Here is a 56,402-nt window from a genome sequence, read left to right as displayed (position 1 = left end):
ACTTCGCGATGCGGCCCGACGCACCCGTCGACGACGCGTGGATGACCGACAACATCAACCGCAACTCCAAGGTCCAGATGGAACTCATCCGGGACAAGATCGAACAGCGTGCCCGGGAGCGCCGTACCGCCTCGGTCTCGGCCCGCTGACCCGCTGTCCGCCCCGCGGCCCGGCACCCGGCAGATCGGCCGGGTGCCGGGCCGGAACCAGAAAGGCATCCCACGATGCACCACGCTCTGATCGTCGCCCGGATGGCGCCGGGTTCCGCGCCGGACATCGCCGATCTGTTCGCCGAGTCCGACAGCAGTGAACTGCCGCACCTCGTCGGTGTCACCAGGCGCAAGCTCTTCCAGTTCGGCGACGTCTATCTGCACCTGATCGAATCGGAGCGCCCGCCGGGCCCCGAGATCGCCAAGGTGACCGAGCATCCGGCGTTCAAGGACATCAGCGAGAAGCTCACCGCCTATGTCAGCGCGTACGACCCGCAGACCTGGCGCGGGCCCAAGGACGCCATGGCGCAGGAGTTCTACCACTGGGAACGCGGTTCCACCGCCTGAGGCGACGGAAATCGCCCCGGGTCCGGCCTCTCGGCCGGACCCGGGGCGATTTCCGTCGTTCCCGGGCAATTTCCGTTGCTCCCAGGGAGGACGACCCGGGCGGGGGAATCAGTCGGGGACCACGCATTCGAAGGCGTGGAGGTAGGGGTTGACCGGAACGACCCTGCCGATCAGCAGGCCGGCATCCGAGATCCGGCCGACCAGGCTCTCCCTGGTGTGCTTCGCTCCGCCGACATTGAGGAGGAGCAGCAGGTCCATCGCGGTGGTGAACCGCATCGAGGGGGTGTCGTCGACGAGGTTCTCGATGACGACGACCCTGGCTCCCGGACGGGCCGCGGCGACGACATTGCGCAGTGTCCTGCGGGTGCTGTCGTCGTCCCACTCCAGGATGTTCTTGATGATGTAGAGATCGGCCGCGACCGGGATGGCCTCGCGGCAGTCCCCGGCCACGATGCGAGTCCGGCCGACGAGCGGCCCCTCGTCCCGCAGCCGGGCATCGGCACGCGCCACCACACCCGGCAGGTCCATCAGGGTGCCGTGCAGCGACGGGTGCTTCTCCAGCAGGCTCGCCAGTACATGCCCCTGGCCGCCGCCGATGTCGGCGACCGTGGACACCCCGGTGAGGTCGAGGAGTTCGGCGACGTCCAGCGCGGACTGCATGCTGGAGGTGGTCATGGCCCGGTTGAAGACCTGGGCCGACTCGTGGGCGTCCTGATGGAGGTAGTCGAAGAACCCCTTGCCGTGCACGTCCGAGAAGACGCTCCTGCCGGTGCGCACCGCGTTGTCGAGATGCGGCCAGACCTCCCAGGTCCAGGGCTCGGTGCACCACAGCGAGATGTAGCGCAGGCTGTTCGGGTCGTCCTCGCGCAGCAGACGGGACATCTCGGTGTGGGCGAAGTACCCGTCCGGGGTCTCGGTGAAGATCCCGTAGCAGGACAGGGCGCGGAGCAGCCTGCGCAACGGCACCGGCTCGGTCTTCACCAGCGCCGCGAGTTCCTGTGCGGACGCGGGCGTCTCACCCAGCGCGTCGGCGACCCCCAGCCGGGCCGCGGCGCGCACGGCGGCGGCGCGCGCCGCCCCGAAGACGATCTCGCGCAGTTGCATGGCCGGCTGAGGGGGTGTGACGGGGTGCGGGACGGCGGCGTGGACGGCGGTGGCGGGGGTGGGTGCGGGGGTGGGACTCACAGTGGTCATGCTGGTTCGCTTCTCCTCGTACGGGGGTGCGCCGGTCAGCACATCCCGGCCGGCGTGGACTTCGTGCAGACGTTGGCGACGAAGGTGTTGCCCTTGCCGGTGTCCCCGTTGGCCAGGTCGGCCGGCTTGTTGCCGAGCGCGACGTTGCCGCTGACGGTGTTGCCGGTGTTCTTCGTGCCCACGAAGCTCTTGAACAGCACGACGCCGCCGGAGAGCGGCGTGGCGCCCACGTTGCCGCTGATGGTGTTCGAACGGACCTGGGTGTCCGCGGCTCCGGTGAGCACGACGCCGGAACCCTGCAGGGCGGGCAGCCGTTTGGTGGCGGCGCAGAACTTGTTGTTGCCGGTGATCTGGTTCGCCCGGATCGTCATGGCTCCGGCCTGCGGCCTGCCCTCGTCGCCCACGACGAACACACCGCTGCAGTTGCCGGAGAAGGTGTTGTCGTGGACCGACAGATTCCTGACGCGCCTGGCGGTGAAGCCGATGCGGTTGTCCGTGAGCGTGTTGTCCTGGAGCTCGGTGCCGCGCGTGTCGGTGGCACCGCCCTCCTCGTCGACGGTGTTCGCGACGAAGATGCCCGCGTCACCGTTGGCGCGGGCGGTGTTGCCCGTGAACACGCCGCGGGTGGAGCGCTCCTGGGCGATGCCCCAGACACCGTTGTGTTCGGAGGCCACCCGCCGGACGGACAGCTTGTCCGTCCAGGAGGCCCAGACACCGTTCTTCTTGAATCCGGAGACGGTGAGCGAATCGATGGTCACGCCGTCGACGGTCCGGCCCGATCGGCCCAGGACGCAGATGCCGCTGCCGGTCTTCACGCACGCGTCCGCGGACGGCGCGTTCTTCGTGGCGGGCCGGATGACGGTGCGGTCGCCGGAGCCGCGCAGGGTGAGGCCCGGCTTGTTGACCAGGACGCTCTCCCGGTACGTGCCGGGCAGGACGACGACGGTGTCACCCGGCTGCGCGGCGTCCACCGCCTTCTGGATCGACTGGCCGGGCCGCACCACGTGGGCGTTGGCGGCTGAGGCGGACGGAATTGCCGCGCCGAGTCCCGCGGCCGAGGCGACCACGACCGGGACGAGGCTCTTGATGTGTCGTTTCCTCATGAACCGAAGCTATGGGCGTTTTCCCCCTGTTGCCACATAGGGTGAGCGGTTGGAGACAGCACGTGCCCGAATGGCTTACGCCGGGCTCGGTGCCCGGCGCCCGGTGTCCCTTGGCCGGCCCGGACGTACGACGGCGCAGTCGGGTGATCGGGCCGGAGCCGGGCGGTCGGCCCGCAGGTGAACCGGGCCGACCGCCGTTCGGGTGTCTCGCCCGCCACCGAGCCGGCCGCTGCCGCTGCCGCTGCCGCTGCCGCTGACCCGGCCCCCGGTCCGGGCTCCGCCCCCGCCCGACCCCGTTCGTGGCCCCGGCCGAGGGCCTCCGACCCGGTCCTCCGTTCCCGCCTCGGTCGCCGACCGGGCCCCGGTGCCCTCGGCCCCGAGGTTGTTCCTCAGTCCTCGTCCCCGCGCCGGGGCGCCACGACCGAGTGGGCCCACCGGTAGTCGGCCTTGCCGCTCGGAGAGCGTTGGATCTGCTGGGCGATCACCAGCCTGCGAGGGATCTTGTAGCCGGCCAGACGGGTCCTGCAGTGCGCCTGGACATCGTCGAGCGAAGGCTCGTCCGCCCCCTCCTTCAGCTGCACCACCGCCGCGACGTGGTTCCCCCACCGCTCGTCGGGCACGCCGGCGACGAGCGCGTCGTACACATCCGGATGGGCTTTCAGCGCCTGCTCGACCTCCTCGGGATACACCTTCTCGCCCCCGGTGTTGATGCACTGCGAGCCCCGGCCGAGGACCGTGACGATGCCCTCCGCGTCGACGGTCGCCATGTCCCCGAGCAGGACCCAGCGCTCGTCGCCACGGCGGAAGAACGTCTCCGCGGTCTTGCGCGGGTCGTTGTAGTACCCGAGCGGCACATGGCCGCGCTGGGCGATCCTCCCCTGCTCACCCGGGGCGACCGGCTCGTACGTCGCCGGATCGACCACGGCGGTACGGGAGTTGACCTGGAGCCGGAACCCGTTCTCCGGACCCGAGTCGGCTGTCGCCGTGCCGTTGAACCCGGACTCCGACGAGCCGAAGTTGTTCAGCAGCATCACCGTCGGCACCAACGCCTGGAACTCGGCACGCACCGAGTCCGACATGATCGCACCCGAGCTGGAGATGGAGAACATCGACGAACAGTCGGTGCCTTTCAGCGGGCCCTTCAGCGCGTCGATCAGCGGCCGCAGCATCGCGTCGCCCACCAGGGACACGCTGGTGACCTTCTCCTTCTCGATCGTGCGGAGCACCTCTTCCGGCACGAACTTGCGGTGGATCACGACCCGTTGCCCGAAGTTGAATCCGATGAACGCGGTGAGCGTCGAGGTGCCGTGCATCAGCGGGGGAGTGGGGAAGAAGGTGATCCCGTCACCGCCCGCGGCCACCCGCTCGGCCAGTTCCAGCGGGGACCTCACCGGTTCACCGGTCGGCGCGCCGCCGCCGAGGCCGGAGAAGAAGAGGTCCTCCTGGCGCCACATCACCCCCTTGGGCATCCCGGTGGTGCCGCCGGTGTAGATGATGAACTGGTCGTCCGCCGAGCGCGGCGGGAAGCCGCGCTCCGGGCTCCCCGACGCCTCGGCGTCGGTGAACGCCGCCGCGTCCGGACCACGGGCGCCCGCCACCGGAGCCCCCACCCGGACCAGGTGACGGAGGGTCGGGGCCTTGGGTGCGGCGGCCGCGACCCGTTCGTCGAACTCGGCGTCGAAGACCAGCGCCGTCAGATCCGCGTCACGGTAGAGGTAGACCAACTCCTCCTCCACGTAACGGTAGTTGACGTTTACCGGAACGATTCGTGCCTTGAGGCAGGCGAGCACCGTCTGGAGGTACTCGACTCCGTTGTACAGGTGCAGCCCCAGATGCTCGCCCGGGGTGATGCCCGCCTCGATCAGATGGTGGGCGAGGCGGTTGGCGGCCGCGTCCAGCTCCGCGTACGTCAGCCTGCGCTCCGCACCCGTACCGGGATGGTCGAGGTAGACGAGCGCCTCGCGTTCCGGGACCGCGTCGACGACCGACTCGAACAGGTCGGCAAGGTTGTACTCCACCGTTCCTCCTGACCCCGGATGCTGACTGGCTCGGCGGTCATTAGAGCGCCGGGAGGCACAAGTGGGAAGGGGGTCATCGAATAAATCTGACTGGCTGTCAGCAAACTATTGAACTGGACCCCCGCCTACTGCAACCTGTTCTAGGTCTTGAGACGGGAGGCAGACAATGGGTGGTACGGAACACCTCACCGTGCGGCGCGAGGGCGCCACGCTGGTGCTCACCTTGAACAGGCCGGAGGCGAAGAACGCCCTCTCGCTGCCGATGCTGGTCGGGCTGTACGACGGCTGGCTGGCGGCCGACGAGGACGACGCCGTCCGCTCGGTCGTCCTCACCGGCGCGGGCGGCTGCTTCTGCGCGGGCATGGACCTCAAAGCCCTGGCGGGCAAGGGGATGGACGGCGAGCAGTACCGCGACCGGATGACCGCCGACCCGGATCTGCACTGGAAGGCGATGCTGCGCCACCACCGACCGCGCAAGCCGGTCATCGCCGCCGTCGAGGGCCACTGCGTGGCGGGCGGCACCGAGATCCTGCAGGGCACCGACATCCGCATCGCCGGGGCGAGCGCCACCTTCGGGCTCTTCGAGGTCAGGCGCGGCCTCTTCCCCATCGGGGGGTCGACGGTACGGCTGCCGCGTCAGATCCCCCGGACCCACGCCCTCGAAATGCTTCTCACCGGACGTCCGTACAGCGCCGAGGAGGCGGCCGGCATCGGGCTGATCGGACGGGTCGTCCCCGACGGCACCGCACTGGAGCAGGCCCTCGAAGTCGCCGAGCGGATCAATGCCTGCGGCCCGCTCGCCGTCGAAGCCGTCAAGGCATCCGTGTACGAGACCGCGGAGATGACCGAGGCCGAGGGTCTCGCCGCCGAACTGAAGCGCGGCCGGCCGCTCTTCGCCACCGCCGACGCCAAGGAAGGCGCCCGCGCCTTCGCCGAGAAGCGCCCGCCCGTCTACCGGCGCGCCTGAGCCAAGGAGGCAACCGTGCCCGAGATCCTCAGCGCACCGCTGGTGCTCGAATTCCCCTTCACCCGATCCCTCGGTCCCGTCCAGAGCGCCTTCCTCACCGGGCTGCGCGAACGCACCGTCCTCGGCGTCCGGACCAGCGGGGGAAAGGTCCTCGTCCCACCGGTCGAGTACGACCCCGTCACCGCTGAGGAGATCCGCGAGCTGACCGACGTCGCCGACACCGGCACCGTCACCACCTGGGCCTGGAACCCCGCCCCGCGCCGCGGCCAGCCCCTCGACGCCCCCTTCGCCTGGGTCCTCGTCCGGCTCGACGGAGCCGACACCGCCCTGCTGCACGCCCTGGCCGCGCCCGGCCCCGAAGCCGTCCGTACCGGCATGCGGGTGCGGATCCGCTGGGCGACCGAGCGGACCGGTGCGATCACGGATATCGCCTGCTTCGAGCCCTACGACGGGCAGGCCGGCCAACCCGTGCCGCGCGGCGGCGAGTTCAGCGACCCCGTCCACGGCATCGTGACCCCGGCCCGTCTCGACTACCGCTTCACCCCGGGCCGCGCCCAGGGCGCCTACATCAGCGCGCTCTCCGAGCGACGCGTCGTCGGCGAGCGCTGCCCGTCCTGCGCCAAGGTGTACGTGCCGCCCCGCGGCGCCTGCCCCACCTGTGGGATCGCCACCACGGAACAGGTCGAGGTCGGCCCGCGCGGCACCGTGACCACGTACTGCATCGTCAACATCAAAGCCAGGAACCTCGACATCGAAGTCCCCTACGTCTACGCGCACATCGCGCTCGACGGGGCCGACCTCGCACTGCACGCACGGATCGGCGGCATCCCGTACGACCAGGTGCGCATGGGCCTGCGGGTCGAACCCGTCTGGACCGAGGGCGGGCGTCACCCCGATCACTACCGGCCGACCGGAGAGCCGGACGCCGACTACGACGCGTACAAGGAGCTGCTGTAGATGCGAGACGTAGCGATCGTCGCCTTCGCCCAGACGGACCATCTCAGGCGCACCGACGAACTCTCCGAAGTCGAGATGCTGATGCCCGTCCTCCACCAGGTCCTGGACACGACCGGTCTCAGGGCGAACGACATCGGTTTCACCTGCTCGGGGTCGAGCGACTATCTCGCGGGGCGCGCCTTCTCCTTCACCATGGCGCTCGACGGCGTCGGCGCCTACCCGCCGATCTCCGAGTCCCATGTGGAGATGGACGGCGCGTGGGCGCTGTACGAGGCCTGGGTGAAGATCCGGACGGGCGAGGCCGACACCGCGCTCGTGTACTCCTACGGCAAGTCCTCGCCCGGTGAGGTGCGCGACGTCCTCACCCGTCAGCTCGACCCGTACTACGTCGGCCCGCTCTGGCCGGACTCCGTCGCCCTCGCCGCGCTCCAGGCGCAGGCGCTGATCGACGCGGGCGACACCGACGAGGCCGCCCTCGCGGCGATCGCCACCCGGAGCCGCGCCGCCGCCGCGGACAATCCGCATGCCCAGACGGCAGGCCCGGTCCCGGCCGGCGCGTACGTCGTGCAGCCGCTGCGGACCGGTGACTGCCCACCGGTCGGCGACGGCGCGGCAGCCGTCGTCCTCGCCGCGGGTGACACCGCACGGGCCCTGTGTCCCCGCCCCGCCTGGATCCGCGGTATCGACCACCGCATCGAGGCACACAGCCTCGGGGTCCGCGTACTGACCGAATCACCCTCCACCCGGCTCGCCGCCGAGCGGGCCGGGGTGTTCGAACGGCCCGTGGACACCGCCGAACTGCACGCGCCCTTCACCTCCCAGGAAGTGGTGCTGCGCAAGGCGCTCCGACTGGACGACAGCGTCACCGTGAACCCGTCCGGCGGCGCGCTCGCCGCCAACCCCGTCATGGCCGCCGGGCTGATCCGCCTCGGCGAGGCAGCAGCCCGTATCCACCGCGGCGAGTCCGACCGGGCGCTCGCCCACGCCACCTCCGGGCCCTGTCTGCAACAGAACCTGGTCGCCGTACTCGAAGGGGAGAGCGCTCATGCCTAAGGAGCCCGTGGCCGTCGTCGGCATCGGCCAGACGAAGCACGTCTCGGCCCGCCGGGACGTCTCCATCGCCGGACTCGTCCGCGAGGCCGCTGTCCGCGCACTGGAGGACGCCGGACTGACCTGGGCGGACATCGACGCCGTCGTCATCGGCAAGGCCCCGGACTTCTTCGAGGGCCTGATGATGCCGGAGCTGTATCTCGCCGACGCGCTCGGGGCGGTCGGCAAGCCGATGCTGCGGGTGCACACCGCGGGCTCGGTCGGCGGCTCCACCGCACTGGTCGCCGCCAACCTGGTCTCCGCACGGGTGCACCGCACGGTTCTCACACTCGCCTTCGAGAAACAGTCCGAGTCCAACGCCATGTGGGGCCTCTCGCTGCCGATCCCCTTCCAGCAGCCGCTGTTGGCGGGAGCGGGTGGCTTCTTCGCCCCGCACGTCCGTGCGTACATGCGCCGCACCGGGGCGCCCGACACGGTCGGTTCCCTCGTCGCCTACAAGGACCGCCGCAACGCGCTGAAGAATCCGTACGCGCACATCCACGACCCGGACATCACCTTGGAGAAGATCCGGTCCGCACCGATGCTCTGGGACCCGATCCGCTACTCGGAGACCTGCCCGTCCTCCGACGGGGCCTGCGCGATGATCCTCACCGACCGTGCCGGGGCGGACCGTTCGCCGCATCCGCCCGCCTGGGTGCACGGCGGCGCGATGCGCAGCGAACCGACGCTCTTCGCCGGCAAGGACTTCGTCTCGCCGCAGGCGGGCAAGGACTGCGCCGCCGACGTGTACCGGCAGGCCGGGATCAGCGACCCACGACGGGAGATCGACGCCGTCGAGATGTACGTGCCGTTCTCCTGGTACGAGCCGATGTGGCTGGAGAACCTCGGCTTCGCCGCCGAGGGGGAGGGCTGGAAGCTCACCGAGTCCGGCGTCACCGCGCTCGACGGCGACCTCCCGGTGAACCCGTCGGGCGGGGTGCTCTCCACCAATCCCATCGGCGCCTCCGGCATGATCCGCTTCGCGGAGGCCGCGTTGCAGGTACGGGGACAGGCGGGCGAGCACCAGGTGACGGGGGCACGGAAGGCACTCGGCCACGCTTACGGCGGCGGGGCGCAGTTCTTCTCCATGTGGCTGGTCGGAGCCGAGCCCCCCACCCGCTGACCACAGGCCGTCCGGGACCGGAGGAAGCCTCCCCGGCGGCCTGTCCCGGGCCGCCGACGGTGGCTGGGCTTTGGCCCGGGACGACGAGCGGGAGGAGCCGACGTGGCGGAGAGCACCACCACCCAGCAGCCCTTTGCGGGCTGGGAAAAGCCGGACCTGGATCTGAGCAACGCGGACTGGCGGTCGGGCAGTCAGGGCGCGGGCGATGTCCAGATCGCCTTCGTCGAGGGATTCATCGCGATGCGCAACGCCGGCAAACCCGGCAGCCCGTCACTGATCTTCACCCCGGTCGAATGGCGCGCCTTCGTGGTGAACGCCCGCGACGGCGAATTCGACCTCACCTGAGCGCCGGACGCCCGGCCCGCCTCAGGGCCACAGCAGCTCGCGCACCCAACCCGGGCCGTCGGCGCGGTAGTCGAGGCGTGTGTGCCTGCGCTGCTTGTCGCCCTGCCAGAACTCCACAGGACGTGGGCGTTCGGCGACGGATGGGCGGCCGACGAAGCGGCCCTGGAAGCCGTACGGGCGCTGCGCGCCGCCGTCCGGGCGCTCTTCGCGTACGCCGTCCGCCCCGGTGAGCCGAGCCCTGCCGACGCCGCGAGGATCCTTCCTCCCGACGAGGCGCTGCGTCGGCTCAATGCCGCCGCCGGCGCGGTCCCGACCGTGTCGCGTCCGGACTGGGCACCGGGCCGTGATCCCGTCGCCCGCGACCACCCGACCGGCGCAATCGCGGAACGGAACGCTCTGCCCGCCGCCGCCCTCGCCCGCGCGGTCATCGGATTCCTCACCGGACCGGACCGCGCGGCGCTGCGGGCCTGCCACGCCCCACGTTGCGTGCGCTACTTCATCAAGGAGCACCCCCTCCAGGAGTGGTGCAAGCCGTCCTGCGGCAACCGCGCCCGCGTCGCGCGCCATCATGAGCGCCACCGAGCCACGTAGCGTGGTGGGCGTGACTGGCGAGCGCGATCTTCGAACCCTGCTGAGCGGCATGCGGCCGGAGCTGAACCCCGGCCGCTATGTCTTCACCACCATGCCCCGCGACGCGGTGCCCGAGAGCGTCGACCCGGTCGTCACGGTCACCGAGCCCGAAGGGCTCACCCTGGTGCTGCCCGAGGAGCAGGCCGTCTCCGCAGGTCTGCGCCATCACTATGTGGCAGGTTGGATCACGCTCCGTGTCCGCTCGGCGCTGGACGCGGTGGGGCTCACCGCCGCCGTGTCCCTGGCACTCACCGACGCGGGGCTGAGCTGCAATGTGGTGGCCGGCTTCCACCACGATCACCTGTTCGTTCCTTACGACCGGGCCGTCGAGGCCGTCGAGGTCCTGGAGGCGCTGGCCGCGGAGTCCGGCTGACGACGGGGCCGCGGAGTCTCCGGAGCCGGTTCCGCCGGGCCGCGGTGCGCCGGGCCGCCGACCCGACTTCGCCCCGGCCTGCGCGGACCCGGCTCCGCAACGTGAGCCCGGACACGTAACATGTCTGCATGTCCTTCCTCCGCCGCCGTAGCGCCGCCACACCCGCGGGCCCCGACTTCGACGTCCTGGCCATGGACCCGGGGGACTGGCCCGGAAACCTCGGCGCCGGCCTGCTGCCCGCCCCCGACGGGAGCTGTCAGGGTGTCTTCCTGCGTTACGACCTGTTCGGCGGCCGCGGCCCCGCGATGATCATCGGCAATCTCCCGGAGGGCTCGCCCGCCCGCGAGACCGAGGAGGGTCAGGTTCCGTTCGAGGTCGCCCAGCTTCTCCTCGCACTGGAGAACGACGAACCGGTCGAGGTCACCGGTACCGAGGACATGCCCGTGATGCAGGGCGACAACCTGCTGATCGTCCGCCGCGTCAAGCTCTCGGAGAGCCGGATCTCCTGCGTCCAGTTCGACCGCAGTGACGGGGTGCTCGTCACCATCGCCAGCTGGGACCGGCCGATCACCGACGATCTGTACACCCTGCTGAAGCCCCTGCCGGCCGAGCTGTTCCAGCAGGGCTGATTCCGTCCTAAGCCTTGGCCGCCCGTACCCGACGGGCGGCTGCGGAACACCCGCCCCGTCCATCTGTCCAAGTGTTCGCGGCCTCTGTCCATGAGGCCGCTTTGTCATGTGCCTTGCCGGAGTAATCGTCGGACCTTTACCGTCGGCGGCATGACATCCGGGATGACGCGACGCACCACAGTGAAGACAGTGATAGGCGCAACTGGCGTTCTGGCGCTGGGTATCCCTGCCGCCTCCGGCACGGCGGCGGCTGCCAGTACCTCCGATGAATCGGAGAGCTCCGCTCACCCGAGGGCAGCGATGGAACCGATGCTCCGGTACCACGCCCCCGCCGCCGGCTGGGAGCGTGAGTCGCTGCCCATCGGCGGTGGCGCTCTCGGCGCGAGCGTGTACGGGACGCTCGCATCCGAGCGGCTCACCTTCAATGAGAAGACGCTGTGGACCGGCGGCCCCGGTTCCGTCGAGGGCTACGACTTCGGGAACTGGACCAGCCCCAGACCCGACGCCCTCACCGGCGTTCAGCAGCGCCTCGACAGTCAGGGCGCTCTCGACCCGGACGCCGTCGCCGCCGAGCTCGGCCAGGCACGCCGCGGCTACGGCGCCTACCAGGTCTTCGGCGACCTCTGGCTGGATATGCGCAACGCCCCGGCCGCCCCCGACACCTCCTACCGACGTACTCTCGATCTGCGAAACGCCCTTGCGGCCGTCACCTACACCCATCAAGGGGCCGCCCACTCAAGGGAGTTCTTCGTCTCCCATCCGGGCCAGGTCATCGCGGGGCGCCTTGCCGCAGACCGTCCGGGACAGGTGTCGTTCACCCTGCGATACAGCTCGCCCCGCAGTGACTGCACCGCCACCGCCGACAAGGACCGGCTCACCGTACGTGGTGCGCTGAAGGACAACGGCCTGCGCTTCGAGGCCCAGATCCGTGTCCGGACCAGCGGCGGCACCGTCATCGCCGGCGCGGACGGCACCCTTACCGTCACCGGAGCCGACAGCGCCTGGTTCGTCCTCGCCGCTGCCACCGACTACGCCGACCGCTACCCGGCCTACCGCGGCGACGACCCGCACCGGGCGGTCGCCGCCGCGGTGGACTCCGCCGTCCGGACCTCGTACGAGAAGGTTCGCGACGCCCATGTGCGTGACCATCGCGCCCTCTTCGACCGGGTCACCCTCGACATCGGCCAGGAACTGCCCGACCTGCCCACCGATCAGCTGCTCGCCCGGTACACGGACGGTACGAGCCCCGCCGACCGGGCCCTGGAGGCGCTCTTCTTCCAGTACGGACGCTATCTGCTGATCGCCTCCTCGCGGGCCGGCTCGCTGCCCGCCAACCTCCAGGGCGTCTGGAACAACTCCACCACCCCGCCGTGGTCCGCCGACTACCACAGCAACATCAACCTGCAGATGAACTACTGGCTCGCCGAGGTCACCAACCTCGCCGAGACCACCGCACCGTACGACCGCTACATCGAAGCGATGCGCGCGCCGGGCCGGAAGACGGCGAAGGAGATGTTCCGGACGGCCGGCTGGGTCGTGCACAACGAGACCAACCCGTACGGCTTCACCGGCGTCCACGACTGGTCCACCGCCTTCTGGTTCCCGGAGGCCGCCGCCTGGCTCACCCAGCAGATGTACGAGCACTACCGGTTCAGCGGCTCCACCGACTACCTGCGCGGCACCGCCTACCCCGCGCTGAAGGAGGCCGCCGAGTTCTGGCTGGCCAATCTGCGGACCGACCCGCGCGACGGACTGCTCGTCGTCACCCCCAGCTACTCTCCCGAGCACGGGGACTTCACCGCCGGTGCGGCGATGTCCCAGCAGATCGTCCACGACCTCCTCACGAACACCCTGGAGGCCGCCCGGATCCTCGGCGACGCTCCCGCCTTCCGCGGCCGCCTGGAAAGGGCCCTAGACCGGCTCGACCCCGGACTGCGGATCGGGTCCTGGGGCCAGCTCCAGGAATGGAAGACCGACCGGGACGACCCGGCCGACACCCACCGCCATGTCTCGCACCTCTTCGGTCTGCACCCCGGCCGCCAGATCGAACCCGGCACCCGGTGGGCCGAAGCGGCGAAGGTCTCCCTCCGCGCACGTGGCGACGGCGGCACCGGCTGGTCCAAGGCGTGGAAGATCAACTTCTGGGCGCGGCTGCGCGACGGCGACCACGCCCACAAGATGCTCGCGGAACAACTGAAGAACTCCACGCTGCCCAACCTCTGGGACACCCACCCGCCGTTCCAGATCGACGGCAACTTCGGCGCCACCTCCGGCATCGCCGAGATGCTGCTGCAGAGCCAGCACGACGCCATCGAGATCCTCCCCGCCCTCCCGGCGAGCTGGCCGGACGGCTCGGTGCGTGGACTGCGCGCCCGGGGCGGTTTCACCGTCGACATCGAATGGGCCGGGGGGCAGGCCCGCCGTGTGGTGATCACGGCGAGCCGCGGCCGCGAAGCGACCGTCCGCAGCTCGCTGTTCGCGAGCGGCGAGAAGGTCTTCAAGGCGCGTGCGGGCGGACGCTACACGCTGGAGGCCGAGGGCTGAGCGAACAGCGCGGTCACCCGCGCCGCCGACACGCCGAGCCCCGTGGGACCGCCGAGGTGCCACGGGGCGGCGGTGCCCCGCCGCAGATCCTGCTCGCGGTAGCGCCGGCAGCCCCGGTGCCAGATCAGGATCCCCGCCATCCAGTGCTCGAGCTCCCGCACGTACCCGGCCAGGATCTCCCTCGCCTCGGCGTCCAGCCCGAAGTCGTCGTACAGCACGGGGAGTTCGTGCTCGGCGACGTGCAGGAACTGACGCAGCCGCGACTTCATCAGGTCGTGCACGATCGCCACCCCGGTCGGATAGTCCACACCGAAGAAGTTCTGCACGACCAGGACGCCGTTGTGCACCTCACCCTCGTACTCGATCTCCTTCTGGTACGAGAACAGGTCGTTCATCAGGCACGCGTAGTCCGCCGCCGCGTTCTCCAGCGAACGCAGCGGACCGCTGCGGTGGATCTCCTCCGGCACCTTCCTGCCGTGGCCCAGTCGGCACAGACTCATCGTGAGGTCGGAGCCGAAGGTCAAGCGTCGCATCTCGACGTAGTCCACCGGGTCCGGGATGCGGTTCTGCACCTGGTTGGCCAGCTCCCACACCCAGCTCGCGGTCATGTCCTCGACCGCCTTGCGGAACGTGCGGCGACCGCTCGCGTCCATCGGCGCAGCGGTGCGCGTCCAGAGATCGGCGAGCCCCCGCTCCAGCGCGTTGACCGGCTCGGGCGTCGCGGACCCGTCCAGGGGCATGAACAGTGACAGACGCTCATTGGCGAGCCTGGCACCCGCCAGATCGCGGGTCCGCCCGTGCACCACCGGGAACCAGTCGTCCCCGTACGTCCCCCAGGTCAGCCACTGGGAGGCCAGATCCAGTTCCTCCGGCGTCGCGTCCGGGTGCAGACCCGCCGCGCACAGCGGCAAATCGATCGCGACGAGGCGCTCCTCGTCCCAGATGTGCGATCCCGGCACGCCCGGCTGTGCTTCCAGGATTCCGGTACGACGCGCCCAGTCGACGATCCGTGTCCGCGCCCCGTCCAGATGCGGGCTGAGCGTCGTGCCGAACGGCAGCTCGAAGTCGGGCAGCAGGGACGGGCCGACACGCTGAAGGGGCACATGGGTGTGGCTGCGCAGCCGGGCCCTTTCCGAGCGGAGGGTGAGCCGGATCGACGCCGCGGCCATACCGAAGCCGGGCGCGGCCTGACCGGCCCCGCCGCCGTTCATGTAGCGGCTTGAGCGCATGTGCCACTCATGGCCGCCCGACTGCCAGTCCTGCAGCCCCTTGACGTACGCCAGAACCGCCGCGGTGTCGGCCGGGTCGAGCCCCTTCCGCGCACAGAGCGGGCCGAGTTCGGTGAGCGCGGTGTTCTCGAACTGCTGGAGCCGTGACGTCAGCAGATCGTTCACCGCCTCGGCGGCCTCCTGGGTGGAGCAGCCGAGAAAGTGCTCAAGGACGAGCACGCCGTTGCTGTTCTCCCCCTCGTCCTCGACCTCCCGCTGGTACGAGAAGAGGTCGTTGCGCAGATGCACGCCGTCGGAGAAGGCGTCCCGCAGCACCCGCAGCGGGCGCTCGTCGGCCACCGACTCGGGCACCTCCGCGCCCGCCGCGTATTCCACGAGTCCCGCGGACCACGGGGCGCCGCCCACCTTGCGGCGCATCTCGATGTACTCGACGGGGTTGGCGATGCGCCCCTCGTTGATGTTGGCGAGTTCCCACAGCGACTCGTCGAGCAGGTTCTTCGTCGCCTCGGCGAACCGGACCCGCCAGGCGTCGGACATCCCCGGCACCGTCCGCGCCCACAGATCGGCCAGTCCCGCCTCGACCGGATTCGTGGGCTCCGGCATGGGAGCACCGCGGTCCATCGGCATGAACGCGGGCAATCGGTCCAGATACCGCTTGCCGCCCTCACGGTCGGGGGTGCGCTTGAACAGCTCCAGGAAATGGTCGTCGAAGAAGAAGACCCACACGTACCAGTCGGTGACCAGCGAGAGCGCCTCGGACGAGCAGTCCGGGTGGGTGTACGCGCACAGCAGCGCGTAGTCGTGGGAGTCGAGGTCCTTCTCCTCCCAGATTCCCGAACCCTCCAGCATCCCTATGCTGCGTGCCCACTCCTTGGTGTGCGCTCGCGCCTCCTCGACATGGGCGTTGAGCCGCGCCGGATACGGAACGTAGAAGTCCGGCAGGGTGAAGGGCTGAGCCATGTGCGTCCGGCCTTTCCGAGATCTCCGTACGGCGAACGCCGCACGGACCGGTGGTGTCCGCGCGAGCACTACCCTTCGTCCGTTCGAGGCACGCACATCCGGGATTAGTCGCATAAATGGTGCGCTCATTCGTGGCCGATGAGCGCGGGTTCCCGGCCGGTCGCCGGTCTCATGGACGCCGGGTGGCGCGGTCGTCAGCGCGTGCCCGTCTTCTTTCCCAGCGCAGGTCAGGCGCCCTGCCAGTGGTCTGGTCCACTGGCTCGTCCCGCCTCTCCCACTGGCCTCTTGACGTGCTGTCATCTCAGGTCGGAGAGTGTGCGCGCACAGCGCAAAGTGAGATCGGATCACGCACGGCTCCATCACGCACGGCTCCAAGAAGGGTTGTCATGACGTCCAAGCAGAGGACCGGACTTGCACTCGCGTTGACCACGGTCGGTGCCCTGAGCATGGCGCTGCTCAGTCCCGCGGCGCAGGCCGGTGCGGACGGGGTGCGGCCGGAATGCCCACGCGGCCTCGCATGCGACTGGGTACCGGCCGCCTACCAGCAGACGGGCGACCCCACCGACAAGGAGACGTACGGGAACTACGACACCTCGGACCGGCCGCACACCAACAAGATCAGATTCATCGTGCTGCACGACACCGAGGAAGACTTCGACACCACCCTGAAGATCTTCCAGAACCCGCTGAAGCAGACCTCCGCCCACTATGTGGTGCGCTCGGGCGACGGTCACGTCACCCAGATGGTCAAGGGCAAGGACGTCGCTTGGCAGGCGGGGAACTGGTACGTGAACAGCCACTCCATCGGCATCGAGCAGGAGGGAGTCGCCGTCGAGGGCGCCAAGTGGTACACCCCGGAGATGTACCGTTCGACCGCCAAGCTGGTGCGCTACCTCGCGGCCGAGTACGACATCCCGCTCGACCGCCAGCACATCATCGGCCACGACGGTGTACCGCCCACCAGCGCGTCCGGCACCAAGAACATGCACTGGGACCCGGGCACGTACTGGGACTGGAACCACTTCATGACCCTGCTCGGCAAGCCCACCGTGCCGAGTGCCCCGAAGAGCAGCGAACTCATCACCGTCAACCCGGACTTCAAGAAGAACAAGCAGGCCTTCCGAGATTGCGAGAAGGGTGTCGACCTGCCGGTCCAGGGCTCCAGCGCCGTCCCGCTGCACACCGCGCCGTCCACCGACGCGTCGCTCTTCTCCGACCCCGGCCTGCACACGGACGGCTCACCGGGCACGAACTGCGCCGCCGACTGGGGCAGCAAGATCAGCGCAACCCAGCAGGCCGTCGTCGCGGACCACGCCCCGGGCTGGACGGCGATCTGGTGGTACGGCCAGAAGGCCTGGTTCCAGACCCCGGCGCACACCCGGACCACCACGCCCACCTCCGGCTACGTGGTCAAGCCGAAGCCCGGCCGCACCGAGGTGCCGGTGTACGGGGTGGCGTACCCGGAGAAGTCCGAGTACCCCGCGGACTTCACGGACCAGCGGGTGGGCTCGCCACTGCAGTACACCATCAAGGCGGGCCAGTCCTACCCCGGCGGCGGTGAGGCACCCACGGGCTTCTTCTACGCCCCGACGATCGATGCCTCCTACCCGCTCGACCACGCATACTTCCGCGGCAAGGAGAAGTACGTGACGGTGCAGATCGGCCATCGGATCGCCTTCGTGAAGGCCTCCGACGTGGACATCGTGCGCGCACACTGAGGCCGCTCGGGCGGTCTGACAGCGTGAGCTCCTCCAAGTCGTGCCCCTTCGTGAACGGCGTCCGTTCACGAAGGGGCACGAGAGGTCAGCCCGCGACCTGGCGGTTCACCTGCGCGGGAGAGAGCGCGTGCTCGATCGCAAGGATCCCTGCCCCCACCGCCGCCGCGTTCTCACCCGTACGGCTCGGTTCTATGCGCAGCAGTTGGGTGGCCAGCGGATGTGAGCGCCGATAGACCGCCTCCCGTACACCGGCGAGCAGTTGGTCGTGCACGGCGGCCAGTGCGCCCCCCATCACCACCGTGTCCGGGTTGAAAAAGTTGACCAGTCCGGCGAGGACCTCGCCGACCGCCCTTCCCGCCTCCCGCACCATCCGTACGGCATCCCGGTTCCCGGACTGCACCAGCCGCACCACATCGCTGCCCGATGTCGCGTCGAGCCCCAGGCCGACCAGTTTCGCCGCCAGCGACGCACCGCCCGCGACGGCTTCCAGACAACCCGAATTACCGCACCGGCAAGGATCGTCGAGGTCCGCGACACGGATGTGGCCGATGTCGCCGGCACATCCCTGCGCACCCCGGTGCAGCTCGCCGTCGGCCACGATCCCACAGCCGATCCCCGTGCCGACCTTGATGTACAACAGATAGCGGCAGTCCGGGAACGCGCGGCGCTGCTCGGCCAGCGCCATCACGTTCACATCGTTGTCGACGAGCGCCCGCACCCCGAAGCGGGTGGCGAAGAACTCCGGGATCGGGTACTGGTGCCAGCCCGGCATGATCGGCGGATCGACAGGACGCCCGGTGGAGAACTCCACCGGCCCCGGCACTCCGACACCGATGGACCGCAACGTCTCAGGCTCCCGGTGTGTCTCCTTGAGCAGGGCGCGCACCGTCCGCTCCACGTGCCGCAGTACGGAGTCCGGGCCGTCACCGATAGGCAGCGGCTCCTCCTGGACCGCCAGGGTCGCACCGCCGATGTCCATCAGCGCGACCCTGCAGTGCGAGGCTCCCAGATCCACCCCGGCCACCGCGTGCTCACGGGTGCGCAGCGTCAGTCGGCGCGGCGGACGGCCACCGGTGGATCCGCCGTCGGCGTCCTCGTCCACGAGGCCGTGGGCGATCAGCGCGTCCACCCGCTGGGAGGCCGTCGAACGGGCCATCCCGGTGATCCGGGCGATGTCGGCACGGGTCGCCACCGTCCCCGAACTGATCAGCGCGAGTACCTCGCCCGGTGAGTGCGAGGCGGCAGCGGACGTGCGATCCGACGGCGAAGACATGACAGTCACCCTAAGGACGACTTTTGCTGCTCACAAGGCGTCCAACGTTCGGCCATCGGCATAAGTCCATGCCAAGTTGGTTGGAAACAAAGGCGCTTGAGCCCTTGACAGTCCTAAGGTGTGTCACGACTCTGCTCTGCAGACCGCTGAGCGAGGAGTCATTCGATGCTGACGATGCACGGTGTGTCCAAGAGCTTCCTCGGGGTGCGTGTGCTCCACGAGGTGGGGCTCGACCTCGAAGCCGGAGAAGTGCATGCGCTGGTGGGGGAGAACGGTGCGGGGAAGTCGACCCTGATGAAGATCCTCGCGGGCGAGCACTTACCCGACGAGGGGACCCTCTCCATCGACAAAACCGCGTACTCCTTCAGTCATCCGGCGCAGGCCCAGGCCGCCGGAATCGGCATCATCCACCAGGAGTTCGCGCTGCTCCCGCACCGCACCGTCGCCGAGAACGTCTTCCTCGGCCGTGAACCGACCCGGTACGGACTCGTCGACCGGCGCGCCATGGAACGGCGCACCGCCGAGCTCCTCACCGAATTGGACGAGACCGGCATCACCCCCCGGACCCCCGTCCATGAGCTGTCGGTCGCACGCATGCAGACCGTGGAGATCGTCAAGGCCCTCGCATCCGATGTCCGGATCCTGGTGATGGACGAGCCCACCGCCGCCCTCGCCGACCACGAGGTCGAACAACTCACCGCACTCGTACGTCGCCTGACGGCCCGTGGCATCGGCATCCTCTACATCTCGCACCGGCTCCGCGAGGTCTTCGAACTCTCGCGACGCATCACGGTCCTCAAGGACGGCCGCCGCGTCGCCACGCTCACCACGCGCGACACCGACGCCGGCACGGTCGTCCGCGCCATGGTCGGAAGGGAGCTCGGCGCCTACTACCCGCCGCGGGCCCGGCCGGGCGAGGCGGGTGCCGAGAGGCTCACCGTCAGCGGTGGCGGCAACGCCCGGCTCTCCGGCATCGAACTGAGCCTGCGGGCCGGCGAGGTCGTCGGCGTCGCCGGTCTCCAGGGCTCGGGCCGCACCACCCTCGTTCGTGCCCTCTTCGGCGTGGACCCCTTCATCACGGGCACCATGACCGTCGACGGGCAACCACTGCGCCCGATCCGCCCCCGGGACGCCGTCCGGGCCGGAGTCGCCCTCGTCACCGAGGACCGCAAGGCCGAGGGCCTCGCCCTGCGCCAGTCCGTGACCGACAACGCACTGCTCGTGACCCGGGCCGTGCCCGCCCGCGGCAGACCGCCCGCGGGCCGCGAGGTGACCGCGCTGCTGGAACGCGTACGTCTACGGACCCACGACGAGGGCCGACAGGTCCAGTACCTGTCCGGCGGCAACCAGCAGAAGGTCGTCATCGCCAAATGGCTCGCCGCACGCCCCCGGGTACTGCTCTTCGACGAACCGACCCGCGGCGTCGACGTCGGCGCCAAGGCAGCCATCCACACCCTCGTGCGGGAACTGGCACGCGAGGGCCTCGCCGTACTGATCATCTCCTCCGAACTGCCGGAACTGATCGGCATGAGCGACCGCATCCTCGTCATGTCGGAAGGCCGCATCGCGGGCGAACTCCCCGCCGGCGCCACCGAGGAGGCCGTCATGCGCCTCGCCACCGGCGGCGACCGTCCAGGGGAGGGAGCCGCATGACCGCGCTTCGGCCCGACGCGAAGGCCCGGCCCCGCACCCGCCCGGGGCGGACAGCCCGGCCGCGCCTGGCCGGCCCGGTGGCCGGAGTCTGGCTCGCGGCCCTCGCCGTCACCCTCCTCGGCTGGATCGCGGTCGCGGCCCGCGGTGGGGACTTCCTCACTGTCACCAACGTGGTGACGATCCTGCAGAACTGCGTCGCCCTCGGACTCGTCGCGGTCGGCCAGTCCGCCGTCATCCTCACCGGATCGCTCGACCTGTCCGTCGCCTACCTCATCAGCCTGGGCACCCTCGTCGCAGCGGAGACGATGGAGAGCGACGGCGTCCTCGTGGCGGTCCTCGCCGTCCTGGTGCTCAGCACCGCCGTCGGACTCGCCAACGGACTGATCGTCACCGGCCTCAAGGTCAACGCGTTCATCGCGACCCTGGGCACCGCCTTCATCCTGCGCGGCTGGATCGAGGACAACTACACCGGCCCCGCGGGCAAGGTCCCCGCCTCCTTCCAGCACCTCGGCTATGACCGGATCGGACCTGTTCCGGTCTCCCTCTTCCTGCTCCTCGCCGTCGCCGCCGCCCTCTGGCTGATCACCCGTCGAACCCGGCTCGGCCACCACATGTACGCGACCGGTGGTGACGAGCACGCCTCCCGGCTGTCCGGAGTCCGCACCCGGCGCACCGTCGTCATCGCCCACGTCCTGTGCTCCCTCTGTGTCGGAGCCGCCGCCCTCTTCCTCGCCGCACGGCTCGGCGCCGGGGCCCCTTGGGCCGGCACGGAGGCCCGCTACGACCTGGAGTCCATCGCCGCCGTCGTGCTCGGCGGCACCGCGCTCGCCGGAGGCCGCGGCGGGGTGGCGGGCACCCTGGGCGGGGTCCTCGTGCTCGCCGTGCTCGACAGCGTCTTCAACCAGCTCGCCGTCGACCCGTTCTTCAAGAACGTCGTCCGCGGCGTCGTCATCATCGCGGCCGTCGCCCTCTACACGCGAGGCCGCCGCACCCCGCGGGAGAGGACCGCATGACCACCGCACAGGCACCCGCCGGCCGTCGCGTCCTGCGTGCCCTCACCACCGGCACACCCGTCTACGTCCTGCTCGCCGTGCTCCTCGCGGCGCTGGCCCTCACCGACCCGGGCTTCTACGAACCCGACCGCTTCCTCGCCTTCATCAAGCGCGCCGCGCCCCTCGTCATCCTCGCCGCGGGCCAGTACCTGGTCATCGTCTGCGGCGAGTTCGACCTGTCGGTCGGAGCGATCGTCACGGCCGGGGTGGTCGTCGCCGCCGAGCTGTACGGCTCGTTCCCGGGCGCGCCCTGGCCTCTCGTCACCGCGGTGCTGCTGCTCGCCGGAGCCCTCGCCGGTCTCGTCAGCGGACTGATCACCACCCTGCTGCGCGTGCCGTCGTTCATCACCACGCTCGGCATGATGCTGATCCTCGAAGGCGCCGTTTTCTTCTGGACCGGCGGTTCTCCGCACGGCGCGCTGCCCACGGCCTTCCGCAGGCTCGGGCGCGGCACGGCCTTCGGCTGGCTGCCCTGGGCCGTCCTCGTCTGCGTCGTCGCGGGTCTTCTCGCCGTCCGGCTGATGCGTTCCGACTTCGGCCGTACGCTCCTCGCCACCGGTGACAGCGAACGCGCCGCGGCCCTGGCCGGGGTCCGGGTCGCGCTCGCCCGCACCATCGCCTTCGTCCTCTCCGGCGTCGCGGCCGCGCTCGCCGCCGTACTCGTCGGCGGCTTCTCCGGAGTCTCCGCGCAGGCTGGCCGGGGCTACGAGTTCGAGGCGATCACCGCCGTGGTCCTGGGCGGTGTGGTGCTCGGCGGCGGACGCGGGTCCGTCGTCGCGGCGATGGCCGGGGCCTTCTCGCTCCAGGCGCTGTTCACCCTGCTCAACCTCCAGGGCGTCTCGGGCGCCCTGGAATCGACCGTGCAAGGCGTCATCGTCATCGCCGCCGTCGCCCTCGGCGCGGCCGACTGGTCCCGGTCGCGCCGTCGCGGCACCGAGCCCCCAGGAGCGAAAGCCTCATGAGTACGCGAAAGATCCGACACGTCCTCGTGCCCCTCGCCGCCCTGCTCGGCGCGGCCCTGCTCGCCGGCTGCACGAGCGACGCACCGCCCGATGCCCCCGCCGGAGCGGCGAGCGGTACAGCGGGCGAACCGGGTACCGGAAAGCAGTCGAAGTTCTTCGACCGCGCCGAGTACGACCGCCAGCTGGCCCTCGCCAAGGAGATCCCACAGGGCCCGGCCGACAAGCCGTGGGAGCAGATGCTCCAGCCACGGCTGGCCGACACCACGCGATACAAGAAGAGCGGCACCGGCGGAATCCACCTCTGTCTGTCCAACGCCGGGGTCTTCAATCCGTGGCGCCAGGTCGGCCTGAAGAACATGCGGGCCGAGGCCGGACTCCACAAGGAGATCACCGACTTCACCGTGCTCGACGCGCAGGGCAAGGACGACAAGCAGATCTCCGACATCCAGGAGCTCACCGGGCGGGGCTGCGACGCGCTCATCGTCTCCCCGAACACCACGGCCACGCTCACCCCCGCCGTCGAGAAGGCCTGCGGAAAGGTGCCCGTGATCGTCTTCGACCGGGGCGTCGAGACCGATTGCGCCGTCACCTTCATCAACCCGATCGGCGGCTACGGATACGGGGCGGTCGCCGCAGACTTCCTCGTCGGGAAGGTGAAGCCCAAGGGGAAGATCCTCGCCCTGCGCATCTCTCCCGGCGTCGATGTGCTGGAGACCCGCTGGTCGGCCGCGAAGGTCGCGTTCGACAGGAGCGGACTGGACGTGGTGGATGTGAAGTTCACCGACGGCGATCCGGCCAGGACCAAGGCGATCGTGACCGATGCGATCACCCGCAATGGCGACATCGACGGCGTGTGGATGGACTCCGGCGCGACCTCCGTCGCCGCCGTCGAGGCCTTCGAGGACGCCGGCAAGGACGTACCGCCCGTCACCGGCGAGGACCAGCAGGACTTCCTCCAGGTGTGGAAGGAGAAGAAGCTCACCGCGATCGCCCCGTCGTACCCCACCTTCCAGTGGCGTACCCCAGTCATCGCGGCGTTGAGGATCCTGAGGGGGGAGCAGGTTCCGAAGGAATGGAAGCTTCCGCAGCCCACCGTCACTCAGGACACCCTCGATCGGTATTTCAAGCCCGGCATGCCGCCGCTGCACTACGCGATGTGCGGCTGCCAGAACCTGCCCGGGTTCCCGGAGAAGTGGGGAGGCAGCAAATGAGCGCTCACGCGTTCCCCCTCGGCGCCAATCCGTGGATCTGGCACTCGCCGGTGACGTACGAGGCACTCGGTGACGTCCTGCCGCGTCTGTCCGCATGGGGATTCGACTGCGTCGAGATCCCGTTGGAGCACGAACGGGACTGGGCGCCCGACTCCGTCTCCAAGCTACTCAAGGCGTCCGGGCTCACCCCCGCCGCAGTGATCGCCGTGATGCCGCCCGGCCGCGACCTCGTCCGCACCGACCCGCGGACCGTCCGGATCACCCAGGACTATCTGCACCGCTGTGTCGACGCAGCTCAGGCCCTGAACGCCCCCACCGTCGCGGGGCCCGTGTACGCGGCGGTCGGTCGCGCCTGGCGCATGGACCGTGACGAACGCGTGGCGGCGTACGAGGAGTTGCGCCAGAACCTCGCGCCGGTCGTCGATCACGCGCACGCCGTCGGGGTGCGCATTGCCGTGGAGCCCCTCAACCGGTACGAGACGGGTCTGCTCAACACCGTCGACCAGACCCTCGAAGCACTGACCGGGCTGCCCGAGGACACCATCGGCCTCGCACTCGACGTGTACCACCAGAACATCGAGGAACGCTCGCTGCCCGACGCCGTACGCCGTGCCGCCGGCCGCATCGTCCACGTCCAGGTGTGTGCCAACGACCGGGGCACCCCCGGTGCCGACTCCCTCGACTGGACCGGATTCCTCACCGCGCTCACCACGAGCGGCTACCGGGGCCCGCTCTGCATCGAGTCGTTCACCGCGTACAACGACGCCATCGCGGTCGCCGCCTCGGTCTGGCGACCGCTCGCCGCCACCCAGGACACCATCGCCACCGACGGCCTGGCGTTCCTGCGCCGCGTGCTGGGAGGGGGCTGAGGCCCTCGGCCCGGCGGAGGGCCTCAGCCCCCTCCTGGAAACCCCCCCCTTCGCCCCCACTCGGCCACGACCCGCAGAGAGGACCCGCTCGTGAACCGTCAGCGACGGTACTGTCATGCTCGTGACATACGGAGCACGTTCATCGCATGGGTGAGCGCACTGCTGCTCGCACTGACCGCGCTGCCCGCGACCGCGGCCACCACCGGTAAGGCACCCGCCTTCCGCGCCCTGCTGTTCACCCGCGCCGTCGGTTATGTGCACGCCTCCATCCCCGCAGGCATCCAGATGTTCAAGGAGGAGGCGGCCGCCAACAACTTCGCGCTCGTCGAGACCGCCGACCCCGCCGTCTTCGACGAAACCAGGCTCAAGGACTTCGACGTCATCGTCATGCTGCAGAACTCCGGCATGGTCTGGGACACCGAAGCCCAGCGCGAAGCGATGCGGACATACGTGCGCGACGGCGGTGGCGTCGTCGCCATCCACAACACCCTCGACATGGGCATCGAGGACACCTTCCCGTGGTGGGACGAGGCCATCAACGGCGGCGTCCACATGCCCGCACACTCACCGGGTGTCCTCCAGGGAACCGCCGAGGTCGCCGACCGCGTCCACCCCTCCACCACGGGACTCCCGGAGCGCTGGGAGCGCCCCGAGGAGTGGTACAACTTCGACAGGAACCCCCGCGGTGACGTCCACGTCCTGGTCACCGCCGACGAAACCACGTACGACCCCGGCGGTTCCGCCATGGGCGCGGACCACCCCATCTCCTGGTGCCGCAACGCCGAGGGCGGCAGGGTCTGGGCGACCGCCATGGGCCACGACACCGCCTCGTACAGCGAAGCAGCCTTCCGCGCCCATGTCGTCGGCGGCGTCAAGTGGGCCGCGGGCAACAAACCCGGCGACTGCGGCGGCACCGTCTGGAGCGGCTACGAGAAAGTCACCCTCGACGACAACACCGCCGACCCGATGGAGCTCGACGTCGCCGAGGACGGCCGGGTCTTCTACATCCAGCGCAGCGGCGAGGTGAACGTCTACGACCCCGCGACCCACGCCACCACCACCGCGGGCAAGCTCGACGTCTACACCGGCGGCGAGGACGGCCTCGTCGGCATGGAACTCGACCCGGACTTCAAGAAGAACCACTGGATCTACCTCTACTACGCCCCCGCGGGCGTGACCGAGGACGTCAACCGGCTCTCCCGCTTCACGGTCAAGGGGAACACCCTCGAACCGGCCAGTGAGAAGAAGCTGCTCGACGTCCCCGCCTACCGCGACCGCACCTTCCCGGAACCGGGACACACCGGCGGCGCCGTCGAGTTCGGCCCCGACCGCACCCTCTACCTCGGAGTCGGCGACGACACCCCGCCCAACCTCGACCCGAACTGGCAGGGGTACGCCCCGCTCGACTGGCGCGAGGGCAAGCAGATGCTGGACGCCGCCCGCACGGCGGGCAACACCAACGACCTGCGCGGCAAGATCCTGCGCATCAAGCCGAAGGACTCCGGCGGTTACACCATTCCCAAGGGCAATCTCTTCGCCCCCGGAACCGCCAAGACCCGCCCCGAGATCTACGCGATGGGCTTCCGCAATCCGTTCCGCTTCACCGTCGACCCCAAGACGGGGTACGTCCACGCCTCCGACTACGGCCCCGACCGCGGACTGCCCACCACCGACCGGGGACCCGAGGGGTTGGTCGAATACAACGTCATCAAGAAGGCCGGCAACTTCGGCTGGCCGTTCTGCCACGGCAACAACCAGGCGTACGCCCCCTACAACCCGGATACCAAGGAAGTCGGACCCAAGTTCGACTGCGCCAATCCCGTCAATCCCTCGCCGAACAACACCGGGCTGACCGCGCTCCCGCCGGTTCAGCAACCGGAGATCTGGTACGGGTACGGCGCGTCCCAGGAATTCCCCGAGGTCGGCAGCGGTGGCTCCGCCCCGATGAGCGGTCCTGTCTACCACTACGACAAGAAGAACCCGTCCACCACGAAGTTCCCCGCGTACTTCGAGGGCGCGAGCTTCTTCTACGAGTGGTCGCGCAACTTCGTCAAGGAGATCCGGTTCGACAAGGACCAGAAGCTCCTGAAGATCAACGACTTCCTCTCCTCCCAGAAGTTCAACAAGCCGATGGACATGACGTTCGGCCCCGACGGATCGCTCTACGTCCTCGAATGGGGCAGTGCCTTCGGCGGCGGGAACAACGACTCCGGGCTCTACCGCATCGACTACGCACAGGGACAGCGCGCACCGGTCGCCAAGGCTGCCGCCTCCGCCACCGACGGCCCCGTCCCACTGAAGGTCGACTTCTCCAGCGAGGGCAGCAACGACCCCGACGGCGACACGCTCAGCTATGCCTGGGACTTCGACGGTGACGGTACTTACGACTCCACCGACGCGAACCCCAGCCACACCTACACGGTCAAGGGCGACTTCACCGCACAGCTCAAGGTCACCGACTCCACCGGCAAGTCCGGCTACGCCAACATCCCCGTCACCGCCGGGAACACCGCACCCAAGGTGACCATCGACTTCCCGGTCAACGGCAAACTCATCGAGTTCGGCGACAAGATCCCGTACAAGGTCACGGTCACCGACCCGGAGGACGGACCGGTCGACTGCTCCAAGGTCACCGTCAACCCGGCACTGGGACACGACGATCACGAGCACCCCACCACCGACATCCCCGGCTGCGAGGGCACCGTCGACACCGGTGACCTGGGCGGTCACCCCGAAGGCGCGGACCTGACCTACGTTCTCAACGCCAAGTACACCGACAAGGGCGGCGACGGCGTCTCCGCCCTGACCGGCTACGGCCGCGCCGTGCTCCAGCCCAAACACAAGCAGGCAGAATACTGCGACGACCAGTCCGGCACCCGGATCGTCGCCCAGGAAGGCGCTGAGAACGGCAAGCGGATCGGGGACGTCTCGAACGGTGACTGGGTCGCTTTCGAACCGATGAGCGTCGAAGGCATCGGCTCGGTCGGCTACCGGCTGTCCTCGCCGTACGGGGTCGGCGCGATCGAACTGCGCGCGGACGCCCCCGACGGTCCTCTGCTCGCCACCACTCCCGTCCCCAACACGGGAGGTTGGGACAACTATCAGGAGACCCCGGCCGTGCCCGTCCAGGAGCTGAAGGGTACGCACAAGCTGTATCTCGTCTTCACGTCACCGCAGAACAACGCATTCGACGTGGACGCGGTCGACTTCAAGAGTCCCTGACACCACATCGGCGCGCTGCGGGTCCGGTGTGTCGGCACCGGACCCGCAGCGCGTGTCCCTTCTCGGCAGGGTCAGCGGGTACCGACCGCGGCACGTACGGCCCGGCGGGCCATCGCGCAGTCGTCGTGCAGGCGGCGCAGCAGCAGCCGCTGCTCCTCGCTCGACGAGAGCCCACCCGGCCGGTCCTGGCCGGCGCCCGTGGGCACCGGCTCCCGCATCGCCCGCTGGACAGCCGTCTCGTATGTACGGATCTCCCGCGTCAACACCAGCATCAGGTTCACCAGGAACGCGTCCCGCGCCGCAGGTCCCTTGGCCTGCGCCAGCTGACTGATCTGCCGCCGCGCGGCCGGTGCGTCTCCCAGGACCGCCCAGAGCGTCGCGAGGTCGTAGCCCGGCAGATACCAGCCCGCGTGCTCCCAGTCCACCAGCACCGGACCCGCGGGCGACAGCAGGATGTTGGAGAGCAACGCGTCACCGTGACAGAACTGCCCCATGCCCTGACGGCCGCTCGCATGGGCCAGGCCGTGCAGCAGCTTCTGCAGGTCGCCCAGATCGCGGTCGGTGAACAGGCCCAGTTCGTGATAGCGGGCGATCCGCGAGGCGTAGTCCAGAGGCGCGTCGAAGAGGCCCGGAGCCGGCCGCCAGGCATTGATCCGGCTGATCGCACCGAGCGCGGCCCGTACATCGGCACGGGGCGGAGCCTCCGAGGGATGCCGGGTCAGCGCCGCCACCCGGCCGGGCATCCGCTCGATCACCAGGGTGCAGTTCTCCGGGTCGGCCGCGATGAGCCGAGGCACCCGCACCGGCGGGCGGTGCCGGACGAACGCCCGATATGCAGCTATTTCGTGCTGGAACCGTTCCGACCACGCGGGCGAGTGGTCCAGTAAACACTTGGCGACCGCGGTCGTGCGTCCGGTGGACCCGACGAGGAGCACCGAACGGCCGCTGCGACGCAGCACCTGCACCGGGTTGAACTCCGGACAGATGCGGTGCACCGAGGCGATCACCATCCTCAGCTGAGCGCCCTGCGGACCGGACAGGTCCAGCCGCCCGCTGAGCGGTGGACCGCCCAGCCCCCCCGGCCGCCGCGGGCGAACCGTGCCGGGAGCAGGGGGAGCGGCATGCGGAGCGAGGTACGGTCCGACGCCCGCGCCCAGGGGACGAAGCGGCCGGGGTGGGGCGGTCACGGAGGACGATGCTGTGTACATGGGCGAGACAGATCCCTTCGCGCGCCGACAAGTTGCGTGCACCGCCCCGGCCGGCGGCCGTTCGGCACCCTGGGGAGTACCTAGGGCTGCCGGGCGGGGTGGCGCTTTCCTACCTGACATCGGGCAGCGGGTGGCAGACCATCTGGCGGACCCTGGCGAACCCTGGCGAATAGTCGAGACGCATCTGACAGGGGTTACTGTCGACACAGCCGAGAACCTGGGGGCTTGACGTGACCGGAGAACCCAACACCCGCCTGTCCGACCTGTTCGGCCTTGCCGGCTGGTCCAAGGGCGAACTTGCGAGAATGGTGAACCGGCAGGCGGCGGCCATGGGCCACCCGCAACTGGCCACCGACACCTCGCGGGTGAGGCGTTGGATCGACATGGGGGAGTCCCCCCGCGATCCCGTGCCCAAGGTGCTGGCTGCCCTGTTCACCGAGCGGCTCGGTCGTGTCGTGACCATCGAGGATCTCGGGTTCGGCCGACGCGGGCGTGTGGGGAAGCGGCGAGAGGTCGGGACGCAGCACAATCCCGACGGACTGCCGTGGGCGCCCGAGCGGACGGCAGCGGTCCTCACCGAATTCACGGGAATGGACCTCATGCTCAACCGACGCGGCTTGGTGAGCGCGGGCGCCGCGCTCGCCGCAGGATCGACCATCACCGGCCCCATGCACAACTGGCTCCACGCCGACCCTGTCCTGGCGGCCGATGCCCCACGGACCAACGACCCGTTGTACGCGGACCCCACCGGTTTCGACCGGTACGAGGCCGCGCCCATCGGGTCGGAGGAGATCGAGGCGCTCGAACGGTCCGTCGAGGTGTTCCGCGCCTGGGACGCGTCCCGGGGCGGCGGGCTCCAGCGCAAGGCGGTGGTGGGCCAGCTCAACGAGGTGGGCGGCATGCTCGCCTACCGTCACCCCGACCATCTTCAGCGCCGTCTCTGGGGCGTCGCCGCCAACCTCGCGGTGCTCGCGGGATGGATGTCCCACGACATCGGCCTCGAACCCACCGCCCAGAAGTACTTCGTCATCGCCGCCCACGCGGCGCGCGAGGGCGGCGATCGCCCGCGCGCGGGCGAGGCGCTCTCCAGGGCGGCCCGTCAGATGGTCCACCTGGGCCGCCCCGACGACGCCCTGGACCTGATGAAGCTCGCCAAGTCCGGCTCCGGCGACATGGTTCTGCCACGCACCCAGGCGATGCTGCACACCATCGAGGCCTGGGCGCAGGCGTCCATGGGCCACGGTCAGGCGATGCGCCGCACACTGGGCAAGGCCGAGGAGCTCTTCGTATCCGACAAGAGCGATGTGCCGCCGCCCAGTTGGATGCAGCTGTTCGACGAGGCGGATCTGCACGGCATGCGGGCCCTGGCGTTCCGTACGCTCGCCGAACACGACCCGTCGGCGGCGATCGTGGCTCAGCGCCATGCCAAGCAGGCCTTGGAGCTCCGGGCCAACGGACGCCAGCGTTCCAAGATCTTCGACTACATCTCACTCGCCTCGGCATGCTTCATCGCCGACGATCCGGAGCAGGCCGACCGCTATGCGCGGCTCGCCCTGGTGACGATGGGGGAGACCTCGTCGCACCGCACCTGGGACCGGCTGCGCGAGATGTACCGGCTGACGGGCCAGTTCGCGGGCTACGCCAAGATCGAGGACCTGCGCGAGGAGATCAAGCTCGCCCTGCCGCAGAGCTCCATCATCAAGCAGCCCAGGCGTTCGTCGGAGATCTGAACATGCGGGCCCCGCGATGAGGGGGCGCCGCCCATCACGTCCGATGACCGACTGATCGACCGACCACGGTCCGGCCGTCGCATGTCCGAGTACGGCACCCGTGGATCGTGTCGTGTCCGGTGTTCCGTGTGCCCGCTGTCCTCGCGCACGTGCCGCTGTGCCCTACGCCCCGATGCGGGCGATCAGCACGCACGCGTCGTCCAGGCGCTCGGTGCCACTGAACTCCGTGACGACCGACCGCACGCACTCACGTGCCGTACGGGCCTGTGCGAAGCGGGGGGCGAGTGCGAGCAGGGCGTCCGGGCCCGCAACCCGGTCCCTGTGGCGGTTCAGCCCGTCGGTGTGCAGGACCAGCACATCACCGGGCAGCAGGTGCACTTCGTCCTGCTCGTACGCGACACCGGAGGTCGCGCCGAGCAGGACCCCGTCCGGTGGCAGCAGCGGGCGCCCCTGCCCGTCGCGGAACAGCAGCGGTGCGGGGTGCCCCGCCTGTGCCCAGGTCAGGGCGCCGGTGGACGGATCGAAACGGCAGCACACCGCGCTGCCGAGAGCGGGCTGGACGGAGGACTCCAGTAACTGATTGAGATGGCCCATCAGGGCCCCCGGCTCGATGCCGGCCACGGCCATCCCGCGCAGCGCGCCCAGCAGCATCGCCATCGCCGAGGTGGCCTGGATGCCGTGGCCGGTCAGGTCTCCGACGGTGAGGACGGTTCGGCCGTCCGGCAGTTCCAGCGCGTCGTACCAGTCGCCGCCGATCAGCGAACTGGACCGAGAGGGAAGGTAGTGGGCCGCGACATCCAGCGCGCCCACCCCCTGCGAAGGGAGCCGCAGGGAGTCCCGCCACGGCGGAAGCACGGTTTCCTGCAGTTCGACCGCCATCCGGTGCTCGGTCTGTGCTCTGTGCTGTCGACGTCGCAGCGAGTCGTGGTTCGTGCGTACTGCTTGCTGGCTGCGCCGCAGCTCGCTGACGTCGCGCAGGACTGCCCACATGGACGCCGTGCAGCCGTCCGCGTCGAGGACGGGCTCGCCCATCATGTGGAGCGTGCGCATCCGGCCGTCGGTCCGCAGGACGCGGAATTCACCGTCTATCGGCCTGCCGTCGACCAGACAGTCCGTCACCATGGCGGTGACCAGGGGCTGGTCCTCGGGAAGGAGCATGGAGGGTAGCTCGTCCAGCGAGAGCGGCCCCGCGTCGGGGGATCTGCCGAAGATCTGGAACAGCTCCTCGGACCAGGTGACCTCGTCGGTCAGCAGATTCCACTCGGCGCTGCCCACCCTGCCGATGAGGGAACCGGGCTCCGACCGGTCGAGGGGCTCGTCGGAGGCGTCGAATGCCGAGGTGCCCGCGGGCTCTTCGGGCGTCTGCGGCGGCTCCGGCGGAAGGCCCTCTCTGAGCTGCCCCAGATGCGTGCCGAGATCGTCGAGATGATGGACCGCCAGATCGCAGAGCGCACGCCGCCAGCGCATCTGCGGGTCTTCCTCGTCGATCAGCATCATGTTCGGCCGCACGGCATCCACATCGCCACGCAGCCGACGGGTCCGGCTGATCAACACGTCGACGGCACGGCGTTCGGGTGGCTGGGGGGCGGGGCGGTCCGCGGACAGATGGGACGGCATCTCGTACTCCGATACAGGCGCGGCGCGACCAGGTCTGAAAGGTGGACCGAGGACGACTGTTGCACAGGCCGCGGGGGCTCGTAAGGGATTTGGCAACACTCGATACGTTGTTGCTTCTGGCATATGCCACCGGCGGTGCGAAGCGTCGATCCGTCGAACAGCCTTGCTGTCGGAGGGTGTTGGCGCACGTTGCCCGGCGTGCACAGATGGCCGGGCACCCGCGCGCGCCGTGCCGGCTGGACTGCGTCGGCTGCGCCGCGAGTCGCGCGCACGGCATCGATGGCTGCAGCCCGCCTGATGTCCTAGCGGTGTTGGTCGAACGGTTCCAATGTCAGTCGCCTCAGCTGCCGAACGGCCCCGTCAGGTTCGTGGGTGGCGTCCAGCAGACCCTGGTAGGCGGCTTGCCTGCGGTCCCTGCGCCATTTCCGGTGCTCGACGCGCAGTTCGCGACATCGAGTGCGATCTCGCGCAGCCTCTTCACGTATCTGCTGTCGTTCCAGGGCTTCGTTTCGGCGCCGCTCGGTCCGAGCGGTCGCGAACGCTGTGGGTTCACTGCCGAGGAGGGTGCCGCGGATTGCGACGACTGTCGTGATCAAGCTACTCGCCATGGAAGGACAGTTTGATGGGTCGGATTCGGCCATGTCGCTCGCGCGCAGGAGCGACATGCTCGAACCGGCCCGTCGCGCAGTGGCGCAGCGGACGCCGGGGACGTCCGTGCGCCGCGTCCACGTTCGACAGCTCGACGTGCAGCCCTGCCGGATCTGTCCCGGCCGGTACAGCGGGCCGGCGTCCCAGCGCACTCAGCCGCGCGTCTGGGTTCGCTGAGACAGAACCCCGAACGACTCGGTCCGCCGAGAAAGCGACTTGATCGGGTGGGACAGGACAGGGGGAATGCGGCCGGACCTTCTCGTGTTACGACACCAGAACGAAAACGACACCCATTCTCGCCAGGGGAATCGGGGTCGAGGAGGAGTCTGGAGGCGTACATGGCACGCAGTGAGGCCCGCCCCGTGGTGACACTCCGGTCCACGGCCGGAACGGGGCAGAGGTATGTGACGCGCAAGAGCCGCCGGAACAACCCCGACCGGCTGGTCCTGCGCAAGTTCGATCCCGCCGTGGGGCGGCACGTCCTCTTCCGTGAGGAACGCTGAACACCGGCTCGTACGGCCCTCTCGTGGCGCCAGGAAAGGAACGTGCATGAAGTCCCGTATCCACCCCGTTTCCCGTCCGGTGGTCTTCCGTGACCGCGCCGCGGGGGCGGCCTTTCTGACCCGCTCGACCATGCCCGTGAGCTCGGATGCGCGGGTGACGTGGGAGGACGGCCTGAGCTATCCCGTCGTCGACGTGGAGACCTCGTCGGCGAGCCACCCGTTCTGCACCGGGACGAAGCAGGTGCTGGACACGGCCGGCCGCATCGAACGGTTCAATCGGCGCTACGGTGGCCGGACGTCCGCGGGAAGCTGATCCGCGTCACCCTGAAGCGGTGATTCCGTGCTCCGGATCACAGTCAAGGGCGCGAGTTCCCGGGAACGCGGCGCGATGGTTTATCGTTCACCCATATGTGGATGTCGCGTATCGCGCCCACACCCGAACCGCCCCGGCTGGATTCCCCCGATCCGGCCGGGGCATCCTTCTGTCCCATGGGGGGCGAGCCGGTCACGCCTGGCCCCCGACGCCGATGGGCCGGGCCGGAACCCCGTACCCGGAATCGACAGGGCCGCCAGGCGGAGGCGGCAGGCCTCGTGCGGAAGCGCGTCGCGGACCGTGCCACCGCGGCCACGCGGTGGTGGACAGGCCCGGACCGCGGTCAGCCCCGCCGCGGCTTCCTGGGCACCGCCTCGATCAGTAACGCACCCGCCGCCGGCAGCACGGCCACCGCAGCCGCGGCGCCCGGCCAGAGCCGTACCGTCAGCGCGGTCACGGCCGCGCCCGCCACGACCGCGATCAGCCGGCCGGCCACCCAGCGGTCTCCCCGGTCCCACGACCGCAGCGCCAGGCGGCCGACGAACGACGTGAGCGTGCCGGTGAAGTAGTTGGTGGGCGTCGCGCGGATACGGCCCTGAATCCCCATGGCCGCGGCGAGGAGCACCAGCAGCCTCAGCAGGTCCCCGGTGGAGGTGATCAGGTCCAGTGACCACAGCACGGCCCCCGCTGCGAGCAGCGCCACTTCGACCAGCAGCATCCAGGGCAGAGGCCATCGCCACCGCTCGCTCATCCACGCACCGCACACGACGCCGATGCTGTACGCGACGAGCGCGGTGATCACCCGCAGGGCCACCCCGTGCTCCCCGACACCGGCGGCGGAAGCGCCCAGCAGAACCAGATTCCCGGTCATCACCCCGGCGAAGACCTGGCCGACACAGATGAAGGCGAACGCATCCGCCGCTCCGGAAGCGGCCGACAGCAGCAACAGAGCCCATTCGCTCCACGAATCGCGCCCAGTGGCGGGAAGAACAGGAGTAGACACGCCTGCATTCTCGACTCAGCGCCGCCGAAGGCGCCGCACACCGCCTGCCCGGCGCGGCGAGCCGGGCACGGTCGGTCATCGGCACCCGGCGGATCCGCACGGCGGAGCACCCGCAACACACCGACGCACAGGTCGCCGCTGCCGTATGGTTCTGCACGGTGAACAGACACATAGCCTTCGAGCGACTGCACAACTTCCGTGACATGGGCGGGTACCGGGCGGACGGCGGCCGCCGGGTCCGCTGGGGGCGGCTCTACCGTTCCGACTCGCTGGGCAAGCTCAGCGGCGAGGACTGGGACCGCTTTCTCGGCCTCGGCGTCCGCACGGTCATCGATCTCCGCTACGAGTGGGAGATCGCCGCCAAGGGGCGCGTACCCGACGCACCGGGACTGGGTTACCACCACCTCAGCATCGAACACCGGCCTTACGACCAGGCGGCCCTGGGGCCGGAGGTGGAGACCGGACGCTTCCTGGCCGACCGGTACGCGGAGGTCGCCCACGACGGAGTCGCCGAACTCCGCCGCGCGCTGGACGTGCTCGCAGCCGAGGACAGCGCGCCGGCCGTCTTCCACTGCGCGTCGGGCAAGGACCGCACCGGGCTGCTTGCCGCGCTCGTCCTGTCCCTGCTCGGTGTGTCCGAGGACGACATCGTCGCCGACTTCACCCTCACCGAACTCGCCACCGAACGACTCCTGGCCGACTGGCGGGCGGACCACGCCGACCGGGAACCGGAGTGGCCCGGGTACGGCAGGGCTCCCGCCGATGTCATGCGGTTCTTCCTGGCCGATCTCGCCGCGGCCCACGGCTCCGTTCACGACTACGCCGCCGAACTCCTGGGTGTGGACGAGGAACTGGTGGCGGCGCTGCGCAGAAACCTCCTCGTACCCGTCGGCGAAGACGGGCCGGCCGGCAGCGGCACGACGGTCGGGAGTGGCTGAACCAGCGCACGCCGGTCCGCGGGGGCGATGCGCGCCCGCGCGGACCGGCGTGCGTGCCCGCTCACCGAAGCGGCCATCGGTATCACCACACCCACCACGGCCACTCGGTCGACGGCGCCCGCCGTCGGCGGGTGAAACCCCTGGCCCGATCCGGCGCGCGCCAGGCAAGATCATGGGATGACATACGCAACGGCGTTGACATGGACAGCACCTGATGTAGAGCGCACACCCGGTTCACTCGTGGCCGGTGAACGGGAGATGCTCACGGGCCACCTCGCGTGGTTCCGCAGCAGCCTCTTGCACAAATGCGCCGGCCTGACCGGAGAACAGCTGGCCGAACAGACGGTCCCCCCGTCCAATCTCACGCTCCTCGGCCTGATCCGCCACATGGCGAAGGTCGAACGCGTCTGGTTCCGGCAGCGGTTCGCCGGTCAGACGCTCGATCCGATGTACGACCCGGAGAAGGGCAAGGACGCGGACTTCGAGGACCTGGACCCGGCCCGCGCCGCCGAGGACTACGCGCGCCTCGTCGAGGAATGCCGACTGGCGGACACGATCGTCGCCGACGCCTCGTTGGACGACACCTTCACCCACGCCGGCGAGGTGTACTCGCTGCGCCTGGTCCACGTCCACATGATCGGGGAGTACGCGCGCCACATCGGGCACGCCGATCTTCTGCGCGAACGCACCGATGGTGTGACGGGGGCATGATGCGCCACTGAGCCAGGGTCCTTCGTTCGGATCGGGCCGGGTCGGCGAGCGCGGCATGCGAGCCCGGCGGGATCCGAACGGAAGACTCCGGCGGCGCAGGAGCCGTCCGGGCGCCGGACGTTCCGGAGCGGAGACCGGCAACCACGGGCACCCTCACGGTCCGGCACGTCCACCAAGCGGGCCGAACCACCGGGCGCGTCAGGTGCGAGCCGTTACGATCCGCTCCGTCATGCGCTGTTGCTCCGGACCGCCCGCCACCGGCGTGTACGACCAGACGAATCGCCGTTGCCCGTCGACGGTCGAGTACATCCCGGAGTGGTAGCCGTGCTGTTCACCGGTCTTGCCCCAGAACGTGACCCCGTCGACCGTCGCGGTCCGAAGGCCTGCTGAGCAGCGAGCAGGGGATCAGTCCAGCATCCGCACGTGTCCGGGCGGCAACGCGAACATGTGCCGCAGCAGCCGTGGCCGCAGCATCCGGCCAGGCGGGGAGCGCCGCGTACCGCCGACGCGGAGCTGGGCCCCGGTCGCCGAGGGGTGTCGCAGATCATCGAAGACGGCCTGCAGGGCATGCGGCGACTGTGGCGGAGAAAGGGCTGGGGCTCCGGTCACTCTTTCGTGTGGGGGGCGAGAGGGCTCGGGGGCCGGTGGGGGACCGTTCTCCGGGGGCCGATCGTCGCTTCCGACCGGTCAGAGGGCGAGGTCGCCCAGGCCGGGATGACCGTCCGGTCGGCGGCCCAGCGGCCAGTGGTACTTCCGGTCGGCTTCCCGGATCGGTACGTCGTTGATGGAGGCGTGCCGCACGCTCATGAGCCCGTTCGCGTCGAACTCCCAGTTCTCATTGCCGTACGAGCGGTACCAGTTGCCCGAGTCGTCATGCCATTCGTAGGCGAACCGCACCGCGATCCGGTTGCCCTCGAACGCCCAGAGTCCCTTGATGAGCCGGTAGTCGAGTTCCCTGGCCCACTTCCGGGTGAGGAACGCGATGATTTCCTCGCGTCCGGTGACCCATTCCGCGCGGTTTCTCCACCGGGAGTCCTCGGTGTAGGCCGGTGCCACCTTTTCGGGCGTACGGGAGTTCCAACCGTCCTCTGCCAGCCGGACCTTCTCGATCGCCGACTCGTGCGTGAACGGCGGAACGGGAGGACGTACCGTCATGGTCTCTCCTGTGATTGTTGACCTCGGCGTCGGTCTTGAGCCTATGGGCTGTGAGGTCGATGAGGGCTGTCCGAAAGTCGCTGTCGGCGTCGATTCCCGCCGAGTCGACGCCCTTGACGTGGATGCGTCGATGGTTATGGTCTAGTCCAAGTGCAAGGCCGCTGTTCGAACGCCTGCTGCTTCACGGCGTACGCGGTGGTGGATCTTGCCGTGCCCTTCGCGCCTCTTGGCCCCCACACTGGAGAGGCTGGCCTGTCATCGCTCGGGCCCCCACAGCCCGATCGTGCGCAGCGACGCCTCATGTGAAGGAGAAGCATGCACGCGAAAAGGAAGACAGCCGCAGCCATCGGTGCCTTGCTCGCACCTCTCCTGGCCCTGAGCCTTCCGGTCGGTTCCGCCGATGCCCACGGATACATCTCGTCACCACCGAGCCGCCAGGCCCAGTGTGCTGCCGGGACCGTGAGCTGCGGAGACATCAAGTACGAGCCGCAGAGCGTGGAAGGCCCCAAGGGGCTCACCAGCTGCAGCGGAGGCAACGGCCGGTTCGCCGAACTCGACGACGACTCCAAGGGGTGGAAGGTTACCCCGGTGAGCGGGACCACGTCCTTCCAGTGGGTCCTGACCGCCCGGCACGCCACGAGCACGTGGCAGTACTTCGCGGGCGGCCAAAAGATCGCCGAGTTCAACGACAACGGCGCACGGCCCGGCGCCACCGTTACTCATCAGGTGAACTTCGGCGGCCTGACGGGCAAGCAGAAGGTCCTCGCCGTCTGGAACATCGCCGACACCGCCAATGCCTTCTACGCGTGCATCGACGTGAACATCGGCTGACCGACGGGACGGTGTCGGCGCCCCGGAACGGGTGCCGGCACCGATCCCTCCGGACCGATGGGACGCCTGGCCGTCGGGAGGCCCACGCGAACCGGTCCGAGCAGGGGATCGCGTACGACGCGCGGGCGGTCGAGAACTGCCCCGCAGAGTGCGATCAGCATCGTCCAGACGGCGCTGACGTGCATGGCCGTGGATGACGCGTCATCGGCGGCACGCCGCCAGGGCGGGCCGGTGGAACGCGGTGGCGGCATGCCGGGCCTGTTCGGCGGAGAATCCGGGCCTGGTCCCGTACCGGGCCGGGCTGATCGTGCAGCGTGGTTCGATCCCGCGTCGATAGGTGATGGACATCATCGTGTCGCCCACCGCGATCCCGAGCAGGCTGCCGGTCTGTCGCACGGTGTTGGTGACGGCCGATCCGGCGCCGGCCCGTTCCAGCGGCAGGCTGCTCAACAGCGCCGCCTGCTCGGGAGGGCCCGCGGGGTGGCCGGTCGTGAGGTGACCGGATTCCTGGGCGGCCGGGACATGGACGGCGTCTGCCGCGCCGGTGCCATGCCGTGCCACCCGGATCGCCGGGCCCTGCCGAGGGGAGCCTGTCCAGTTCCGAAAGCCGGTGGCCGCCGGCCGTGTGCGGTCCGGCTGCCGTGGCCTGGCAGGCAACGCCTCGCCGCCCGGTCCGGCGCGGTGGGCGCATTGGGCTGTCAGGTGCCGGTCGGTGCGAGTGTCCGAACGGGGGCGTTCGGACGGGAACCCCGGCCCGATTCCGGCGGGCCGGGGTTCCGTGTCAGGTGAGTGACTCGGTTACCACCGGCCCTCGTGGCGGCGGTCGATCACCCGGAAGCTGCCCACGACACCGTCGCGGACGTGGACGCCGCCCCGGACGTGGCCCGGGAAGACGCCGTCGCTGGAGCTGTGAGGTCCTACGGTGGCGATGGGGGCACCGTTGTCGCAGGTGGCCCCGCGGAAGACCTCGATGGTCCGGCGGCTGTCGTTGCGGATGTTGAGGCTCCTGGAGCCGAGGCCGCTGACTACGGTGATGCAGCCGCCCCGCTCGTCGGAGTACGTGCGCTCGTTGATGTGGATCCGGCCTTCGTAGCGCTCCTCCTCGTGGCCACGACGCTCGTAGCCACGGCCCTCTTCGCCCCTGCCCTCGTTGCCCTTGCCCTCGTTGCCCTTGCCGGCGTCGCCGCCGTTGAGGGCCGAAACGGGGGCGGGGGCCTGCTGGACGACGGGGGCGGCCTGGGCCGGCTCGGAGGTGGCGGCCGACGCGTAGGTGATGCCGGTGGCGGCCAGAGCCGCGGCGGCCGCTACCGCGGCGGTAACAACGGTGGAACGGGTAGCCATGTCACTTCTCCTGTCTCAGAGAGGCCGACTGAGCAGCCGACCCGAGATTGAACGTACTGACGGTCCACATACCTGTCATATCGGGCATGTTGTCGAGAGGGGCCGCATCTCCGATCGAGGGACAAGAAGTACGCCAAATGCTATTTCCTGATAATCATATGATTTCCCAACTAGGCTCGAAAATGGCTGAGTTGATGTGTCGTTAGCCCGTCCGGGCGACTTCCTGATTCCCGCTCACCCCGGTGCCTGCGTGTCTGTCTTTGACACCACCCGAAATCACGTCACGCCACAGCTCTGAATGCCCGCCTTTCGCGCTCTGACCTGCGACAACGATTTTGATGAACCGTAGCTGCGGCGGGCTCGCCTCTCGGCTGCCCGGTCGTAGGCGCCAAGCCGGGCGAACGCGGAGCCGTCGCGATGGGGCCGATCCGCGGCCGATTTCGGCGGCATGAACCGCGACGCGCCGGGAATCCGTGAGAGTGCGACGGGCGTGGATGGGGGTGGGCGCGTCCCGGAGTCGTGCGTCGTCCCTTCTCGCGGTCGACGTCAGGTCGTGCTGGGGCGACTGTGCGTGGGGGAGGCCGGGGGTCGGTGGCTCCGCCTTGGAGGACCGCCCTGCGGGCGAATCTGTGAGGGAGCGGTCCATTCGACGTGCTTCCAACAGCACCAGACGGCGTGCCTGCTGTCTCCATGTCCGAATAACGGCATTGCGTGGGTGCTCTGGGTGAGTGAACGGATACTCTTTGTCAGCTGCCTGATTGATCATCAGTATCCGAGGGGACTTCTCAATGAACCGCATGCGCAACGTACTTGCCGTGCTCGGCGTCACTGCTGGGCTGGTCACGGCCCCTGCAGCGAGCGCCTCAGCGAAGCCGGAAGACCGGACGCCCGCGTCCGTGACCCGGCACGAGCCCTGCACCGGCGAGTTCCGTGGCGATGCCCGGCTCGGCCCGAAGTGGCTTCCGAACAAGCGGCTGGCCCCCGTGGGCCCGCTCCTGAAGGGGTACAAGCGCACTGGCTCCCTGTCCCCGCAGGCCTTCCTGAAGAAGTACTGGGAAGGTCCCGCCGACTCCGGCAGCTGGAAGTACCCGCCCAACGACGGCTTCGGTCAGGTCAACGGCCAGATCGACAAGGAGCCGAGCAAGATGCGTCCAGGCCAGCGTCTGGACCGTTTCGGCTCTGAGTACGGCGGTTACCTGGCGCCTGCCGGCGACTCGTACGCAGAGCGTGCGCTGCCGCCGCAGAACCTCAACACCCGTGAGGCGCAAGTCGCTTGCGACTACCGCGTCTACAAGGTGGCCAAGCCGTTCTGGGTGTGGCAGGGCAGCATCGCCCCGTGGTTCGAGCAGCCGGGGGGCGGTCAGCAGATCAAGCTCGACGCGGTCTTCCTGGACCCGGGCCAGGGGCAGCGGCTGAACGTCAAGTGGCTGCTGGAGCACGCCTACCTCACGCCCGCCGGCGCGTAGCTTCAGCGTGGAACGCCGGGAACTGCACGCGGCGCTGAGCGCTGCAGGAGTGGCCGACGGTTACTACCGCATCGAGGGCGTTCACGAACCGGCCCCCACCCCCACGGACTTCCTGTTCCTGCGGCAGGCAGCCGATGGGGTGTGGGAGACCGGTGCGTACGAACGGGGCACGTACGAGGTCATCGCCCGCCATCCGAGTGAACAGGCGGCCTGTGCGCATCTGCTCCGCCTGCTCGTCTGAACGTGGACAGGACCGGGCCGGTCCCGGACTGAGGCCGAACCCGGTCCGGTTCGTCGACCCACCCCACAGGCGCGGTGCGCCGAGCTTCTCCTCCACCGGCGGCATGGCGTCGGCCGGACCTCGGTGCTCACGCAGCTGCGCAGGGCTCGGGCCCGCGCTCAGGTCACACCACGACGTAATGGCCGTCAGTGACCGTCGTGACGGACGCTCCGCACGTTCGCGGGCAGGCCGGTACCCGAGGGCGCTCGAAGAGACCTCCCCTGGAGGCCGGCAGCGATGTCCCGGATCGCGGGGAGCCGCGCGAACAGCGCATCCCCGGGACAGTTGGTGGCATAGCCGTCGCGATGTCCCGAGATGGCGTCGAACTCCGCCGAAGTTCCCTTGGCATACCGACTCTTGTCATTGGTGGATGTGAGCCACACCTTGCTGGTGGCGTCGACGCCGCCCAAGCCGAGCTTCCAGGCGGCGAGGGCGGCGATCGCGTGTTCCATGGCCGCCGGTACCGGCGTCCCCCGTCCGAAGGTGCCGATTGCGGCGATTCCCGCCGTGCCCTGGTTGAACCCGAGGGTGTGGGAGCCGATGACGGGTCGATCGGCACCACCGGCGCGACCTTCATAGATGGTGCCGCACTTGTCGACGAGGAAGTTGTAGCCGAGGTCTCCCCATCTCCGGTCACGGGTCTGGCCCGTATAGAGATTGCGCAGCGTACGCGGGACGTCGGCGCAGTCGTAATCGTTGGGTGTGTCGGTGTGATGGATGAAGACCGCCCTCACCCCTTCCGCATAGTGGGCATGCGGGTCGCGTCTGGTCTCGTCCGCCTGCCACCGCGTACGCGACACGATGGTGGGTTGCGGTGTTGCACGAGGGAGCGCCATGGAAGCCGCTCCGAGGGCCGGGAACGGTGGGGAGGGATCGACAGCCGCTTCCGGAACCGTCCCGGCCCGCCCCACGGCGAGAGGGCCCTCCGGCGTCGTCTCGCCGGCACCACCGGCCGTCGCTGCCCCTGGGGGCGCAGCCAGCAGGGGAATCGCCATAGGCGTCGTGACCCACAGCGCTATTCGATACAAACGCACAGGGAAACCTTCTTCTTCGTTCGCCGGGAAGACGGCGGGAGCGCGTATGTCCACAGCTTTGCGGCGGGGGGTTCGCCGCGCGCGCCGGGTTGCTGCAGTCAGGCGAGCGTGTCGACAGCCGGCCGATGAGGGCGCTCCTGGCACGGACCGGGGTCGCCGCGGCGGTGTCGTGCGGTGTCGCGTCACCCATCCTGCTGGCGGGCTTACCGTCGACCACAGCGTGGAACCGATCTATGCATGACTGAAAGTGGGAGCCCTCTTATCTTGACGCCCCGGATCGTTGTGCTCGGTGTCCAGCCCGGTGATCCGCCCTTCCGCCTGGTGGAGATCGACGGGGAGGTCGTCAGCGCGGCCACATCGGTGACGGACGTGCTGCTGACCGCCGCGGCCGCAGGCATCACCGTCCATGACCTCGATGACCCGGGCCTGATCCGTTGGGTGGGTGGCGGCAAGTTCCACTGGAGGCTGCACTGAGGGCCCTCCCGTGATCCCTGGCGGGCGGTGCGACGACAGCTACGGCACCTCGCCGCGTTGTCGGAACGTCCGCATACATCCACGATGCGGACGTCCCTCCGCCTTGCGATGCACCCCATCCGATGCCACGCGCTGATCCACCACGGAATACGGGACAGCCCCTGGGCGGGTGCGACGCGCGGGCGGGGGGAAGGGCTGCCGAGAGCGAGCGAGCCGCCATCGGATGCTTTTGGCTGCCGTGGAGCTCCCGTGCGCGGTCCACGAGACCACCGCGGGGGCACATGTGCTCGGGCAGTCGATGTGCGACGACGACCCCGCCCGCCTCTCAGTGTGTGGCCTGTCCGGCCGGGCGCTCGGTATTCCGGGTCGGCGAGCGCATTCGAGCCTCATGACAGCCGCATCGGGGCCCTTCGCCGGGATGGCCGTCGAGGCGTGGACAGTGGTACCGGTGATCGGCAACGGGGCGTGCAGGGAAAGCGGCAGGTGGTCGGCCGCAGGCGCAGCGGGTCGAGCAGCGGCGGAGCGGCCCGCCCCTCCCCGGCCTCGTTGTCTCCGGCCGTGGAGCGGACCGCCCACCCGTACGTGGTGAAGCGATGCGTTCCCGAATCGACCTCGAAGACCGCACAGCCGTCCTCCGCGCGCACGAACGTCCCGTGAGTGCTCTCGACGCGCTCCCTACCTGCACGTGCGGGCCGCTGTCCGATGCCGCACGGTTCCTAGATCGCACACCCGAGGCGCTCGCCGCCGAGCTGATCACCACGACGCTTCGCAGCGGCGTCGTCGTCCTGCGCGACGGACGCCTCCACGCGTCACCGAACACGCGGCGTTGGCCGCGAAGTCCCGGGCGGCGTCGAGCAGTACCCCATGCACCTCGGTACGGTCGGCGCAGTGAACACGTCGCCGGACTCAAGCGCCTTTCTGCGGCGCGAGCCATGCGCTGCGCGTCCTCACCATGCCCGTGCACCCGGCAGCGACCGAGGTCGTGCCGTGCTGAGAATCGTACGGCAGTTGCATTGGGTTCGTGGTGGACATTCCATTGAGCTCTGGCGATGGTTTTCCGCGAAACAAGATCCCTTTCATGCTGATATGGATTTCGACAATCCTGACTAATTCCCGATTTCTCGGAAGGAGTTTTCTTCAAGCGATTTGTGGGAGTTTTAGGGCGTGACCCTGAAAGCAGGGCATCCCGATCCCGTGAAGGGAAATTGATGAAACTCCGTACCTTCCCGTCCCTCGCCGTCGCGACCGCGGTTCTTGCGGTCGGCGGAATGCTGGCGGGTACCGCTCAGGCCTCGGTGTCCGCACCGGCCGTGGCCCGCCACACCCAGGTCTCAGGTGCGCGCCCCACGTCCGACACGCTGATCTACCCGAGGGCGACGCTGCAGAAGAACCATGCCTGGACCTCGGGCAACGGCCGGGCCATCCTGCGGGTGCAGCAGGATGGGAACTTCGTCCTGTACAAGGACAGCCGCCCGGTGTGGCAGGCTCCCGGCGCCTATCCCAACGGTGACCACGCGGTCATGCAGGAAGACGGGAACTTCGTCCTCTACGACCGCAGCGGCAACCCGCTGTGGGCCTCCGGCACCTGGCACAAGGGCGCGTACCTCGCCATCCAGGACGACGGAAACGTAGTTGTCTACAACGCGGACAGGCGCCCGGTCTGGGCCACCAACACCGGGGACTGACCGCTTCGACGGCATTGGTCCGGGGATTCTTGCCGTGACCCTTTGAGGGCATCAGACCTAGTGGTTTCAGAGGTCTGATGCCCTTTTTCCCGATGACCCTGCGGCCTCGATCAGCCGTCTCGCCGTTCGTCCACGAGGGCGGTGCTTCGTCCGTGGCCCAGCGTCCTCAGCGGGGCAGGGTGTAACGGAGCAGGCGTGAGCGGGCATCGCGCGCGGGCAGGCCGAGCCCCCTCCCGATCTCGGTCACCGTCCTCGCATCCGCCCGTGCGTGGCACGCCGCCGTGCGGCCGGCATCGGCGATTGCGCGTTCCAGGGTGGCGATCGCTCTCAGTGCGGCCAGCGGCTCATCGCCGGCGAGCGCGTCGAGCCGCTCCTCCACCTGTGTCAGCAGCGCGAGCACGTCCTTCGGCACTGGCACCGCGGCCGAGTCGACCTCGGCGATGTGCTGGTCCCAGTCCTCCTCGGGGCCCGACGTGTCGAAGAGTTCCGGGCGGCGCCGGTCCACGGCATCCCAGTCCAGTGGATAACAGCTGTCACCGCGCCAGCCGCACGAGCACACCGCCCGCATCTCCGAGGCTCGCGGTGCGCCCAGCGTGCCGTCGTACACCCACCAATCGCTGCTCCTGTGCACGGACGGACCGCTGCCGACGTCGAAGATCACCGGTTTCGGTTCCGTGCCGTCCGCCACGAGCACCCCCGGCCTGCCCTCATGAGCCGCACCGAACTCCTCGGTCTGCCACACGATTTCCCACCTCTCCTCTCGGTCCGGACGGAAGGACGCCGCCAGCCTGTTCGTACCGTTCCCGACAGGTCCGTCCCGTACCGGTGGCCCGTACCCCTGACGATGCCGGAAGCCGTTGGCCCATGACCGGTGATTACCCGAACCGGTGAACAACGCTCCGGGCGCGACCGACTGCGGCCATGGCCTCCCGCCGCTGCCCGCTGTTCGGTGGAACCGGTCAGTCGGTGCCGGGCGGGGTGAGAGTCGCACGCAACAGGTCCAGGAAGGCCGCGGCAGCGGGGCCGGAAGGAGCATCCGTCCGCCAGGCCAGCGCGATCCGGCCGCGTAGCCGCGGTTCGATGATCTCCAGCGTCCGTAGTCCGAAGGCTGACGCCGCGTCGTCCCGGAGCGCCGGAACCACCGCCGCACCGAGACCACGGGCGGCGAGCTCGGCAACGAACAGCGGCGCAGCTGCCTCGAAGGCGATGCGAGGCTGGAACCCGGCCTGCGCGCACGCCCGGTCGAGTACCCCTCGGATGCCCGTACCGCGCGGCAGGCTGATCAGTGGGCGATCCCGGAGCCCGGCCAGCGGAATGCTCGTGAGGCTCTCGTGCGTGATGGCCAGATCGTCCGGGGGAACGGCGGCCACGAGGGGTTCGTCGATCACGACCTGGAGGGAGATGCCCGGTGGGGGTTCCTCGCCCGTCAGCCCGATGACGGCGATGTCGAGGTGCCCGCGATTCAGGGCGACGAGCATGCGCTGCGACGTGTCCTCGGTCAGGACGATCTCCACCTGTGGGTGATCGTCGTGGAAGCCTGTCAGGAGGGAGGCCAGGTCGAACTCGTGGGCGGCGGCGCCGGCGCCCGAGACGAGGCCCATGCGGACGTGGCCGCGGAGCAGCCCGGTGAACTCGTCCACGGTCTGCCGTACCGCTTCGACCGCGGTGAGCGCTGCCCGCGCGTACGGCAGTACGGCCTCGCCCACTTCTGTCAGGGTCACCGACCGGGCGGAGCGGTCCAGCAGCGGCTGGCCGAGTTCCTTTTCGAGTTGTCGGATCTGGGCGCTCACGCCCGGCTGCGCCAGGTGCAGGCGGGCGGCGGCGCGGGTGAAGTTGGCTTCCTCCACCACCGTGACGAAGTACCGCAGCTGCCGAATGTCCATAACTGGTGATGCTAGCTGTGAGACATGCAAACTCTTGGACTTATGACAGGGCTGCCGTGACGCTTGATGCCATGGGGAAAGCGACGCACCAGAGACCAACGGCGGAGATCAGAGCGGCGATCGCGGCCGAACGCCGGCAGCTGGCGGCCGTGCTGGACGGGCTGTCGGCCGAGGAATGGGACGCGCCGACCCTGTGCGCGGGTTGGCGCGTACGGGAAGTCGCGGCCCACATGTCGCTGGGGTTTCGGTACTCGTTCCCCAAGACGGCGTGGGAACTCGTCCAAGCACGAGGCAGTCTCCACCGGATGACCGATCGATGCGCGCGCAAGGACGCGGCCGCCCATTCGACGGGTGAGCTCGCCGCAGCGCTCGGAGACAACGCGGATCACCCCTGGACGCCGCCGGTCGGCGGGTTCACGGCGGCCCTGGGCCACGACGTGATCCACGGTCTGGACATCACGGTGGCGCTGGGCCTCGGCCGCCGGGTTCCCGAAGACCGCTTGCGCATCCTTCTGGAGAGCGTCGACGCCCAAACCCTCAAGTTCTTCCGAGCCGACCTCCACGGCATCGAACTCCGCGCCGACGACCTCGACTGGTCCTTCGGTGCCGGGACGCCGCTGTCCGGTGCCGCGCAGGACCTGCTCCTGCTCACCTACGGTCGTAGGCTCCCTCCGGGGCGCCTCCACGGCGCATCGAGCGATCGCTTCGTGGCCGCCCAGGCATGACTGTGGCTGCCCAGGTGTGTCCGCGGTGGCCCGTGAGCGGGCGTCTCTTTGACCCCGGACAGCGCGGCCCGGACTTCCTCGGCGGAACGCGGTGCGACACCATCGCGGGGGCGCTTGGTGCCGGTCGGTCTGTCGAAGAGATCCCTCGCCCGAGCCCGTGAATGTGCGGATCGCCCCATCCACCGAGCCTGACCACCCCGTGCGTGCCCTGTGATTCACCCGGGACACCGCCCCGGAACGCACTCGGCGATCAGGTATCAGTGGCTCTCTGTCAAAGTAGGTCGAGCCAGGCATACTGGATAATTCATTGAGTCGAGGGCGGAGAGCCGTCTGGCCCTCATCAGCGAGCGCCTGCGCGAGCACCTGCGCCCCGGGCCAGCCGCCGCCGGTCCGGGGCCCGACCGCGGCGTCGCCCACGATCTGCGTGACCTCCTCGACGAGCGACTGCTCGAAGCCATCACCCTGGCCGAGGCCGCACGCCTGTTCCACGCCCACCCCACGCATCTCGTGCGGGCATTCAGCGCCGCCTTCGGTATCGCCCCCCATCAGTACGTGACATCCCGCCGTGTCGACCTGGCCCGCCGTCTGCTCCTCGGTGGACAGCCGCCGGGCGAGGCGGCGGCCGCCGCCGGCTTCTACGACCAGTCCCACCTCCCCCGGCACTTCAAGCGGATCGTGGGCATCACCCCGGGTCGGTACGCCCGAACCGGCGCCGCCGGTTGAGCATGGCCGCCTCCGGCGAGCTGACGACGTCGGCGCGTGTGGCTCCGGGGCCCCGCCGGGCCGTCCTCGCCCTGTTCACTCCTGCCGGTCGGCCGACTTCGCGGCGAGATAGCGGGCGGGGAACTCCCCGCCGCCGTGCACCGCGAGGTCCGCCCCGTTCACGTACCCGGACAGCCCGCTCGCCAGGAACAGGCAGGCGCGGGCGACATCCGTGGGGACGGCCATGCGCTCCATCGGGATGACCCGGGCCACCGATGCCCCGCAGTCCGTGCCGTAGACGGCTGCCGCGCTCTCGGTGCGGATCAGCCCGGTGGTGATGTGATTGACCCGCACCTCGGGAGCCCACTCCAGCGCGAGCGCCTTGGTGAGGGCCAGCAGTCCGGCCTTGGCGGCCGTGTAAGCGGCGGTGCCGGGCTGCGGGTCGTGCGCGGAGACGCTGCCGATGTTGATGACCGAACCGCCGCCGTGCTGAGTCCTCATGACGCGGTGGGCCGCCTGCGCCACGTAGAACGGCGCGAGCAGGTTGAGTGCGACGATCCTCTCCACGAACCGGGGCGAGACGGTGGCCGCGTCGGCGTCCGGGGAACCGCCCGCGTTGTTGACGAGTACGTCGAGGCGGCCGAAGCGTTCCACCGCGGCGTCGACGAGCCGGACCGCCGCCGCGGGGTCGCGCACGTCGGCGGAGACGAAGACCGCCGCCCGGCCCCGCACCGCAGGCGTCGTGTCCGGGGCGTTGCGGCCGCAGACGACGACGTCGGCTCCGGCATCGAGGAACGCCCCGGCGATGGCGGCACCGATGCCCTTGGTGCCGCCGGTGACGAGCACCACGCGTCCCGTGAAGTCCAACGGGTTGCCGATGTCCATGATGTACGGCCTCTCTGCCGGGTGTGCCCGGTCGGTGGTCAGTGCCTGGTCAGCCCGAGCCCGGCGACGAGCCGCGCCCGGTGCCGCGCGGCCGAACCGAACAGTTCGCCCGCTCCGTGCGCCCGCTTGAAGTAGCGGTGTGCGTCGTGCTCCCAGGTGATGCCGATGCCGCCGTGCAACTGGATCATCTCGCCGGCCACCGCCGAGAACGCCTCGGAACAGACCGACTTCGCGACAGCGGCGGCGCGTGGCAGCGCGCCGGGGTCCTGGTCGGCGGCGAAGGCGGCGCCGAGCGCCGCCGAACGTGCCGACTCCACCAGGACGTAGGCATCCGCGAGCCGGTGCTTGACGGCCTGGAACGAGCCGATGGGGCGGCCGAACTGGACGCGGTCCCTGGCGTAGGCGACGGTGAGTTCGAGGCAGCGCGCGGCCGCGCCCACCTGCTCCGCGGCGAGCGCCGCGCAGGCCAGGTCCCGTACCTGCGCCAGGCTCCGGCCGCCGTCGCCGTCCACGCCGATCAGACGCGCCTCGGCGCCGTCCAGCACCCACTGCGCCTGGCTCCGCGTGCCGTCCATGGTGACGACGGACGTACGGTGCGCCCCGGCGGCGTCCACCGACACGTCGAAGAGCGAGACCCCGGCCGCTGTACGGGCCGCGACGAGCAGTACGTCGACCCGGGGCCAGTCCAGCACATGCTCCTTCGTCCCGGTGATGTGCCAGGCGCCACCGGGTCCGGGCACGGCCTCCGCGTGTATCGCCTCCGGGTCCCAGGACCCCTGCTCGGCCCAGGCCAGGGTTCCCACCGAGCCGCCCTCGGCGAGCCCCGGCAGCAGACGCCCGCAGGCCGCCTTGTCACCGGTGGCGAGCAGTGCCCCGGCGGTGAGCACCGCCGAGCCGAGGAACGGCAGCGGACTCAGGCTCCGGCCCAGTTCCTCCATCAGCACGTGGACATCCCGGGCGCCGCCACCCGCCCCGCCGTACTCCTCGGGCACGGCGAGCCCGGCGACGCCGATCTGCTCGGTCAACGGCCGCCAGGCCTCGGCTCCTTCGTGCCGGGTCAGCAGTGACCGTACGGCCGACCGCAGTTCTTCCTGCTCCTCAGTCAGCCGCATCGGGCTGCTCCCCTCGGTGTGGCGCACACTGTCGTGCGCGTCAGGCGGCCAGTACGTGGGCCCGGCAGGCGGCCGGGGTGTCCAGGGCGTCGCGCGGCGGGCGGGCCTCGCGGATCCACAGGGACAGGCCGGGTCCGCAGGTGCGGCCGACGGCCCCGTGCGTCCGTGGTGCCGTCCGCGCGGCTCGGTGCGCGGCCGCATCCGGTTCGTCGTGGGCAGCCGGCATCGCCTCTCCTTCCCTAACAAGTGTTTGGTAGATTAACGTAACCCCATGAGCAGCGTCGAGGAGTTCCGCACCGAGATCCGCAGCTGGCTGGCCGCCAATCTCACCGGTCCCTTCGCGGGACTGCGAGGCCGTGGCGGACCCGGCCGGGAGCACGAGGCCTTCGCCGAACGGCTTGCCTGGGAGCGGCACATGGCGGCCGCCGGTTGGACCTGCGTGGGCTGGCCCGAGGAGTACGGCGGCCGGGGCGCGACCATCGAGCAGCAGGTCGCCTTCCACGAGGAGTACGCCCTCGCCGACGCGCCCGCCCGCGTCAACCACATCGGCGAACAGCTGCTGGGCCCGACCCTGGTGGCCTTCGGCACGCCGGAGCAGCGGGCCCGCTTCCTGCCGCCGATCGTCGCGGTCGAGGAACTGTGGTGCCAGGGCTACAGCGAACCCGACGCCGGTTCCGACCTGGCGAACGTGCGGACCAGGGCCGAGCGCGACGGCGACTCCTGGGTCGTCACCGGACAGAAGATCTGGACGTCACTCGCCCACGAGGCGCAGTGGTGCTTCGTGGTGGCCCGCACCGAGCCCGGCTCGTCCCGCCACGACGGCCTGTCCTACCTCCTGGTCCCGCTCGACCGGCCCGGCGTCGAGATCCGGCCGATCGCCCAGCTGACCGGCACCAGCGAGTTCAACGAGGTCTTCTTCGACGGGGCCCGCACCCGCGCCGAACACATCGTCGGAGCCCCGGGTGAGGGCTGGCGCGTCGCCATGGCCACGCTCGGCTTCGAACGCGGTGTCTCCACCCTCGGCCAGCAGGTCGGCTTCCGGCGCGAACTCGAAGCCCTCATCGAACTGGCCAGACACAACGGTGCGGCGGACGATCCGCTGATCCGCGACCGGCTCGCCCGCGCCTGGACGGGGCTGGAAACCATCCGCTGCAACGCCCTGCGCATGCTCGACGGCGTGGCGGCGGGCGCTCCCGGACCCGAAGCGTCCATCGGCAAGATCTTCTGGGCCACCTGGCACCGGGAGCTCGGTGAACTCGCCATGAGCGTCCGCGGTGCGGGCGGCATGCTCGCCGCCGGTGAACCGTACGAACTCGACGACTGGCAGCGGCTGTTCCTCTTCTCCCGCTCCGACACCATCTACGCCGGATCGAACGAGATCCAGCGCAACATCATCGCGGAGCGCGTCCTCGGCCTGCCCAGGGAGATCCGCCCGTGACGCCCCGGCCGCCGCATGCCCCGGGGCACAGCCTGCTGGACGGGCTCACCGGGTGATCACCGCCGCCGCGGTCGCCGGGATCGGCCAAGCGGCCGCCCGCCAGGAGTGTCGGCCGGTCGCGGGCAGGTGAGCCGTCACCGGACGACGGTGTGCCGCTCCGCCCCCGGCCGATGACGACATGACGGCCAAAGGCGCCGACATGCGCGCCGAGCGCGGTGGCGAAGCGTTGAGCCACGGCGGCGCAGTGGACACGGACGTGCACGCACGCGGGAGAACTCCGCTCCGAGCCGGTTCTCCGTGCCGGACTTGCGCGGTGCGGCCGGCGGCCGCCGCCGTACGGTCCACACGGATCGGGGCGGTCCGGAGTCCGGACCGCCCCGGCGGCGTACGCGGGAGGCCGTCAACCGGCCCCGGAGAGCGTCTTCAGCGTGGCCTGCGCCTCGGCCATGATGCGGTCGACGAGTTCCGCGCAGGACGGCAGATCGTCGATCAGCCCCGCCACCTGGCCGGAGGCCATCACCCCGAGATCGGTGCGCCCATCGATCATCGAGGCCTTCAGGAGCATCGGAGTGTTGGCGGCCATAAGGATCTGGCTCCAGGTCAGCTCCTTGCCGTGCCTCATCGCCAGTCCGTCGCGGATCAGCCCGGACCAGCTCGCCCCGGACTCCTTCCTGAAGGCCGAGGCGTGGCGCAGCGCGCGCAGCAGCGAGGCCGCACGGCCCGAACGCTCCAGGGCATCGACCAGTTCGGTGCGTAGCATGCGGTGCGGCAGCCCGTCGACCTTGGTCGTGACCGTGACGTCCTTCACCGTGGCGGCCAGGTACTTCGCCTTCACCGCCGCCGGGACGGTGCTGTCGGAGGTGAGCAGGAAGCGCGTGCCCATGCCGATACCGGCCGCCCCGTAGGCGAGCGCGGCGACCAGACCACGGCCGTCGTGGAAGCCGCCCGCCGCGATCACCGGGATGCCGACGGCGTGCACGACCTGGGGGAGCAGCACCGTGGTGGCCACGTTCCCCGTGTGGCCGCCGCCCTCGCCGCCCTGCACCATCACCGCGTCGGCGCCCCACGCGGCGACCTTCTCCGCGTGCCGCCGGGCCCCGACGGACGGGATGACGACAACGCCCGCGTCCTTGAGCCGGGCGATCAGCTCCTTCGACGGCGCGAGCGCGAAGGACGCCACCCGCACCCCCTCGTCGATGATGATCCGCACCCGGTCGCCGGCGTCCGCCGCGTCCGCCCGCAGATTGACGCCGAACGGCGCGTCCGTACAGGACCGGACCTCGCGGACCGCCGCGCGCAGCCGCTCGACGCTCATCGTGGCGGAGGCGAGAATCCCGAGGGCTCCCGCGTTCGCGGCGGCGGACACGAGGCGGGGGCCGGCCACCCAGCCCATCCCGGTCTGCACGATCGGATGCCGGACTCCGGTCAGCGCGGTGAGCGCGGTCGGGATCGACCCGGGCCCGCTCATGCCGGAACCTCGCGCTCGCGTTGCCCCTTGGGATCGATGACCTCGCGGATCAGCCGCAGTTCCGCCTCGGTGGGCTCACGGGTGAGGGGCACCTCGTCGGGGATCGTGAGGGCGAATCCGGTGGCCTCGCAGACCTGCTCGACGGTGACTCCGGGATGCAGGGAGCGCAGCCGCATCGTACGGTCGGAGGTCTCGAAGTCGAAGACGCCCAGATTGCTGATGACGTCGGGGATGCGGTGGTAGCGGGTCGCGGAGGGGCCGGCCGCCGCGGCCCGGTCGTACCCGACACCGCTGACCATGTCGACGCGTTCGACGAACACCCGCGCCGAATGCCTGGGCACCCAGTAACTCGTCGGATTGTTCAGGGTGTTGCCGGGAGCGCCGCGTACTCCGAGCAGCTGTCGCGTGGGCCTGGCCCAGTCGCCGATGCAGGAGATGTTCTGGTTGCCGTACCGGTCGAGCTGGCTGGCGCCCATCATCACGTGCCTGCGGCCGGTGGCGGTGAGCGCGAGGTGCTGACGGAACGGCAGCCAGCCCTCGACGATCCCCGGCTTCGCTCCCACCGCGGGCACGTCGCCCATGAGTAGTGCCTCCCCGTCGGTCAGCAGCAGGTCGGGCGAGAAAGTGAGCTTCGCCAGACGCGCCCCGATCGCCGGGACGGTGCCCATGGGGCTGGCGAGCACCTCGCCGGCGTTCCGCCATGCCTCCGCACAGGCCACCACGCAGTAGTCGGCGCGGGTCGCCGTCGGGGTGCCGGTCTCGGTGGCGCTCATGCTTCCTCCTGGTGGAACGCCGTGACGGCGGCCTGATAGGCGGCTTCGTCCCCGGACAGGAACCGTTCGTCGAAGGCCCGCCACGCCTCGGGGTCGCGGGCGGCCCGGACGTAGGCACGCTGGAAGGCCTCGTCGCGCTCGTGGTCGGGCACGCAGGACGTGAAGTGCGCGCCGTTCGGTGTCTCGACGACCCCGTCCACGAACAGGCGCTTGACCAGGAGGGTCTGTGGTCCGTGCTCCTTGAGCAGGTCCGCCGTGTCGACGATCCGCTCGCAGGAGACGTACGCGTGGTCGGCGGCCTCGCAGAACAGGTCGTCGAAGTACGGGTCGGGGCCAAGGTACTGGCCATTGCCCTGTGCGTCGGCGCGGTTGAGGTGGACCAGGGACGCGTCCAGACGCAGGGCCGGTGCCGCGACCAGCTCCTCACCGTCCTCGTACGGTGAGGTGACGGTGCGCAGCGACGGGTTGACCTTCAGCACGTCCGATCCGAGACCGGCCCGTACCGGCATGAAGGGCAGCCGGTGCGCCCCGGCGATCAGGCCCCACATCAGCATCGCCTCGTCGAGCTCGACCATCTCGAACGCGCCCCGTTGCCGGGCAGCGGTGAAGTGCGGTTCGAGCGGTATGGAGTCGAGCGTCCCGAACGCCGCGACCAGCTTGCGGATCCTCCCCGCGGCGGCGAGCAGGCCGACGTCCGGTCCGCCGTACGAGACCACGGTCAGGTCGGTGAGGTCCGAGCGCAGCAGCGCGCGCACCAGGGCCATCGGCTTGCGGCGCGAGCCCCATCCACCGATGCCGATCGTCATGCCGCTCTCCAGACGGCCGACGACTTCGTCGGCCGTCATCGTCTTGTCCTGTGTCACGCCTGTTGCTCCTTGTCCGTGCCGAAGGTGTCGCGCACACGGTCGGCGACGCCGCTGAGGTTGGCCTCGAAGGTGAAGCCCTGCTCGAACCGGTAGCTGCGGCGTACGTCGACCGGGTCGATGCCGTTGATGGCGGCCTTGGCCAGCCGGATCAGATAGCCGTCCTTGGCGGCGATCTCTCGGGCCAGTTCGAGGGCGGCCTCGGTGAGACCGTCGCGCGGGACCACTCGCCACACCGAGCCGTGCCGGTACAGCTCCTTCGCCGTCGCGGTGCGCGAGGTGTAGTACAGGGCCCGCATCAGGTGCTGGGGGACGAGCCGCGCGAGGTGCGTGGCCGCGCCGAGTGCGCCGCGATCCAGCTCCGGGAGGCCGAAGGTCGCGTCGTCACTGGCCACGACGGCGTCCGCGTTGCCCACCAGGCCGATGCCGCCGCCCAGGCAGAAGCCGTGTACGGCGGCGACCACGGGAACCTCGCACTCGTAGACCGCGGCGAACGCCTCGTAGCAGCCGCGGTTGGCACCGATCAGCGCCTCGTGTCCGGCCGCGCGCTGCATTTCCTTGATGTCCACGCCCGCGTTGAAGCCGCGGCCCTCGGCGGTGAGTACCACGCACCGGACCTTCGGGTCGGCTCCGGCGGCGCGCACTGCGGCGGCCAGCTCGTACCAGCCTTGTACGGGGAGGGCGTTGACCGGGGGGAAGTCCACGGTGACGACCGCGATGCCCTCTTCCGGGGCGGAGGTGGAGACACCCATGAGCAGATCAGCTACCTTTCCACCAAATGTTTGTTAGGTGAAACGTAGCAGTGATGCGGAAGCGGCGGGAGAGCGTCATGCCATTGAGCAGTACGACCGCCCCGCTCCGCGCCCCAACCGGAAGGACACCCGCCATGACCTCACCGACCGCCCTGTGCGCCGGACGCGTCGCCGTCGTCACCGGCGCCGGCCGCGGACTCGGCCGCGCACATGCCCTGGCCCTCGCCGCCGAGGGCGCCAAGGTCGTCGTGAACGACCTCGGCGTGGATCTCGACGGCTCCGGAGCGGGCACCGGTCCCGCGCAGCAGGTCGTCGAGGAGATCCGTGCGTCCGGCGGTGAAGCCGTCGCGCACAGCGGCGACATCGCCACCACCGAAGGCGCGGCCTCCCTCGTGGCGGCCGCGCTCGACTCCTTCGGCCGGCTCGACACACTCGTCAACAACGCCGGATTCCTCCGCGACCGGATGCTGGTGAACCTGGACGAGGACGACTGGGACGCGGTGATGCGCGTCCACCTCAAGGGGCACTTCCTGCCGCTCAAGCACGCGGCGGCGCACTGGCGCGCCGAGGCCAGGGCCGGCCGGCTCCCCGAGGCCCGTGTGATCAACACCAGCTCGGGGGCGGGGCTGTCGGGCAGTGTCGGCCAGGGCAACTACTCCGCGGCCAAGGCGGGAATCGTCGGCCTGACCCTGGTGGCCGCCGCCGAGATGGGCCGCTACGGGGTCCAGGTCAACGCGATCGCCCCGGCCGCCCGCACCCGGATGACCGAGCAGACTTTCGCCGAGTCCATGGCGGCGCCCGGAGACGGTGGATTCGACGCGATGGCACCGGAGAACGTGTCGCCGCTCGTCGTGTGGCTGGGATCGGCGGCATCCGCCGGGGTGACCGGCCGGGTCTTCGAGGCCGAGGCCGGCCGGATCACCGTGATGGAGGGCTGGCGGCCGGGCCCCACCGTCGACAAGGGCGCCCGCTGGAGCCCGGCCGAGGCCGGGGCGGCGGCGGCCGAGCTGCTCGCCGCGTCCGAGACGCCACAGCCGGTGTACGGCGCCCGCTGACGCCGCACCGGGGTGCGCCGCGGGGGGGGGGGGGGGGGGCCCCCCCCCCCCCACCCCCCCCCCCCCCCCCCCGCGCCCCCCCCCCCCCACCCCCACCCCCCCCCCCACACGCACCCCCCCCGCCGCCGCCC

General features: G+C 69.9%; 52 protein-coding genes and 2 pseudogenes (1 of these 54 cut by a window edge). 32 read left to right on the top strand and 22 right to left on the bottom strand.

Translation table 11 applies throughout. From position 1 onward, the window contains the following. A protein-coding gene (locus ABZ826_RS23255) for an SRPBCC family protein (RefSeq protein ID WP_361451369.1) crosses the window boundary here: on the top strand, window positions 1–149 show its end. It extends 331 nt beyond the left edge of the window; the window shows 149 of its 480 coding nt (coding positions 332–480); its start codon lies beyond the left edge, outside the window; it ends in the stop codon at window positions 147–149. 75 nt (window positions 150–224) lie between these two features. Continuing rightward, window positions 225–557, top strand: coding sequence for a TcmI family type II polyketide cyclase (locus ABZ826_RS23250; protein ID WP_361451366.1), 333 nt, complete (start codon window positions 225–227; stop codon window positions 555–557). Window positions 558–665: 108 nt separating this feature from the next. On the opposite strand, the gene ABZ826_RS23245 is transcribed toward ABZ826_RS23250, so the two are convergent. The 3 genes from ABZ826_RS23245 to ABZ826_RS23235 all read right to left on the bottom strand — a co-directional run bounded on the left by ABZ826_RS23245 (window position 666) and on the right by ABZ826_RS23235 (window position 4,872). Further along, window positions 666–1,751 carry a methyltransferase gene (locus tag ABZ826_RS23245; protein WP_361451363.1) on the bottom strand — a complete coding sequence of 362 codons (1,086 nt, stop codon included), beginning with the start codon at window positions 1,749–1,751 and terminating at the stop codon, window positions 666–668. A 35-nt stretch (window positions 1,752–1,786) separates the two neighbouring features. Continuing rightward, window positions 1,787–2,854, bottom strand: coding sequence for a right-handed parallel beta-helix repeat-containing protein (locus ABZ826_RS23240; RefSeq protein ID WP_361451360.1), 1,068 nt, complete (start codon window positions 2,852–2,854; stop codon window positions 1,787–1,789). A gap of 389 nt (window positions 2,855–3,243) precedes the next feature. Then, window positions 3,244–4,872 (bottom strand): acyl-CoA synthetase, encoded by a 1,629-nt coding sequence (locus ABZ826_RS23235; protein ID WP_361451357.1) that lies wholly within the window; start codon window positions 4,870–4,872, stop codon window positions 3,244–3,246. A gap of 166 nt (window positions 4,873–5,038) precedes the next feature. Here ABZ826_RS23235 and ABZ826_RS23230 point away from each other — a divergent pair, with 166 nt between their 5' ends. From ABZ826_RS23230 to ABZ826_RS23210, 5 genes are all read left to right on the top strand, one after another. Then, a complete protein-coding gene (locus ABZ826_RS23230) occupies window positions 5,039–5,839 on the top strand; it encodes a crotonase/enoyl-CoA hydratase family protein (protein ID WP_361451354.1) in 801 nt (266 codons plus the stop codon). A 15-nt stretch (window positions 5,840–5,854) separates the two neighbouring features. Continuing rightward, window positions 5,855–6,796, top strand: coding sequence for an OB-fold domain-containing protein (locus ABZ826_RS23225; RefSeq protein ID WP_361451351.1), 942 nt, complete (start codon window positions 5,855–5,857; stop codon window positions 6,794–6,796). Beyond that, on the top strand, window positions 6,797–7,849 hold the full coding sequence (locus ABZ826_RS23220; RefSeq protein WP_361451348.1) for a thiolase domain-containing protein: 1,053 nt from the start codon (window positions 6,797–6,799) through the stop codon (window positions 7,847–7,849). Continuing rightward, window positions 7,842–9,008: a thiolase domain-containing protein gene (locus tag ABZ826_RS23215; RefSeq protein ID WP_351084531.1), complete on the top strand. Its 1,167-nt coding sequence runs from the start codon at window positions 7,842–7,844 to the stop codon at window positions 9,006–9,008. The genes ABZ826_RS23220 and ABZ826_RS23215 overlap by 8 nt, the downstream gene beginning before the upstream one ends. Before the next feature lie 102 nt (window positions 9,009–9,110). Continuing rightward, window positions 9,111–9,353 (top strand): DUF397 domain-containing protein, encoded by a 243-nt coding sequence (locus ABZ826_RS23210; protein WP_361451344.1) that lies wholly within the window; start codon window positions 9,111–9,113, stop codon window positions 9,351–9,353. A gap of 21 nt (window positions 9,354–9,374) precedes the next feature. Here ABZ826_RS23210 and ABZ826_RS23205 read toward each other — a convergent pair. Next, a pseudogene (locus ABZ826_RS23205) lies at window positions 9,375–9,479 on the bottom strand (pyridoxine 5'-phosphate oxidase C-terminal domain-containing protein); the annotation flags it as partial. Between ABZ826_RS23205 and ABZ826_RS23200 the strand changes: the two are divergent. From ABZ826_RS23200 to ABZ826_RS23185, 4 genes are all read left to right on the top strand, one after another. Next, on the top strand, window positions 9,444–9,944 hold the full coding sequence (locus tag ABZ826_RS23200; protein ID WP_361451441.1) for a CGNR zinc finger domain-containing protein: 501 nt from the start codon (window positions 9,444–9,446) through the stop codon (window positions 9,942–9,944). The pseudogene ABZ826_RS23205 and the gene ABZ826_RS23200 overlap by 36 nt on opposite strands. 10 nt (window positions 9,945–9,954) lie before the next feature. After that, window positions 9,955–10,356 (top strand): ACT domain-containing protein, encoded by a 402-nt coding sequence (locus ABZ826_RS23195; RefSeq protein WP_361451341.1) that lies wholly within the window; start codon window positions 9,955–9,957, stop codon window positions 10,354–10,356. Between the two features lie 128 nt (window positions 10,357–10,484). Further along, window positions 10,485–10,985 carry a hypothetical protein gene (locus ABZ826_RS23190; RefSeq protein ID WP_018550733.1) on the top strand — a complete coding sequence of 167 codons (501 nt, stop codon included), beginning with the start codon at window positions 10,485–10,487 and terminating at the stop codon, window positions 10,983–10,985. Between the two features lie 309 nt (window positions 10,986–11,294). Further along, window positions 11,295–13,529, top strand: a complete 2,235-nt coding sequence (locus tag ABZ826_RS23185) for a glycoside hydrolase family 95 protein (RefSeq protein ID WP_361451338.1) — start codon at window positions 11,295–11,297, stop codon at window positions 13,527–13,529. Here ABZ826_RS23185 and ABZ826_RS23180 read toward each other — a convergent pair. After that, a complete protein-coding gene (locus ABZ826_RS23180) occupies window positions 13,505–15,718 on the bottom strand; it encodes a terpene synthase family protein (protein WP_361451335.1) in 2,214 nt (737 codons plus the stop codon). The genes ABZ826_RS23185 and ABZ826_RS23180 overlap by 25 nt on opposite strands. Window positions 15,719–16,104: 386 nt before the next feature. On the opposite strand from ABZ826_RS23180, the gene ABZ826_RS23175 reads away from it, so the two are divergent. Further along, entirely contained in the window at window positions 16,105–17,436 is a 1,332-nt protein-coding gene (locus tag ABZ826_RS23175) for a peptidoglycan recognition family protein (RefSeq protein ID WP_361451332.1), read from the top strand. 85 nt (window positions 17,437–17,521) lie between these two features. Here the strand turns inward: ABZ826_RS23175 and ABZ826_RS23170 are convergent, their stop codons facing one another. Further along, window positions 17,522–18,709 (bottom strand): ROK family transcriptional regulator, encoded by a 1,188-nt coding sequence (locus tag ABZ826_RS23170; RefSeq protein ID WP_361451329.1) that lies wholly within the window; start codon window positions 18,707–18,709, stop codon window positions 17,522–17,524. A gap of 165 nt (window positions 18,710–18,874) precedes the next feature. On the opposite strand from ABZ826_RS23170, the gene ABZ826_RS23165 reads away from it, so the two are divergent. From ABZ826_RS23165 to ABZ826_RS23140, 6 genes are all read left to right on the top strand, one after another. Continuing rightward, window positions 18,875–20,362: a sugar ABC transporter ATP-binding protein gene (locus ABZ826_RS23165; protein ID WP_361451326.1), complete on the top strand. Its 1,488-nt coding sequence runs from the start codon at window positions 18,875–18,877 to the stop codon at window positions 20,360–20,362. After that, window positions 20,359–21,375, top strand: a complete 1,017-nt coding sequence (locus ABZ826_RS23160) for an ABC transporter permease (protein ID WP_361451323.1) — start codon at window positions 20,359–20,361, stop codon at window positions 21,373–21,375. The genes ABZ826_RS23165 and ABZ826_RS23160 overlap by 4 nt, the downstream gene beginning before the upstream one ends. Then, window positions 21,372–22,376 (top strand): ABC transporter permease, encoded by a 1,005-nt coding sequence (locus tag ABZ826_RS23155; protein ID WP_361451320.1) that lies wholly within the window; start codon window positions 21,372–21,374, stop codon window positions 22,374–22,376. The genes ABZ826_RS23160 and ABZ826_RS23155 overlap by 4 nt, the downstream gene beginning before the upstream one ends. Next, window positions 22,373–23,587, top strand: a complete 1,215-nt coding sequence (locus ABZ826_RS23150; protein WP_361451317.1) for an ABC transporter substrate-binding protein — start codon at window positions 22,373–22,375, stop codon at window positions 23,585–23,587. Before ABZ826_RS23155 ends, ABZ826_RS23150 begins: the two co-directional genes overlap by 4 nt. Then, a complete protein-coding gene (locus tag ABZ826_RS23145) occupies window positions 23,584–24,456 on the top strand; it encodes a sugar phosphate isomerase/epimerase family protein (protein WP_361451314.1) in 873 nt (290 codons plus the stop codon). The genes ABZ826_RS23150 and ABZ826_RS23145 overlap by 4 nt, the downstream gene beginning before the upstream one ends. A 150-nt stretch (window positions 24,457–24,606) precedes the next feature. Further along, window positions 24,607–27,678 carry a ThuA domain-containing protein gene (locus ABZ826_RS23140; protein WP_361451311.1) on the top strand — a complete coding sequence of 1,024 codons (3,072 nt, stop codon included), beginning with the start codon at window positions 24,607–24,609 and terminating at the stop codon, window positions 27,676–27,678. Window positions 27,679–27,749: 71 nt separating this feature from the next. Here ABZ826_RS23140 and ABZ826_RS23135 read toward each other — a convergent pair whose 3' ends face one another. Beyond that, entirely contained in the window at window positions 27,750–28,886 is a 1,137-nt protein-coding gene (locus ABZ826_RS23135; RefSeq protein WP_361451308.1) for an aminoglycoside phosphotransferase family protein, read from the bottom strand. A 230-nt stretch (window positions 28,887–29,116) separates the two neighbouring features. Between ABZ826_RS23135 and ABZ826_RS23130 the strand changes: the two genes are divergently transcribed. Continuing rightward, on the top strand, window positions 29,117–30,616 hold the full coding sequence (locus ABZ826_RS23130) for a hypothetical protein (protein ID WP_361451305.1): 1,500 nt from the start codon (window positions 29,117–29,119) through the stop codon (window positions 30,614–30,616). A 162-nt stretch (window positions 30,617–30,778) separates the two neighbouring features. On the opposite strand, the gene ABZ826_RS23125 is transcribed toward ABZ826_RS23130, so the two are convergent. Next, window positions 30,779–32,233, bottom strand: coding sequence for a SpoIIE family protein phosphatase (locus ABZ826_RS23125; RefSeq protein ID WP_361451302.1), 1,455 nt, complete (start codon window positions 32,231–32,233; stop codon window positions 30,779–30,781). A gap of 986 nt (window positions 32,234–33,219) precedes the next feature. Between ABZ826_RS23125 and rpmG the strand changes: the two genes are divergently transcribed. Together rpmG and ABZ826_RS23115 are read left to right on the top strand one after the other, a co-directional pair. Further along, window positions 33,220–33,384, top strand: a complete 165-nt coding sequence (gene rpmG / locus ABZ826_RS23120; protein ID WP_361451299.1) for a 50S ribosomal protein L33 — start codon at window positions 33,220–33,222, stop codon at window positions 33,382–33,384. A 46-nt stretch (window positions 33,385–33,430) separates the two neighbouring features. Next, window positions 33,431–33,697: a type B 50S ribosomal protein L31 gene (locus tag ABZ826_RS23115; protein WP_361451296.1), complete on the top strand. Its 267-nt coding sequence runs from the start codon at window positions 33,431–33,433 to the stop codon at window positions 33,695–33,697. Between the two features lie 343 nt (window positions 33,698–34,040). Here ABZ826_RS23115 and ABZ826_RS23110 read toward each other — a convergent pair whose 3' ends face one another. After that, window positions 34,041–34,643, bottom strand: a complete 603-nt coding sequence (locus ABZ826_RS23110) for a YoaK family protein (RefSeq protein ID WP_361451438.1) — start codon at window positions 34,641–34,643, stop codon at window positions 34,041–34,043. A 215-nt stretch (window positions 34,644–34,858) separates the two neighbouring features. On the opposite strand from ABZ826_RS23110, the gene ABZ826_RS23105 reads away from it, so the two are divergent. Further along, on the top strand, window positions 34,859–35,638 hold the full coding sequence (locus tag ABZ826_RS23105) for a tyrosine-protein phosphatase (RefSeq protein ID WP_361451293.1): 780 nt from the start codon (window positions 34,859–34,861) through the stop codon (window positions 35,636–35,638). Window positions 35,639–35,833: 195 nt separating this feature from the next. Continuing rightward, entirely contained in the window at window positions 35,834–36,349 is a 516-nt protein-coding gene (locus ABZ826_RS23100) for a DinB family protein (protein WP_361451435.1), read from the top strand. Between the two features lie 687 nt (window positions 36,350–37,036). Here ABZ826_RS23100 and ABZ826_RS23095 read toward each other — a convergent pair. Beyond that, a complete protein-coding gene (locus tag ABZ826_RS23095) occupies window positions 37,037–37,504 on the bottom strand; it encodes a nuclear transport factor 2 family protein (protein ID WP_361451290.1) in 468 nt (155 codons plus the stop codon). Window positions 37,505–37,819: 315 nt separating this feature from the next. Here ABZ826_RS23095 and ABZ826_RS23090 point away from each other — a divergent pair, with 315 nt between their 5' ends. Further along, window positions 37,820–38,335 (top strand): lytic polysaccharide monooxygenase auxiliary activity family 9 protein, encoded by a 516-nt coding sequence (locus ABZ826_RS23090; RefSeq protein ID WP_361451287.1) that lies wholly within the window; start codon window positions 37,820–37,822, stop codon window positions 38,333–38,335. Between the two features lie 201 nt (window positions 38,336–38,536). On the opposite strand, the gene ABZ826_RS23085 is transcribed toward ABZ826_RS23090, so the two are convergent. Both ABZ826_RS23085 and ABZ826_RS23080 read right to left on the bottom strand, forming a co-directional pair. Further along, window positions 38,537–38,896 carry a hypothetical protein gene (locus ABZ826_RS23085; protein WP_361451284.1) on the bottom strand — a complete coding sequence of 120 codons (360 nt, stop codon included), beginning with the start codon at window positions 38,894–38,896 and terminating at the stop codon, window positions 38,537–38,539. 237 nt (window positions 38,897–39,133) lie between these two features. Beyond that, window positions 39,134–39,676 carry a hypothetical protein gene (locus tag ABZ826_RS23080; protein WP_361451281.1) on the bottom strand — a complete coding sequence of 181 codons (543 nt, stop codon included), beginning with the start codon at window positions 39,674–39,676 and terminating at the stop codon, window positions 39,134–39,136. Between the two features lie 788 nt (window positions 39,677–40,464). Here ABZ826_RS23080 and ABZ826_RS23075 point away from each other — a divergent pair. Beyond that, window positions 40,465–41,142, top strand: coding sequence for a TNT domain-containing protein (locus ABZ826_RS23075; RefSeq protein ID WP_361451278.1), 678 nt, complete (start codon window positions 40,465–40,467; stop codon window positions 41,140–41,142). Between the two features lie 7 nt (window positions 41,143–41,149). Continuing rightward, entirely contained in the window at window positions 41,150–41,383 is a 234-nt protein-coding gene (locus ABZ826_RS23070; protein ID WP_361451275.1) for a hypothetical protein, read from the top strand. A gap of 185 nt (window positions 41,384–41,568) precedes the next feature. Here ABZ826_RS23070 and ABZ826_RS23065 read toward each other — a convergent pair whose 3' ends face one another. Next, window positions 41,569–42,258 (bottom strand): peptidoglycan recognition protein, encoded by a 690-nt coding sequence (locus ABZ826_RS23065; RefSeq protein WP_361451272.1) that lies wholly within the window; start codon window positions 42,256–42,258, stop codon window positions 41,569–41,571. 435 nt (window positions 42,259–42,693) lie between these two features. On the opposite strand from ABZ826_RS23065, the gene ABZ826_RS23060 reads away from it, so the two are divergent. Both ABZ826_RS23060 and ABZ826_RS23055 read left to right on the top strand, forming a co-directional pair. Further along, a complete protein-coding gene (locus tag ABZ826_RS23060; protein WP_361451269.1) occupies window positions 42,694–42,930 on the top strand; it encodes a hypothetical protein in 237 nt (78 codons plus the stop codon). A gap of 1,208 nt (window positions 42,931–44,138) precedes the next feature. Next, complete coding sequence (locus ABZ826_RS23055; protein WP_361451266.1) at window positions 44,139–44,615, top strand: hypothetical protein; 477 nt, start codon at window positions 44,139–44,141, stop codon at window positions 44,613–44,615. A 166-nt stretch (window positions 44,616–44,781) separates the two neighbouring features. Here ABZ826_RS23055 and ABZ826_RS23050 read toward each other — a convergent pair whose 3' ends face one another. Together ABZ826_RS23050 and ABZ826_RS23045 are read right to left on the bottom strand one after the other, a co-directional pair. Beyond that, the gene (locus tag ABZ826_RS23050) at window positions 44,782–45,357 is read right to left on the bottom strand and encodes a hypothetical protein (protein ID WP_361451263.1); all 576 of its coding nucleotides are present in this window, start codon (window positions 45,355–45,357) and stop codon (window positions 44,782–44,784) included. A gap of 217 nt (window positions 45,358–45,574) precedes the next feature. Further along, window positions 45,575–46,498 (bottom strand): LysR substrate-binding domain-containing protein, encoded by a 924-nt coding sequence (locus tag ABZ826_RS23045; protein WP_361451260.1) that lies wholly within the window; start codon window positions 46,496–46,498, stop codon window positions 45,575–45,577. 71 nt (window positions 46,499–46,569) lie between these two features. Here ABZ826_RS23045 and ABZ826_RS23040 point away from each other — a divergent pair, with 71 nt between their 5' ends. Together ABZ826_RS23040 and ABZ826_RS23035 are read left to right on the top strand one after the other, a co-directional pair. Next, window positions 46,570–47,223 carry a maleylpyruvate isomerase family mycothiol-dependent enzyme gene (locus ABZ826_RS23040; RefSeq protein WP_361451257.1) on the top strand — a complete coding sequence of 218 codons (654 nt, stop codon included), beginning with the start codon at window positions 46,570–46,572 and terminating at the stop codon, window positions 47,221–47,223. A 318-nt stretch (window positions 47,224–47,541) separates the two neighbouring features. After that, window positions 47,542–47,946, top strand: a pseudogene (locus tag ABZ826_RS23035) (helix-turn-helix transcriptional regulator); the annotation flags it as partial. 75 nt (window positions 47,947–48,021) lie between these two features. Here the strand turns inward: ABZ826_RS23035 and ABZ826_RS23030 are convergent. From ABZ826_RS23030 to ABZ826_RS23020, 3 genes are read right to left on the bottom strand one after another with little or no spacing between them, the layout of a single operon-like run. Then, on the bottom strand, window positions 48,022–48,810 hold the full coding sequence (locus ABZ826_RS23030; protein ID WP_361451254.1) for an SDR family oxidoreductase: 789 nt from the start codon (window positions 48,808–48,810) through the stop codon (window positions 48,022–48,024). Window positions 48,811–48,848: 38 nt separating this feature from the next. Further along, complete coding sequence (locus ABZ826_RS23025; protein ID WP_361451251.1) at window positions 48,849–49,922, bottom strand: acyl-CoA dehydrogenase family protein; 1,074 nt, start codon at window positions 49,920–49,922, stop codon at window positions 48,849–48,851. 40 nt (window positions 49,923–49,962) lie between these two features. Next, entirely contained in the window at window positions 49,963–50,148 is a 186-nt protein-coding gene (locus ABZ826_RS23020; protein ID WP_361451248.1) for a hypothetical protein, read from the bottom strand. 45 nt (window positions 50,149–50,193) lie between these two features. Between ABZ826_RS23020 and ABZ826_RS23015 the strand changes: the two genes are divergently transcribed. Then, window positions 50,194–51,360, top strand: coding sequence for an acyl-CoA dehydrogenase family protein (locus tag ABZ826_RS23015; RefSeq protein ID WP_361451245.1), 1,167 nt, complete (start codon window positions 50,194–50,196; stop codon window positions 51,358–51,360). Between the two features lie 400 nt (window positions 51,361–51,760). Here the strand turns inward: ABZ826_RS23015 and ABZ826_RS23010 are convergent, their stop codons facing one another. Genes ABZ826_RS23010 through ABZ826_RS22995 form a run of 4 tightly spaced genes read right to left on the bottom strand, consistent with a single transcriptional unit; the run spans window position 51,761 to window position 55,216 of the window. Further along, entirely contained in the window at window positions 51,761–52,828 is a 1,068-nt protein-coding gene (locus ABZ826_RS23010) for a nitronate monooxygenase (RefSeq protein ID WP_361451242.1), read from the bottom strand. Beyond that, complete coding sequence (locus ABZ826_RS23005) at window positions 52,825–53,601, bottom strand: CoA-transferase (protein ID WP_361451239.1); 777 nt, start codon at window positions 53,599–53,601, stop codon at window positions 52,825–52,827. The genes ABZ826_RS23010 and ABZ826_RS23005 overlap by 4 nt, the downstream gene beginning before the upstream one ends. Next, window positions 53,598–54,446, bottom strand: coding sequence for a CoA-transferase (locus ABZ826_RS23000; protein ID WP_361451432.1), 849 nt, complete (start codon window positions 54,444–54,446; stop codon window positions 53,598–53,600). The genes ABZ826_RS23005 and ABZ826_RS23000 overlap by 4 nt, the downstream gene beginning before the upstream one ends. Before the next feature lie 14 nt (window positions 54,447–54,460). Beyond that, on the bottom strand, window positions 54,461–55,216 hold the full coding sequence (locus tag ABZ826_RS22995) for an enoyl-CoA hydratase family protein (protein WP_361451236.1): 756 nt from the start codon (window positions 55,214–55,216) through the stop codon (window positions 54,461–54,463). A 134-nt stretch (window positions 55,217–55,350) separates the two neighbouring features. Between ABZ826_RS22995 and ABZ826_RS22990 the strand changes: the two genes are divergently transcribed. Further along, window positions 55,351–56,271, top strand: a complete 921-nt coding sequence (locus tag ABZ826_RS22990; protein WP_361451233.1) for an SDR family oxidoreductase — start codon at window positions 55,351–55,353, stop codon at window positions 56,269–56,271. Window positions 56,272–56,402 lie beyond the last annotated feature (131 nt).

It is taken from the genome of Streptomyces sp. NPDC047515 (genome assembly GCF_040643055.1).
Classification (GTDB): domain Bacteria; phylum Actinomycetota; class Actinomycetes; order Streptomycetales; family Streptomycetaceae; genus Streptomyces.
Note: the sequence above shows the minus strand (reverse complement) of the source record. Positions and strands in the feature narration are given on the sequence as shown.

Bases quoted from the DNA above. Each gene is read 5' to 3' on its own strand.
- ABZ826_RS23250 (WP_361451366.1), top strand. From the start codon at position 225: ATGCACCACGCTCTGATCGTCGCCCGGATGGCGCCGGGTTCCGCGCCG.
- ABZ826_RS23245 (WP_361451363.1), bottom strand. From the start codon at position 1,751: ATGACCACTGTGAGTCCCACCCCCGCACCCACCCCCGCCACCGCCGTC.
- ABZ826_RS23240 (WP_361451360.1), bottom strand. From the start codon at position 2,854: ATGAGGAAACGACACATCAAGAGCCTCGTCCCGGTCGTGGTCGCCTCG.
- ABZ826_RS23230 (WP_361451354.1), top strand. From the start codon at position 5,039: ATGGGTGGTACGGAACACCTCACCGTGCGGCGCGAGGGCGCCACGCTG.
- ABZ826_RS23220 (WP_361451348.1), top strand. From the start codon at position 6,797: ATGCGAGACGTAGCGATCGTCGCCTTCGCCCAGACGGACCATCTCAGG.
- ABZ826_RS23215 (WP_351084531.1), top strand. From the start codon at position 7,842: ATGCCTAAGGAGCCCGTGGCCGTCGTCGGCATCGGCCAGACGAAGCAC.
- ABZ826_RS23190 (WP_018550733.1), top strand. From the start codon at position 10,485: ATGTCCTTCCTCCGCCGCCGTAGCGCCGCCACACCCGCGGGCCCCGAC.
- ABZ826_RS23185 (WP_361451338.1), top strand. From the start codon at position 11,295: ATGCTCCGGTACCACGCCCCCGCCGCCGGCTGGGAGCGTGAGTCGCTG.
- ABZ826_RS23180 (WP_361451335.1), bottom strand. From the start codon at position 15,718: ATGGCTCAGCCCTTCACCCTGCCGGACTTCTACGTTCCGTATCCGGCG.
- ABZ826_RS23175 (WP_361451332.1), top strand. From the start codon at position 16,105: ATGACGTCCAAGCAGAGGACCGGACTTGCACTCGCGTTGACCACGGTC.
- ABZ826_RS23170 (WP_361451329.1), bottom strand. From the start codon at position 18,709: ATGTCTTCGCCGTCGGATCGCACGTCCGCTGCCGCCTCGCACTCACCG.
- ABZ826_RS23165 (WP_361451326.1), top strand. From the start codon at position 18,875: ATGCTGACGATGCACGGTGTGTCCAAGAGCTTCCTCGGGGTGCGTGTG.
- ABZ826_RS23160 (WP_361451323.1), top strand. From the start codon at position 20,359: ATGACCGCGCTTCGGCCCGACGCGAAGGCCCGGCCCCGCACCCGCCCG.
- ABZ826_RS23155 (WP_361451320.1), top strand. From the start codon at position 21,372: ATGACCACCGCACAGGCACCCGCCGGCCGTCGCGTCCTGCGTGCCCTC.
- ABZ826_RS23150 (WP_361451317.1), top strand. From the start codon at position 22,373: ATGAGTACGCGAAAGATCCGACACGTCCTCGTGCCCCTCGCCGCCCTG.
- ABZ826_RS23145 (WP_361451314.1), top strand. From the start codon at position 23,584: ATGAGCGCTCACGCGTTCCCCCTCGGCGCCAATCCGTGGATCTGGCAC.
- ABZ826_RS23135 (WP_361451308.1), bottom strand. From the start codon at position 28,886: ATGTACACAGCATCGTCCTCCGTGACCGCCCCACCCCGGCCGCTTCGT.
- ABZ826_RS23125 (WP_361451302.1), bottom strand. From the start codon at position 32,233: ATGCCGTCCCATCTGTCCGCGGACCGCCCCGCCCCCCAGCCACCCGAA.
- rpmG (WP_361451299.1), top strand. From the start codon at position 33,220: ATGGCACGCAGTGAGGCCCGCCCCGTGGTGACACTCCGGTCCACGGCC.
- ABZ826_RS23115 (WP_361451296.1), top strand. From the start codon at position 33,431: ATGAAGTCCCGTATCCACCCCGTTTCCCGTCCGGTGGTCTTCCGTGAC.
- ABZ826_RS23095 (WP_361451290.1), bottom strand. From the start codon at position 37,504: ATGACGGTACGTCCTCCCGTTCCGCCGTTCACGCACGAGTCGGCGATC.
- ABZ826_RS23090 (WP_361451287.1), top strand. From the start codon at position 37,820: ATGCACGCGAAAAGGAAGACAGCCGCAGCCATCGGTGCCTTGCTCGCA.
- ABZ826_RS23080 (WP_361451281.1), bottom strand. From the start codon at position 39,676: ATGGCTACCCGTTCCACCGTTGTTACCGCCGCGGTAGCGGCCGCCGCG.
- ABZ826_RS23075 (WP_361451278.1), top strand. From the start codon at position 40,465: ATGAACCGCATGCGCAACGTACTTGCCGTGCTCGGCGTCACTGCTGGG.
- ABZ826_RS23065 (WP_361451272.1), bottom strand. From the start codon at position 42,258: ATGGCGCTCCCTCGTGCAACACCGCAACCCACCATCGTGTCGCGTACG.
- ABZ826_RS23060 (WP_361451269.1), top strand. From the start codon at position 42,694: ATGACTGAAAGTGGGAGCCCTCTTATCTTGACGCCCCGGATCGTTGTG.
- ABZ826_RS23055 (WP_361451266.1), top strand. From the start codon at position 44,139: ATGAAACTCCGTACCTTCCCGTCCCTCGCCGTCGCGACCGCGGTTCTT.
- ABZ826_RS23045 (WP_361451260.1), bottom strand. From the start codon at position 46,498: ATGGACATTCGGCAGCTGCGGTACTTCGTCACGGTGGTGGAGGAAGCC.
- ABZ826_RS23040 (WP_361451257.1), top strand. From the start codon at position 46,570: ATGGGGAAAGCGACGCACCAGAGACCAACGGCGGAGATCAGAGCGGCG.
- ABZ826_RS23030 (WP_361451254.1), bottom strand. From the start codon at position 48,810: ATGGACATCGGCAACCCGTTGGACTTCACGGGACGCGTGGTGCTCGTC.
- ABZ826_RS23025 (WP_361451251.1), bottom strand. From the start codon at position 49,922: ATGCGGCTGACTGAGGAGCAGGAAGAACTGCGGTCGGCCGTACGGTCA.
- ABZ826_RS23020 (WP_361451248.1), bottom strand. From the start codon at position 50,148: ATGCCGGCTGCCCACGACGAACCGGATGCGGCCGCGCACCGAGCCGCG.
- ABZ826_RS23015 (WP_361451245.1), top strand. From the start codon at position 50,194: ATGAGCAGCGTCGAGGAGTTCCGCACCGAGATCCGCAGCTGGCTGGCC.
- ABZ826_RS23010 (WP_361451242.1), bottom strand. From the start codon at position 52,828: ATGAGCGGGCCCGGGTCGATCCCGACCGCGCTCACCGCGCTGACCGGA.
- ABZ826_RS23005 (WP_361451239.1), bottom strand. From the start codon at position 53,601: ATGAGCGCCACCGAGACCGGCACCCCGACGGCGACCCGCGCCGACTAC.
- ABZ826_RS23000 (WP_361451432.1), bottom strand. From the start codon at position 54,446: ATGACGGCCGACGAAGTCGTCGGCCGTCTGGAGAGCGGCATGACGATC.
- ABZ826_RS22995 (WP_361451236.1), bottom strand. From the start codon at position 55,216: ATGGGTGTCTCCACCTCCGCCCCGGAAGAGGGCATCGCGGTCGTCACC.
- ABZ826_RS22990 (WP_361451233.1), top strand. From the start codon at position 55,351: ATGACCTCACCGACCGCCCTGTGCGCCGGACGCGTCGCCGTCGTCACC.